Source organism: Tumebacillus permanentifrigoris, assembly GCF_003148565.1.
GTDB lineage: Bacteria > Bacillota > Bacilli > Tumebacillales > Tumebacillaceae > Tumebacillus > Tumebacillus permanentifrigoris.
Genome location: NZ_QGGL01000010.1, coordinates 111,340 through 169,010 on the forward strand (window position 1 = coordinate 111,340; position 57,671 = coordinate 169,010).

Consider the following 57,671-nt stretch of genomic DNA (forward strand, 5'->3'; position numbering starts at 1 on the left):
TCATAGACTTGAATCAGAGCCTCCCTGCAAGGGGAGGCTCTTTCTCGATCGTTCACAGGGAGTCTGTTGCAGCAGGCGTGTCCTTGACTTGCCGGGTGCTTCCGTTACAATAAAGTAACGATTTTGCACAAGTATCGGAGGTTGTACGACATGAGCCAAATGACTTCGGCTGCGACGATCCTCAAGGGCTTGAACCCTGAACAAAAACTCGCGGTGGAGACCACGGAAGGTCCGCTGCTCATCTTGGCCGGCGCTGGTTCAGGCAAGACCAGTGTCATGACCCGCCGAATTGCCTATTTAATGAACGAGCGCGGCGTCGCACCGTTCAATATCCTCGCGATCACCTTCACCAACAAGGCGGCCAAGGAGATGAACGAGCGAATCCGAAAATTGGTCGGCGACGCGGCGGAAGACCTGTGGATGTCAACATTTCACTCGATGTGTGTGCGCATCCTTCGACGAGAGGCGGAGCGGATCGGGTACAAAAACAGTTTCACGATCCTCGATCCGGACGATCAGGTCTCGGCAATCAAACAATCGATGCTCGACTTAAATCTCGACATCAAAAAGTTTGACCCGAACCAGATCCAATGGCGGATCTCAGCTGCCAAAAACGAACTGCAAACCCCAGACGACTTTGTCGGAGTGGCCGGCAAGCGTCTGCAGGACATTGCGGCCTCGCAAGTATACCGCGTATACCAGCGCAAATTGCAAGACTGCAACGCGATGGACTTTGACGACCTGATCATGAAAACGGTCGAGCTGTTTGAAACCCAACCGGATGTGCTGGAAACGTACCAGAACAAATTCCGCTATGTTCACGTCGATGAGTACCAAGATACGAATCGCGCGCAGTACAAGATGGTCAAATTGCTCGCGTCCAAATACCGCAATCTCTGTGTCGTCGGGGACGGGGACCAAGCGATCTACGCGTGGCGCGGTGCGGATATCTCGAACATCTTGAATTTTGAGCAGGACTATCCAGAGGCGACGATCATCAAGCTGGAGCAAAATTACCGCTCCACGTCCACGATCCTCGACGCGGCGAACGCCGTCATCCGCCACAATGTCACGCGCAAGGACAAAGCGCTGTGGTCGGCCAAAGGCCATGGCGAAAAAATTTCAATCTACCAAGCGCTCGACCATGAGGACGAGGCACAATACATCGTGCAACAGGTCCAGAATCATGTCGCGAACCGGGGCAAGTATGCAGATTGTACGGTGCTCTACCGGGCGAATGCGATGTCGCGGGTGATCGAGGAAGCGTTTTTGCAAGTGCCAATTCCCTACAAGATGCTGGGCGGGTACACGTTCTACGACCGGCGCGAGATCAAGGACATCATGGCGTATCTCAAATGCTTGACCAACATGGAGGACGAGATCTCGCTCCTGCGCATCATCAACACGCCGAAGCGCTCGATCGGCAACGGAACTGTACAGAAATTGCTGAACTACGCACATGACCGCGATCTCACGTTGCTCGACGCGATGGGGGAGCCGGAGGAGAACGGCCTACCCGACAAGACTGCGAAAGTGTGCAAAGAGTTCTACGATATGATGAAATACCTGCACCTCTGCCAGGAAGGCCTCACCGTCTCCGAGTATTTGGCGGAAGTTCTGGAGAAAACCAAGTACCGCGAGATGTACTCCATCTCGAACAAGGAAGAGGATCAGCAGCGCTTGGAGAACATCGAGGAGATGTTCTCGATCACCAAGTCGTTCGATCGCCGGCGCAAAGGCTCGGTGTCCGACTTCCTCGCCGAAGTTTCGTTGCTTTCTGAAACGGACAAGGAGAAGGGGGAGGAAGAGGACGCCGTGCTGATGATGTCCTTGCATGCCTCGAAAGGGCTGGAATTCCCGACCGTGTTTGTGATCGGCTGTGAGGAGACGATTTTTCCGCACATGCGCTCGATGGACTCTCCTCAAGGCATCGAGGAGGAGCGCAACTTGGCGTATGTCGGGATCACCCGCGCCAAGGAGAAATTGCATATGTCCTATTGCGCGGAACGGACGCTGTTTGGCAACACACAGCGCAACGACCCGTCGCGCTTCCTCGACGAAATTCCCGAGGAGTTCAAGGAGACGGTGATCGGGAAAAACGATGTGCCGGACGATGAATGGAAAGTCGGGAACTATGTGATCCACCCGCAATATGGACAGGGCATCATCCTCGACAAGCGCGGGGCGGAGGAGACTTTGGAACTGACGATCATGTTCCATGTCAAGATCGGTGAGCGCAAAGTCCTGCCCCGTTTCACCCGTCTGAAAAAAGCGTAAATTTTTTGATAAAACCTGTAACCCTTGCCTCGTTGCAAGGGTCTTTTTGTATAGATTCGAACTTTTCTCAAAACGGAGTATTGTCAAATCTCCGAGTAACTGGTATAGTTGGTATCGAAGTCAATTGTTTCAGAATAATTACAGAGAGATTACGCGCTGATTACGTTCTAACTCGAGTAAGGGGGAACTTTATAATGAAAGCAAAATCCTGGCTGAATATCGGCTTGGCAATGACCATGCTGGCAACCGTTGGTCTCGTAGGTTGCGGTACCAAGGACTCTACTGACAACAGCACCGCTAGCAAAACCGACTCTACCCAAGAACTCAACCTCGCGCTGTCTGACGAGATCCCGACCATGGACCTCTCCAAGGCAACCAACGCGATTTCCTTCACCTTGTTTGCAAACATCAACGAAGGTCTGACCCGTCTGGACAAAGACGGCAAGGCTCAACCGGCGCTTGCTGACAAGTGGGAAGTTTCCGCTGACGGCAAAACCTACACCTTCCACATCCGCGATGGCGTGAAGTGGTCCAATGGTGATCCGGTAACCGCAAAAGACTTCGAATACTCCTGGAAGCGCACCCTCGACCCGAAAACGGCTGCTGAGTACGCATTCATGGTGGCATGGGTCAAAGGCGGCGACGAATACAACCAAGGCAAGGGCTCTGTTGACGAAGTTGGCGTAAAAGCCAAAGACGACAAAACGCTTGTCGTGGAACTGGTTAACCCGATCTCCTACTTCCCGGAACAGATGGCCTTCCCGATCTTCTTTGCACAAAACGAGAAGTTCGTAACGGCAGCTGGCGACAAATACGGCGCAGAAGCTGACAAAGTTCTGAACAACGGTCCGTTCAAGTTTACCTCTTGGGTTCACGAGCAATCCGCAACCCTTGAGAAAAACGACACCTACTGGGATGCTTCCAAAGTCAAGCTGAAAAAAGTAAACTACCAAGTCGTCAAGGATTCCAACGCAGCGCTCAACCTGTACGAATCCGGCCAACTTGACCGTACTGGTCTCGTTCGTGACCAAGTTGACAACTACAAAGGCAAACCGGAGTTCGCGACTCAACCAGAGTTGACCACCGGTTACATCCAATACAACCAAAAAGTTCCGGTTCTGAAAAACGCGAAAGTTCGCCAAGCTCTGACCTGGGCGATCGATGGCGACCAATACGCGGACGTTGTTTACCACAACGGTACCGTTGGCGCGACCGGCTACACCCCGAAAGGCATCTCCAACGGCCAAGGTGGCGACTTCACCAAGGATGTTGGCGACCTGATCAACCGCAAAGACAACAAAGCAAAAGCCAAGGCAACTCTGCAAGAAGGTCTGAAAGAAGCGGGCCTGACCGAGTTCCCGAAAATCAAGCTGCTCTCCGATGATGGTGACGTCGGTAAAAAATCGACCGAGTTCATCAAGGAACAATGGCGTCAAAACCTCGGCATCGATGTAGACATCGAAACCGTACCGTACAAACTGCGTCTGCAACGTTCGCACGGTCATGACTTCGACATGGTAGTTTCCCTGTGGGGCGCTGACTACAACGATCCGATGACCTTCCTCGACATGTTCATCACCGGCGGTTCCTTCAACGATCCGTCCTGGTCGAACGCGACCTACGATGAACTGATCAAAAACGGCAAGACCGAAGCAGATCCGAAAAAACGTATGACCTACCTGTACGATGCGGAGAAGCTCCTGATGAAGGAAATGCCGATCGGCCCGCTGTACTTCCGTGCCAAAGCATACGTCAACAAGCCGTACCTCAAGAACTTCCAATGGCGCGTATTTGGCCCGGACTACGAGCTCAAAGAAACCTACGTCGAAGGCAAGTAAGCCATTGCCTTACACACAAAAAGTCGCCCGCAACATGCGGGCGGCTTTTTTTTCGTTGTCAGATCAAGGCGATCACCGGGCTCTCAAACCGCGACTGCAAAGCGGTCTGCAGGTGGTCGGGCGTGGAGAACGTATCAGTGCGCCCATAGGCATTTGTGAAGGTGATCTCTGCGCCACGTGCATCGACCGTATAGATCTGCCCATCGATGCTGATCTGAAACAGCTCACGCGCCTGTAGACGGGCTTCCAAGTCGGACATCCAATCCATCCACATACACCTCCTCGCTCGATAGTGTGTCGCAAGCGGTTCTATTTTACAACGAGGTTACGTACATTGAGATAGGTAGTGACTGGAGTGAAAGTTTAAGTTAATTTTTACGTGATTTGAGGTTGAATTAAGTGCTTGATTTGCCCGCTTGTACATGCTATATTGTTCGTGTAGACGAAATAATCACAAAAAACAGAAAAAAGACATTTTTTAGGGGGTTTCAAAAATGAATGCAAAGAAATGGGTAGGTATCGGTCTTGCACTGACCATGCTCTCCAGTGTAGCGCTTGTTGGTTGTGGCTCCAAAGATGAAACGAAAAACGGCGATGCTCCGAAAGCTGCTGATAAGCAAGAGATCAACCTGTCCCTGGGCGACGAAATTCCGTCCCTGGATAGCTCGAAAGCTACGGACAACATCGCGTTCAATATGCTCGGCCAAGTTATGGAAGGTCTGACCCGTATGGACAAAGACGGCAAAGCCATTCCGGGTGTCGCAAAGGAATGGAAAGTTTCTCCGGACGGCCTAACCTACACTTTCACCCTGCGTGACGACTCCAAGTGGTCTGACGGTACGAACGTTTCCGCAAAAGACTTCGAATACGCTTGGAAACGCACCCTCGATCCGAAAACCGCTTCCCAATACGCATTCATGCTCGCATGGGTCAAAGGCGGCGAAGAATTCAACCAAGGTAAGGGCTCCGTTGATGAAGTCGGCGTAAAAGCAAAAGACGACAAAACTCTCGAAGTTGTCCTGAAAAACCCGGTTCCGTTCTTCGCAGAGCAGATGTCCTTCCCGCTGTTCTACCCGCAAAAGAAAGCGTTCGTAGAATCTGCAGGCGCGAAATACGGCGGCGACGCAGACAAAGTTCTGTTCAACGGTCCGTTCAAAATGACCGCTTGGGTACATGAGCAATCTGCAACCCTTGAGAAAAACGACAACTACTGGAACAAGGCTTCCGTCAAACTGGAGAAGGCGAACTACCAAGTCGTCAAAGACTCCGGCGCACTGGAAAACCTCTACCAAGCAGGCCAACTGGATCGCATCGGCCTCGTTCGCGACCAAGTAGACCGTTACAAAGACTCCAAAGAATTCGGCACCGTTCCGGAGTTGACCAACGGCTACATCCAGTACAACGAAAAAGTAAAAGCGCTGACCAGTGCAAAGGTTCGTAAAGCTCTGACCTACGCAATCGACGGCGATCAATATGCTGACATCGTTTACCACAACGGTACCAAAGGCGCGACCGGCTTCGTACCGACCGGTACTTCCAACGGTAACGGCGGCGACTTCCGCGCAGACAACGGCGACCTGATCAAGCGCAAAGACAACGCTGGCAAAGCAAAAGCTCTGCTCGCAGAAGGCCTCAAAGAAGTGGGCCTGTCCGAAATGCCGAAAATCAAGTTGCTCTCTGACGACGGCGACGTCTCCAAAAAAGCTTCTGAGTTCCTCAAAGAACAATGGCGTCAAAACCTCGGCGTTGATGTTGAAGTCGAGAACGTTCCGTTCAAGTTGCGCCTGAAGCGCACCACCGACCGCGATTACGATATGGTTGTCTCGCTGTGGGGTGCTGACTACAACGATCCGATGACGTTCCTCGACATGTGGGTCACGGGTGGCGACTTCAACGAAAACGGCTACTCCAACCCGAAGTATGACGATCTCGTTCACGCTGCACAAAAGGAATCCGATTCCAAGAAGCGTATGCAAGCTCTGTACGATGCAGAGAAAATCCTCATGGAAGATATGCCGGTTGGCCCGATCTTCTTCCGCGCATCTGCAGTTATCACCAAACCGTACGTCAAAGGCTGGGTTTCCCATGTATCCGCTCCGTCTTCCGACCTGTCCGGCGTTTCCATTCAAGGCAAAGAGTAATCTCGTTCGACCAGAAACCTCCGCTTCGCGCGGAGGTTTCTTTTTTTGTATACTTATAGCGAAGGGAGTCGATCAACATGGTCGTGAAAGTCTCGTTGCAGATGAAGGATGGAAGTTTTCAAAAAGCTCGCGTCACCGATTGCGAGACGGTGGAGGAAGCGATTGAATTTATGAAAGAGATGCGCCCAGGCGTTGTCGAGGTTTTTGAAGGCTGGGACCGAGCGGAGTTGTGGGAACGGCAAGCACCCTAAGCAAGCGGGTGCTTTTTTCCTTTTTCCTTACATGCTTGTGTGAGATGAAATTACTTCATGAAATTCCTTAATTTAACAGGTGTTGACATTGCGAATCGCGAATAGTACGTCTAGAGCTGTTCTACGAAGTGGAAATCCTACATAAAGGTAGTGAAAACGTTCGGAGCAATGGGACGGGGGGAGTGGGGATGGTCAAAGCCAAAGCGTGGTACCGCATGGGCCATCTGTTTGAAGTGTTGCTGATCGTAGCGGGGTTGCTGTTTTTGTTGCAGCATCCGCTTCAGTTCACGTCAGACACAGGTCTTGTTGTTTTGTTCGGTACAGCCTTGATCGCGTTGTCGGTGGTGTTTCCAGTGACGTTGCCGTCGATGTTGATCTCGCTGGAGTTGGTGTTCACCTTTTACTTCGTGATCACGTATGACCTCGCCACGGCGCTGTGGGTCAATTTCTTTGGCGAACTGGTGGGGACGTTGCTCGTCGTCCACAAGTCGCGCAAGATCGCGGTCCTCACGAATCCGATGTTGAAAGTGATCTGTTTGATGGCTGGATTTTTCGTTTTTGCGCTGGTGGAGCCCACGTGGAGCGCCACGCACACCGAGAGCTCTCTGAACTTGTTGAAACTCTTGCTGATCGGCACGGTGTTTTTCGTCTCGAACCATCTGACGCTGCATGTACACCTGTACTTGCGCACACGCCACTTCTCGTGGCGCAGTTGCTTGCATGCTGTGATGTGGGAATCGGTGATTTATCTGGCGGTGTTCCCGCTGGCGATGATCGGGAACTTGCTGGAGCCGCAGATCGGCCTCTACACGCTGTGGGTGCTGGGCGTTCCGGTAGCGGTCGTCACAGGCGTGATCCGCACCTTCAACCACCTGCAATGGTCGAATCGCGTGAACTACGCCTGTATCAACCTCAGCACCTCCAAGGAATTGGGCACGATCTTCCACAAGACGTTCCAGATCGCCCGAGAGTTGACCGACTCGCCGCGGGCGATGATGTTGAAAAAACAGCCGGACGGGTCGTTTCAAGGGATGGATCGCGCGGGGGTGCTGGTGGAGAACATCCGGCATCCGCTGCTCGAACGCGCCGTATCGGAACAGGCGGTGCTGTCTGTTTTGAAAGCGACAGAGGCGGAGAACTTGTTCCCGGAGTGGGAGGTGCGCTCCTACATCCTCGTGCCGCTGGTCGGCAAGACCAAGGTGTTCGGGGTGATCTGCATGGGCAAGCCGAACTCCTATGGGTTCAAAGCGGATCACCAGAAGCAACTGGGTTTTTTGGCGAATCAGGTCTCGATCATCATGGACCGCAATCATGTCTACGAAGAATTGGAGCGGGCCTCGATCACGAACCAGTTGACGGGGCTGTACAACTACCAGTATTTCTATGAGCAGTTGGATATTCAATTTCATGCGGCAAAAGTGATGGGTGAGGACTTATGTCTGATCATCTTTGATATTGACTATTTTAAGAAGTATAATGATATCTATGGGCACATCGTCGGCGATGAAGTCTTGCGCCAAGTCGCGATGATCGCCAAGTCGGTCTGTGAACAGAGCAATGCCATGCTCGCCCGCTACGGCGGCGAAGAGTTTGTAGCGATCGGCCGGATGACCGTATCAGAAGGATACGCACTCGCCGAAGAGGTGCGCTTGAAAATCCAAGACCATCAGTTCGTCTACCAAGAACATACGGTGAAAAACATCACGATCTCGGTCGGTCTGGCGCATCTGCACACGCATGATGCCTTGTCGCCGAACGATCTGTTGGAGAAGGCTGACCAGTCGTTGTACTGGGGTGCCAAGGAGATGGGGCGCAACCGGGTGGCGGTGTACTGCTCCGAGTTTGACCAGCGGCTGTTTGTCGACAGCTTGACCGGGTTGCACACGATCTACTACTTGCGTCGCAAACTGCGTTCGCTCTGTGAAAACCAGAACCACTTTCCCATGCATTTCCTCTTGGTCGACATCCTGGGCATGCGGACGATCAACGATCGGCACGGCTTTGAAATCGGCAATCGCGTGCTGATCGACGTGTCCTATTTATTGAAAAACACGATGCGCGGGGATGATCTGATCTGCCGCTACATGGATGACGAATTCCTTGTCGTCGTCAAAGGCACCCCCGAGGCCGATCTCGGGATCATTCGCAAGCGGATTCACGATGCATTCGCCAAGCACCGCTTCCCCAGTGTAGGCGAGGTCTCCGTCGATCTGACGGTGGTCACGCTCGGGCATGCAGACGAGGAACCGTTCCTGTTGGAGCGCATCGACACAGCTCGCCGCAGCTATTCCCGCGAGGCCGCTGCTGTTGTGTTCCGGGAAAGTAAATAGTGTGAATGTTGCAAGAGAGGATAGGTCGATCCAAGTGAAACGGATGAAAGTCAAAGTGCTGGGGCACCAGTTGTCATTGTATGTCGTAGAGGGTGAAGGCCCGTTGACCGGACTGTTTCTGCACGCAGTCGGAGGCACGAGCAAGATGTGGGCGTACCAGATGCGACACCTCAAATCATTCGGGCGCATGATCTCTGTCGACATCCCTGGTTTTAGCGGGGACAAAATGCCGGCAGGGATCTCCAGCCTCAGCCAGTACGTCGAGCTGATGACGGGCGTGCTGGACGAATTCGGTGTGGAGCAGGCGGTTTGGGTCGGGAACTCGCTAGGCGGACGGATCTCGCTGGAAACAGCGGCGAAGCACCCGGAGCGTGTCGCCGGCTTGGGTCTGCTCTGCACAGCGGGTGTGTGGCTGGGGGAACAACGAGAGAAGATGCCCACCGAAGCTCCCAAGGAAGAGTTTGACAAGGCGGTGTTCTACCAGCCGGAGAAGTTTAGCATGGTCGTGACCGATGCAGGCAAGCGACAAAGTCTGGAGTCGCGACGTCGGTATGAGCTGTTGGCCGACCAGACGGAGGACATGAACTTCCGCGACCGTCTGCACGAGATCGACGTGCCGACACACGTCATCTGGGGCCGCCATGATGGTGTGATCCAGGTTGAGGTGGGCGAATACATCGCGAACCACATCGCAGGGGCGAAGCTCCTGGTTCTGGAAGAGGCTGCCCACATCCCGCAAGTGGAACAACCGCATGCGGTCAACGCGGACTTGGACGAGCTGTTCCAAGCGGTTCGTGAGCGGAGGTAAGCCAAAAAGAAGCCGTTCCCTCTGGGGGCGGCTTCTTTTGTTTGCGGGGAGGGTGTGGTACGATGTGGTGGAGAGAATTTCGACAGACGAAGGAAAGGACTTTTTCCGATGCCATCTATCTATTCCTTGCTTTTGCTCTTTACCAGCTTGCTCTGGGGCGGCAACTTCGTGGTCGGGAAGCTTCTCGTCGGGCATGCGTCGTCGATGACGCTGACCTCCTTGCGCTGGATCATCGCGGCTGTTTGTCTAATACCGCTCGTCTATTGGCGCGAACGCAAGCTGTTGCCTGCGCGCCGCGCCTTGGTGCCCTTGCTCATGATGGGGGCGACGGGTGTGGTGCTGTTCAACCTCTTCATGTTCTGGGCGCTGGAGCGCACCTCCGCGACCAATGTCGGCTTGCTTTCCACGTTGAATCCAGTCTCGATCGCTGTCTGTTCGTTCCTGCTCCTGCGCGAGCGCTTGCACCCGTTGCAAGGGCTGGCGATGCTGGTCTCGTTGACGGGCGTGCTGGTCGTGCTCTCCGGTGGCGATCTCTCGCGCTTGCTCGATCTGCATTTCAACGTCGGGGACCTCTGGATGCTGGCAGCCGTGGCGATGTGGGGGCTGTACTCGGTGTTTGCAAAATTGGCGATGCGTGACGTGTCCGCGATGATGTCGACGCTCTACGCTGGCGTCTTCGGGGTGCTGATGCTGTTGCCGTTCAACTTGTCAAACTTCACGATCCAGGAGCCGAACGCCGTGTTTTGGTGGTCGATTCTCTACATCGGTTTGCTGTCTACCGTCGGGGCGATGGTGTTCTGGAACATCGGGGTGCAAAAACTCGGCGGGACTGCGGCAGGGATGTTCTTGAACTTCAACCCGGTGTTCACGGCGGTGCTCGCCTATTTCCTGCTCGGGGAGCAATTGTCGTGGATTCAACTCGCCGGCAGTGCGCTGGTCATCCTCGGCGTCTATGCGTTTTCCCGCGCCGGACGACTGCTTCTACGGCGTGAAGCTGGCGCGTAGGATGGTAGCGGGAGGTGAGCGCGATGTTGCGGAAATGGCTGCGCAAGGTGATGACCGGGCTGGCCGCATTCCTCATCGTCTGCGTGGAGGCGCTCGGGTCGGCCAACCTCGGGTATTCGATGGGGCCGTATCTGCCCCATTACGGCTGGACCGATTACGGGATGCGCGTGCAGATGGAGCAGGAACAGGAGCAAGTCCGGCAACAACAAGCGGCCCGGCTGGAAGGCGAGATCCACGAAGACCAACTGCGTCGGGACGCACGCCAGACAGATCGTGGGCGCCCCGAGGGGAGCTCCGTCGGGTAATCGAAAAAAGCATGCATCGCTCCAGAGGAGCTGTGCATGCTTTTTTGAGCAAATGGAGAATTGATGACCCGAGAAAGTCACTCGGGCCTGCTCACCTAGTCGAGCTTGACGATGCCTCCGACCGGATCTCCGCCATAGAAGATGGCTTGGTGTTGAGCGGTCGGCAGCAGAGCACCGAGCGTGATTGCAGCAGCCAACAGAGTGAGAGCAAGTACTTTTTTCATAGATAGATCCCCTTTCCTCGTAGATAATTTTGAATAGCGATTTGTGACTGTTCGAGAACTTCGGTCGATGACTTGTAATCATCCATCCGTTTGTACAAATCGCTAAGATGTAGACTGGCTTTGTTGTACTCTTGCAAGGCTTCTACGTGGAAAAACATCTCGATTGCTTTCTGTGCATCCGGGATCGCCGATTGGATGTCATCATGAGCGGAGTTGAAGAGCGAGCGGACGTAGTAGCACTGTGCATGATAGACCGAATCAGGTTCGCAATTTTGAAACGCCAAGGTGATGTGCTGCTTCGCTTTTTGGAAGTCTTGGAGGTGGATGAGCAGCTTGGCGATCTCCGCGTGGGAGTTCGATGTATAGCTCTCAAATCCGTGTTCCGTGTATTCCTGCAGACATTCTTGCAACGTGTGCAAAGCGCCCTCATGGTCGCCTGTTTCGCTGCGCAGAATGGCGAAGTTTTCCTTGATCTGGATGGAGCGGCGAACTTGATTCAGATTCTTAAAGATGGTGATCGCTTGTTGGCAGTAGTCTTCCGCGAGTCTGAATTCTCGTTTGCCATAATAGGAACGGCCCAGACCTAGGTAATTGGTCGCCAAGTGGTGGAGATTGGAGGAACCCTCCACAAGCTTTTGCGATTCTGCGAACAGTTCAAGCGACCGGTCGAAGTTTCCCATGTGGTTGTAGACCATCGCCAAGTTCGTGGCGACTTCTGCATGGAGAAACGGGTCAACGTCTTCCAACTCTTGAATGACCTCATGGGCCTTGTGCCAGTAGTGGAGCGCAAGGGCCATGTTATTGTGTTGGAAAAACACATGACCTAGTTTTGACATGGAGGAGACGTAGGACAACTTGTCATCTTCACGCAACGATTGATGCATGACGCTCTCCAACATTTCAATCGCTTCTTGGGAACGATTCAACTTGGTGTAGCATGTCGCAAGGTCCATTTTGACTTCCAAGTTGTCTTCCTGCGATTGGAGGAGCATTTCCAAGATCGGTACTGCATTTTGCGGCTCATTCGCCAGCAGGAACGTCTTTGCCAACTTGTGAGAGGTCGTCTGTTCCAGATACGACTCTCGTTCTCGGGTGTCCAAAAAGTAGTCAAGTTGCACATCCAACCGTTCGGCAATCTGACACAGGAGTTTGTAGGAAGGATTGATTTTGTCAGATTCAATCTGGGAGATTGCACTGGCGCTGACCAATCCTTCTGCGAGCTGACCTTGGGTCATTTTTTTTGCCAAGCGCCGCTGTCGGATCTTCTGGCCAAGAGAAAGCATGGCATGTCCTCCAATTATCTTGCTCTTCTGTGCCCATTATACGGGCAAAGTATCTAAAAACGGAAGCCAAATCATTTACTAAATTTACTTATATTAAATGAGTTCGGTTACAATGTAGTCCTATTTTTCCTTTTCCAAAGATATAAAACTTTCATGTTAGATTTTGTGTGCGCATGTTCTGGACGATCCCTTCATAAAAATCCAAGTAGGACAGGTAGAGTGAGGGGGAGTCAGATGTTGCACATCGTGGTTTGTGTGAAACAAGTGCCGGATAGTCGGGAGATTCGCATCGATCCCAAGACGAACACATTAATTCGCCAAGGGGTGCCGGCGATTGCAAACTTTTATGACATGCATGGTCTGGAGGAAGCGCTGCGGATCAAGGAACAGCACGGCGCGCGCGTGACGGTGGTCTGCATGGGACCTCCGCCGGCGGAAAAGTCGCTCAAGCAGTGCATCTCGCTCGGGGCGGATGAAGCGGTGCTCGTCACCGACCGGGGGTTTGCTGGAGCGGACACGCTGGCTACGTCCTATGTGCTCGGCTTGACGATCGCCAAAGTGGGGGAGACGTTCGGGCCGGTCGACATCGTGTTCTGCGGCAAACAAACGCTGGATGGCGACACGGGGCAAGTCGGCCCGGGCATCGCGTGTCGCCTCGATTTGGAGCAGTTGACCTATGTACACAAGGTAGAGGAGATCGATGTGGAGCACCGTCGGATCACCGTTCAACGCTTGCTCGAAGACGGTGTGGAAGTGGTGCAGACCTCGATGCCGGTGCTGATCACAGCGCTCAAAGAGCTGAACAAAGTGCGCCGTGCGCCGCTGCCGGGCATGTTGCGAGCTGCTACATACAAGCCGGTGATCTGGACGACTGCCGACTTCCCCGGTCTGGAACGTGCCAAGATCGGACTAAAGGGCTCGCCGACGATCGTCGCCAAGACGTGGGTGCCGGAGCAAAAGCAAGTTTCCACAGAGATGATCGAAGCCCAGACGACGACGGGCACCGCGACGGCGCTGGTCGAGAAACTTTGGCAGACGGAGTTGCCGTCCCGCTTGGGCTGGTTGGCAGAGGAGGAGGTGTAGGCAGATGGCAGAGGAAAAAGCAAAGCAAACACAAGCGAGCGACATGCCGGACTGGTCGGCCTATCGCGGGGTGATGATCGTGGTGGAGCAGCGCGCCGGGGTCGCGAAAAACGTCTCGTGGCAGCTGCTCGGCGAAGGTCGCAAACTCGCTGACAAGTTGGAGACCGATCTGATCGCGATGGTGCTCGGACAGGACATCTACCATCTGGCGGAGGAAGCGATTGCGTTCGGGGCAGACCGCGTCTACTACTGTGACGCACCGGAGTTGCGCGACTATCGCACCCGCCCGTACAGCCGCGTCTGTTTGCAGACGATCGAGGAGGTGAAGCCGGAGATCGTGCTGTTCGGTGCGACGGCGACCGGGCGCGACCTCGCTGGGGCGATCGCGACACACTTGCCGACCGGGCTGACGGCTGATTGCACGATCCTCGACGTGGAGCCAGATCCGAGCCGACTGTTGCTGGCTTCTCGACCGGCCTTCTCCGAAAAGATGCTGGCGACGATTTTGTGCAAGCAATACCGGCCGCAGATGGCGACCGCCAGAAGCGGCGTTTTTGAAGCGCGAGTCCCTGATCCCCAGCGCCAAGGCAAGATCATCGCCGTTCCGTCGCAGATGGCGGAGGACGAGATTGCGGCACAGGTGTTGCGATTTATCGAGGCGACGGAAACGTTCAACTTGGAGGAAGCGGAGATCATCGTGGCGGGAGGACGGGGCTTAGGCGGACCGGAGCCGTTCAAGCTGTTGCAGGAGTTGGCGGATGCGCTGGGCGGCGTCGTCGGGGCATCGCGGGCGGCGGTCGATGCGGGCTGGATCGGGCATGAGCACCAAGTGGGGCAGACGGGTTGTACGGTGCGCCCGAAACTTTACTTTGCGGTCGGCATCTCGGGAGCGGTGCAACACACCGTCGGCATGCAGAGTTCCGATCTCATCGTGGCGATCAACCGCGACGCGAACGCGCCGATTTTTAAATTCGCGAACTACGGGATCGTCGGGGACCTGTTCCAGATCATCCCGGCGATCACCGATTCGGTGCGACAGAAGCGCGCAGCCGTCCGCCTCGGACAGCAAGAGACGGCGCAGGAGACGGCCGCGACGGTCGAAGGGAGGAACTGAGGATGCAAAAATTCGACGCGATCGTCGTCGGGGCAGGTCCGGCTGGTGCCGCCGCAGCGTTGACGATGGCGAAGGCTGGATTGTCGGTGGTGTTGTTGGAGCGCGGGGAGTTTCCAGGGGCGAAAAACCTGTTCGGCGGTGTCCTGTATCGCAAGCAGTTGGAGGACATCATCCCGGAGTTTTGGAAGGAAGCGCCGCTGGAGCGTCAGATCATCGAGCAGAACCTGTGGATCATGGGCAAGGACTCTGTGACCAAACTGGGTCATCGCAATGAGGGTTTCAAGGAACCGCACAACTGCTGGACGGGGATGCGAGTCAACTTCGACCAGTGGTTTGCCAACAAAGCGGTGGAGGCGGGGGCGATCCCCGTCTATGAGACGGTGGCGTTGGAGTTGTTGCGGGAGGGGGATCGAGTGGTCGGGGTGCGCACCGACCGGGAGGCAGGCGACCTGTACGCCGATGTGACGATCATCGCGGACGGTGTGAACTCCCTGCTTGGCAAGGCATTGGGCGTACATCGCGAGTGGGAGCCTGATCAAGTTTCGTTGGCGGTGAAGGAGCAGATCTTCCTGCCCAAGGAGAAAATCCTCGACCGCTTTGGGCTGGAGGACAATGAAGGTGCGACGATCGAGTTCGTGGGGGAGACATCAGGCGGCATGACGGGTCTTGGGTTCCTGTACACCAACAAAGAATCGATCTCGCTAGGGATCGGCGTGATGGTATCCGACCTGAAAAAATCGCGCGTGAAGCCCTACCACCTGCTGGAGCAGGTCAAGCAGCACCCGGCGATTCGCAAGCTGATCCAAGGTGGCGAGACCAAGGAGTACGCGGGTCACCTGATTCCCGAGGGCGGTCTGAAAGCGGTGCCGCAGTTGTCGGGTAACGGGTGGATGATCTGCGGGGACGCGGCGCAGTTGGTCAACTTCGTACATCGCGAGGGCACCAACCTCGCGATGACGTCTGGCAGGTATGCGGGCGAGGCGGTGGTGGCGGCGAAGGGGATTGGCGCGTATAGTCGGGCAACGCTGTCGGCCTATGACCGCAAAGTCGCGGAATCGTTCATTCGCAAGGATTTGAAAAAGTACCAAGGTCTGCACGGTCTGCTCAACGAGATCGATCCGAAGTTGTTGTTTGGAGCATTGCCACAAGCGATCAACACGGCGGCTTTTGACATGTTGAACGTGGATGGTCGCACGAAAGCGGAGAAGCAGCGTTTTGCGATCGAGCATATCAAGCAAACAGCCGGCGGCACATGGGATCTGCTGAAGCTCGGCTGGAAGGGTTGGAGGGCGATCAACGGATGAGCGACAAGAGCACAATTGAGGAAAAGTTGTTTACGATTCGGTACAAGGTGGACGATATCTCGCACCTGATCATCAAGGACCAAGAGGTCTGTGTGCAGTGCGAGACCAAGGAGTGCAATGACTTCTGCCCGGCGGACGTCTACTCATGGGCGGATTTGCAGACGCACGTCGCGTTCGAGAATTGCATCGAGTGCGGTACCTGCCGGATCGGTTGCCCGACGGCGAACATTGAGTGGGTATATCCGAAGGGCGGGTACGGGATTACGTACAAGTTCGGGTGAGAAAAAAAGTCGGAAGCCGACGTGGCTTCCGACTTTTTTGTTAGGAAAAAATGGATTGGAGCGAGAGTTCGAGGTCATCGAAGATGCCGACCTTAATCTGATCGTTGTCTTTGAGCGTGTACATCGCGATCTCTGGGAACAGGCCCGGCTCTGTTTGAAAACGATAGACTTCTACGACCTCTAACTCAAGGTTCACAATCCAATACTCGCGAACGCCAGCTTTGAGGTAGAGGCGGAGCTTTTCGTTCTTATCTCGTTTCCAAGTGCTTGGGGAACTGATTTCCACGACGAGGTCTGGCGCTCCGACACAACCGCGATCGTCAATTTTGCTTGGGTCACAAATGATCGACAGGTCTGGCTGGATGACGGTGGTGATTTCCTTGGCCTGTTTGCCCTCAGCAAACAGGCGGACATCGAAAGGTGCGGGATAGATATTGCATGACTTACCACGAAGGTAATTTCCGAACTCTAAGGACAAATTCAGCGCGATGGTTTGATGCCGTGGAGTTGGCGCTGGCGTCATGTTGTAAGGAACCCCACTGATAATCTCCCATCGGTCATCCTCATGCAATTTTAACAAGTCTGCATAACTGGTCGGTACATGCAAGCGAATCTCAGGTGTTGACATCGTACTCCCTCCCTTGGATAACGGCTGTTACTCCCATTATACCGCAAAGTGGCAGCACTCATTTCAAAAAAACGCACGCGCCGATTTGTTTAGAAAAAAGTCGGAAGCCGTGGCGGCTTCCGAGTGTGATCGCGCATCGTCGGCACTTGGTCCAGCCCGCCTGGAGGTTTTTATACAGGTGTCCCTGTCTAGCAGGACTTTCCCTGCTGCCTTGCGAACAAAGTACAGAGACAGTAAGGAGGCGACCTACATGATCCGCGTGGAACAAGTCACAACGGAGCAACAATACCAACAAGCTCTTGCCATCCGCACCGAAGTTTTTATCGTGGAACAACAAGTGCCGAGAGAATTGGAAGTTGACGAATATGAACAGGTTGCAACGCATGTTGTTGCATATGATAAAAGTGAACAGCCCGTCGCGACGGGACGCATCCTCCCGTATGGAGAGGGTGTTGGCAAGATGCAACGCATCGCCGTCCTGGCAAGCGCCCGCACGGGCGGCTATGGGCGTGTGATCATGAACAAGCTCGAAGACATCGGCCGCACGCTCGGTTACACCGAATTCGTGTTGGAAGCGCAGACGCACGCGGAGGGTTTTTACGAAAAGCTCGGCTATGTAACCGTGTCGCCGGAACCGTTTCTCGAAGCGGGCATCTGGCACATCAAGATGGTCAAAAAAGCCTAAGCAAGCCTAGGTTCGAGACGAGGGGGAGTCTCATCACGTGGAGAGAAACTACCTGTTTTTCTGGCTATCCGCATGTCTCGTGTTTGCCGTGGACCGATTGACCAAGGTCTGGGCGGAACGTAACTTGCAACTGGGCGACAGCGTGACGGGCATCGACGGCTGGTACCAATGGACGCTCTATCACAATCCCGGTGCTGCTGGCGGCATCTGGAGTGGACACTCCGGGTGGCTCGCCCTGATCTCGATTCTGGCCGTGCTCGGCATCCTCTGGTTCATCTACCGTGGCCCGCATGACCGCAACCTCTTGCTCCTGCTCGGACTCGGCTTGATGTTTGGCGGAGCGCTTGGCAATCTGTATGACCGCGTGCTGTACGCGTATGTGATCGATTTCATCGACCCCGTGGGCAAAACCTACGTCTACAACCTCGCGGACAAAGGCATTCGCTGGGGCTTGTACCTCAGTATCATCGGACTGTGGTGCTCGGGGAGAACGCTTGCCAAGGAAAGTCAAAATGTGGTATCTTGAAAGTAACTAATTGTGAGAGGGGGTGTGTAGGATGAATTTCAACGTGGCGATCAACAGCCGTTTCCAAGGTTTGCAAGCGCAAATTCTTGGATTTTCGTTTGATGTAGCCCTCAACGGGACACGTCTGCCCATTTTTACCCACTCGGTTGTTGAAAATCACGTGAAATGACTCCTGCGTACCACCCATCGGAACATGATGAGGGCTGTGGGGAATTTCCCGCAGCCCTTTTTTCGTATGCAGGGGCATCCAATAGGAGGTTACCCCCATGATCGTATCCTTGGCAAACATCCAAAAATACTACGGTGCCAACTTGGTGCTGTCCGATATCTCATTTGAAATCAAAGCAGGCGACCGCGTCGGTCTGATCGGCCGCAACGGGCAAGGCAAGACCACGATCGCCAAGATCCTCACCGGCCACTTCAAACCGGACGGTGGCTCGCTGACCCTGCGCAAAGGCACCAAGATCGGTTGTCTCGAACAGATTCCCGACTACCAAGACGAGACGTCCGTGTACGACGTTCTGGCGCGTGGATACAGCGACGTGCGAGACGCTCAGACTCGGATGGGCGTGTTAGAAGCACAGATGACGCTCCCGGAGGTCTACGAATCGGAATCGCGTTTGCAAAAAGTGCTGGGCGACTACGATCGCCTGCGCACTGCATTTGAGCAAGGCGGCGGGTATGAGATGGAAGCGCACATCGAACGTGTTGCCCGCGGGCTTGGCATACCGGAGGCACAATTCCAGCGCCCGTTCCGCTCACTGTCTGGCGGGGAGAAGACCAAGGCCGGCATCGCGGCACTCCTCGTCGAACGTCCCGACCTGCTCCTGCTCGACGAGCCGACCAACCACCTCGACATGCACGCAATTGAGTGGCTGGAACAATACTTGATGACCTACGACGGAACGGTCGTCGTGATCTCGCACGACCGCTACTTTCTCGATAAGGTCGTCACCAAAGTGATTGAGATCGAGGATGGCGAGGCATTCACCTACCACGCCAACTACTCAGGCTATCAGCAGCAGAAGGAAGAAAACCTGCTCAACCAGTTCAACGCCTTCCAAGAGCAGCAAAAGAAAATCAAGAAAATCCAAGAAGCGATCAAGCGCCTGCGCGAGTGGGCGAAGTTGAACCCGCAGAACACCAGCTTCCACAAAAAAGCCAACTCGATGCAAAAAATGCTCGACCGCATGGAGAAGCTCAAACGCCCGATCCTCGAACGCAAAGCGATCGACCTGCACCTGACCCAAAGCGACCGCTCCGGCAAGCAAGTCGCCGTGCTGGAGGAGATCTCCAAGTCATTTGGCCCGCGCCAGTTGTTCCAAGGCGTGTCGGAGATGTTGGTCTACGGCGAGCGCGTGTTCTTGATCGGGGAGAACGGAGCAGGCAAAAGTACAATCTTCAAAATGCTCCTCGGTGACCTCGAACCGGATGCGGGTTCTGTGAAGCTCGGTGCGCGCGTCGAGGTCGGCTATCTCGCACAGGAAGCCGCGCCCAAGGACGAGAGCAAGACGGTGTTGCAGTACTTCCGCGACGAAGTGGCGGTTCCGATGGAGGAAGGGCAGGCGCGTGGACAGTTGAGTCGCTTCCTGTTCTACGGGGCGGACGTATTCAAAGCGGTAAAAAGCCTCTCTGGAGGCGAGTGGACACGCTTGCGCCTCGCGTTGCTCACGTATCTTAAACCGAACTTGCTCCTGCTCGACGAGCCGACCAACCACCTCGACATCGATTCGCGGGAGGCCTTAGAAGACGCGCTCGACGAGTTCCCAGGCACATTGCTCGTGATCTCCCACGACCGCTACTTGATCAATCGCCTCTCGCACCGCATCTGGGCATTGGAACAAGGCCAACTGACCAACTACCTCGGCAACTTCGAGTTTTACAAGGAAAAGCGACCGGATCGTGTCGCTTTTGTGGAAAAAGCGCCGTTGCCCCCTGCGTTCGTTCCGGCAGCTTCTCCCGCGCCAAGACCTGTGCCGCCTGCAGCGAAAAAGAAAATCAACCCCTACGCCCAAGCCAAACTCGAAGCGGAGATCGCGGAGGCTGAAGCCCAGCTCGCGCTGCTCGACACAGGTCTCGCCGACCCGTCGAACGCCAAGGACGCCACCCAACTCCAAACGCTCTACAGCGACCGCGAATCCACACAACAGCGGTTGGATCAATTGCTGGAGCAGTGGATGGAGATGGAGGGATAAGTGGAAATCAGGAAAAAACCTCAAGCGAGCTCTTGCCCGCTTGAGGTTTTTTATCCATTCACGACCGCCCCGCCGTTGGGATGCAACACTTGCCCGGTCATGTACGAGGAATCATCGCTGGCGAGGAACAGGAAGCTCGGTGCCACTTCGACAGGCTGCCCTGGGCGATCCATCGGAACTTCCGACCCGAACTTGCCCACGTCCTCGGCATCGAACGACGCCGGAATCAGCGGTGTCCAGATCGGACCTGGTGCGACGGCGTTGACACGGATGCCGCGCGACACGATGTTTTGCGAGAGAGCGCGCGTGAAGGAGACGACCGCCCCCTTGGTCGAGGAATAGTCGATCAGCTTTTCGTTCCCTTGATAGGCGGTGATCGATGCGGTGTTGATGATCGAACTGCCGCGCTTCAAGTGTGGCAGGGCGGCTTTGGTCAGATAGAACATCCCGAACACGTTGGTTTGGAACGTGCGGATCAATTGTGCTGACGTGATGTCCTCCAAGCGCAACTGTACATGCTGTTCTGCCGCGTTGTTGACGAGGATGTCGAGTTTTCCGAAGGTCTGACACACCGCCTCCACGATGCGACGGCAGTTTTCTTCCCCGCCGATGTCTGCGGCGATGGCGAGGCAACGACGCCCTTTGGCTTCGATGCGGTGCGCGGTCTCGGCGGCATCCCCGTGCTCGTCGAGGTAGACGAACGCCACATCGGCACCTTCGCGTGCAAAGGCCAGCGCCACGGCTCTGCCGATCCCGCTATCTCCGCCCGTGATCAGTGCGACCTTGCCTTGCAATTTTCCGCTGCCCACAGCATCCGGGTATTCGAACACCGGGTGCGGCACCATCACCGATTCGATTCCCGGTTGGCGCTCCTGTTCCTGCGGCGGTACTCGTTTGGGAAACTGTTCGATCATTTTTTCATGATCCATCGCGAACTCACCTCGTCGTCACGATATGTAGGCGCTGGGCGAGAGGTTCCACATTTGGTAGAATCGGGGGAGACAAGTTGACGGGGAGAGGTGTTTTTGGGCATGACAAAAGCGGGAGGGGCACTGCTGGCGCTGGGGCTGGTGGTAACGGTGGGCTGTGCGAACGGGACGACTGCGACAGACCAACCATCTACCACGCTGATACTCTCAGCGGCCACCAGTCTGGGCAAACCGTTGGAGACGTTGCGGGCCGACTACCAGCGTCAGCACCCGGACATGGAGATCACGCTCAACCTCGGCGCATCAGGCATCTTGCAAAAACAGATCGAGCAGGGTGCGCCTGCCGATCTGTTCTGGTCGGCTGGGACGGCGCAGATGGACGCGTTGGAGCAAAAAAACCTGCTCGTCGCCGGAACCCGACGCGACCTCGTGCAAAACCAGCTCGTCCTCGTGCGCCGGGCGGGAAGCACCTTGAAAAGCTTCCAAGACCTCGCAACACCAACGGTGACCCAAATCGCCATCGGCACCCCGGAGACGGTGCCCGCTGGGAAGTACGCACAGGAGACGTTATCTGCGCTCGGACTGTGGGATGCGGTCCAAAGCAAATTGATCTATGGCAAGGACGTGACCTCCGTGTTGACCTACGTGGAACGCCAAGCGGTGGACGCTGGGCTCGTCTACCGAACGGATGCCCTCGCTTCTACAAAGGTAGAGATCGTCGCCACCGCCGACGAAGCAACTCACCAGCCGATCCTCTACCCGCTCGCCGTCCTCCAGACGACCCAACACCGCCAACAAGCTGAGGAATTCGCCACCTACTTGCACGGGGCGCACGCGCAGGAGATCCTCACGAGAGCCGGGTTCCTCCAGTATGGGAACTAGCGAATTCTGGTCGCCGATCCAGCTCTCCCTCCAAGTTGCCGCTTGGTCGACGCTGCTCGTGGTCGTGCTCGGGACACTGCTTGGCAAATTGCTGGCACGTCGACGATTTCGTGGCCGTATGCTAGTGGAGACGCTGTTTCTGCTTCCGATGGTGATGCCGCCGACCGTGGCAGGATTTGGCTTGCTGATGTTGCTGGGGCAGGAGGGAGTCGGACGATTTTTTCTTCCGGGCGAGGGTATGTTATTTACGAAGGGTGCTGCGGTGATCGCCTCTGCGGTCGTGTCATTCCCGCTGATGTTCCAAGCGGCGAAGGTCGGGTTTGCCAGCATTGATCCGGAATTGGAACTCGTCGCCCGCAGTTTGGGTGCCAATTCTTGGCAGACATTGCGCTACGTCCAGTTGCCGCTGGCCAAGCGCAGTCTGCTCGCCGGTGTGTTGCTCAGTTTCGCGCGCGGACTGGGTGAATTTGGCGCAACGCTGATGATTGCCGGCAACATTCCAGGGCGTACACAGACGATCCCCTTGGCGATTTACAATGCGGTAGAAAGCGGCCAAACCAACCGGGCGTGGGGGCTGGTGATCTGTCTGTTTTTGTTGTCTTTTGTCATGATGGCGGTCATTCAACAACTTCAACGACAGGATGCGACAAATCACGCGCGGTAAATTGTTGCGTTTTTGTAGTGGCATTAAAGTTAGTTTTGTGTCACAATGGAACTTGTGTGTGTCGAAAAAAATGAACCAAGATCCCATTTAGGAGGAATCTCAGATATATGAAGTACCAAGAAACGCTTCGCAACATCGCGATCATCGCGCACGTTGACCACGGGAAAACGACCCTCGTCGACAAACTTCTGCAACAATCCGGCATCTTCCGCGCCAACGAACACGTGGCGGAGCGCGCCATGGATTCCAACGACCTCGAACGCGAACGCGGGATCACGATCCTCGCGAAAAATACCGCCGTTCATTATGGCGACTACCTGATCAACATCGTAGACACCCCTGGGCATGCTGACTTTGGTGGCGAGGTTGAGCGTATTCTTAAAATGGTTGACGGCGTTCTGCTCGTCGTCGATGCTTACGAAGGCGTAATGCCGCAGACCAAATTCGTTCTGCGCAAAGCTCTGGAGCAAAACCTCACCCCGATCGTCGTCGTCAACAAGATCGACCGCCCGGCTGCTCGTCCGGATGAAGTGATCGACGAAGTGCTGAACCTGTTCATCGAATTGGATGCCAACGAAGACCAACTCGACTTCCCGGTCGTGTACGCGTCCGCGCTGAACGGCTTTGCGATGCTGGATCATTCCGTACCAGGCACCGATATGAAGCCGCTGTTCGAATCGATCGTCAAAGAAATTCCGCACCCGGCCGGTGACCCGGACCAACCGCTGCAGATCCAGATCAACATGCTGGACTACAACGATTACCTCGGCCGTATCGGGATCGGTAAAGTACACCGTGGGATCGTCAAGCTCAACGAACAAGTGGCGATCATGAAGCGCGACGGCAAAGTCGAGCGTCAACGCGTCGTCAAACTGTTCGGTTTCCAAGGTCTGCAACGCATCGAGATCGAATCCGCTCAAGCGGGCGACCTGATCGCGATCTCCGGCCTCGGCGAACTCAACGTGGGTGAGACCGTTGCGGACATCAACAACCAAGAAGCGCTGCCGCTTCTGCACATCGACGAGCCGACCCTGCAGATGACCTTCCTCGTGAACGACTCTCCGTTCGCAGGTCAAGAAGGCAAGCACGTCACCTCGCGCAAACTGCGCGACCGTCTGCTCTCCGAGCTGGAAACGGACGTCTCCCTGCGCGTTGACGAAACCGACTCCCCGGATGCGTTCATCGTTTCTGGCCGTGGTGAACTTCACCTCGGGATCTTGATCGAGAACATGCGTCGTGAAGGCTACGAGCTGCAAGTTTCCAAGCCGCAAGTTATCTTCCGCGAAATCGACGGCGTCAAAAACGAGCCGTACGAAAACCTCGTCGTTGACGTGCCGGAGGAATACACCGGCCCGGTCATGGAACGTCTGGGCCTGCGCAAAGCAGACATGACCAACATGATCAACAACGGCACCGGCAACGTCCGCCTCGAATTCCTGATCCCGGCACGTGGTCTGATCGGTTTCCGTACCGAGTTCCTGACCATCACCCGTGGCTTCGGGATCATGAACCATTCCTTCCATGAATACATGCCGACCAAGGGCGACATCGAAGGCCGTCACGCGGGCGTACTCGTCGCTGCTGAGACGGGCACTTCGTCCACCTATGGCATCGAAGGTCTCGAAGACCGTGGCGTGATGTTCATCGCACCGGGGACCGAAGTCTACGAAGGCATGATCGTCGGCGAACACAACCGTGATAATGACCTCACGATCAACCCGTGTAAAGTCAAAGCGGCAACCAACGTGCGTTCCGCCACCAAGGATGAAACCACCCGTCTGAAAACTCCGCGACTGATGTCGATGGAGCAGGCGCTTGAATACTTGAACGACGACGAATACTGCGAGATCACCCCGCAATCGGTCCGTCTGCGCAAGAAATACCTCAAGAAAAACGACCGTGACCGTTTGGACAAAGGTAAAAAATGGTCCAAGCAAAACGCGTAACCCTCGACTTTTGCAACAGCAACCTGATGTCCTTCGCGCCGGAACTGCTCCAGTCCCTGCGCGAGGAACACCCGGAGTGGAACATCTCCAAGTACGGTTGCTTGACCAACTGCGGCGAGTGCAGCGTGCGCCCGTTCGCGATCCTCAACGACGACATCGTCGCGGCGGAGACGGTGGACGAGCTGCGCACGAAATTGCAAGACGCGATTGCGTTGCTTTCCTGAAAAAGACTCGACCCCCTGCAGCGGGTCGAGTCTTTTTTTCATGCTAGGGCAATTGCTCGTCCATGCTCACGAGAGGCACTGTTTCCCGAGCGAGTTGGCGACCCGCTTCCAGCCAGTCCTCTTCCGCCAGATGGTGCGCCGCGACAGAGTCTTCATTCCAAGACGACAGCATGTCGGCAAACGGAGCGCGGTTCGTAGTCACTGAGATCCCTCCTCTAGTGGGTAGGTGTACCCTGTTGTTAAGGTGTGGAAAAGCAGGGGGTGCTATACGTATGGGAATCAGGAAAAGGTGCTATAATGACAGGTATAAAGCGCTGGCAGCGAAGTTCGATGCGGATGTATAGGCTGCACTGCGCAAGTAGAGAAGGAAGCAATTCGGGAACCTGTTCCGTATACATACTTAGGCCCTAGCTCGAAGGAGGGACGCAGGATGGAGAAGCCGTTTTCCTATCCGCTCACGATGAAAAATGGGAAAGTCTTTGATGCAGCCGGCAAGGATGTAACCGATCTGTATCAGGAGTACAAGCAGTCGGAGGCCGCTGACAAAATGGTCGCCGCGTTGGAGAAGTTGTCGGCGATCAAAGCAGAGGGTCACGAGACGCGACGCATGCTGTTTATCGACTCCGCCTACAAGTATGCCTCCGTGATTGAAACATTCGTCGGGGATGACCTCTCCGACCGCCTGAACCTCGCCTACGCAGGCAAGGTTGAACAAAACGAGGCAGGCGAGTGGCTACTCAACAAAATGAACCGCAAGATCGTTCCGATCGAAAGCCTCGCCTCGCTGTACGGCTACGTCTCGCGCGGCGACATCTCGATGGAGATGGCGGAGATCGCGTGGGACAATCGGGAAGCGATTTTTTACATGATTCGTCGCTGATCATAGTGTGTGAAGGCACCTCCAAATGGAGGTGTCTTTTTTATATATGAGTGAAACCGCGCACAAATACCAATTGACGCATAAATTTTTTGACACTATAATTCGAATTGACGGTAGATAAAAATTAATATTTCATTTTATTTACTATCATTCTGTTGTTCTTTTTACAGTCCTAAATTGACGAATGCCAAAGGAGCCGACGCGATGAAGACCTTACATTTTGAACTGTCTCCCTCATCACTTCATGAGAAACTGACGCTGCACATGGGCCCGCACAAGTTTGAGTTGCAGGCGCATACTGACGAGACCTTGCTCCAAGCGATGGACACCAACTTGGCGATTGCCTTGATGCCTGCACAGCATCGCCTCCGCCTGACGCACTTCGTGCAAGTTCCGAAGCAACACTTCCCGGACGATCGCTTGCTCCGTCTGCGCGTCACGTCACCTGATGAAGATCCGAGCGTCTACCTCCCGAAACTGCATCACATGTCGTTCCACGTACCTGAGGCGCACAAGCGACGTCATGTGCAAAAGAAACTTGCTTCCAATCCGCAAGCAGCAGTCCTGCATTCCAAATTGCAAGCGTTCGGCATCTCCACGCTGAACACCACGCACTTGCAAGCGGCCGAACGTCCTCAATATACCGAAGATCTCTATGCAGCAACCGAGGCTGTGAAGACCCCGTGGGACATCGCGGTGGGTCTGCTGTTCAACAGCCCGGATCTCGCTTCCAATAAGCCGTACACGGCTACGATCGTCATGGATGATCATATCGCTCCCTCCCAGCATGTGGACCCAACGCAATACAACAAGGTCTACAACCTCGCCACCGTCATCTCCAGCCAAGGTCCAGCGTCCTCGACCAAGGGCTGGGCGTTGATCACCAGTTCGACCGACCAATACGGCAATCCGATCCAGTCCCAGTATGACTTTGGTACCTATAAAACGGGGAGCAATGTGCTGATCTACAGCATCTCGGACAAAACGGCCAATGCCTGCCAAGCCCCGCTCACAGGTGCGATGCAGAGCGCGAGCAACGACCCTGCGCTGCAAAATCAAACGTGGTCGGTCAACCAGGGCACCACCGCAGTTCAAACGGATGCAGATGCTGCGCCGCCGCAAGCGCTAATGTTGGCGACCAGTCCCTCAAACTTCAAATGGACCGTTCGGGAGCAGACGCCGAACCACGGATTGTCGATCGACACAGGGTCGCTGGCTTTCAAAAATGGATCGTTTTCGATCGATGTCAAAAACACCTACCTGCGGACCTTGACCGCGTATGCTGAATTTTTTGATGAGAACGGCGATGTGATTCAAAATCCGCCGGGTTGGGTGGATCAACTGCCTTCCTCGATCTCTAGTTGGTTTGAAACCTCCAGCAAAAAATTCATCACCAGCGTCAGCGCTGTCAATACGATCATGGGCATTCCGATGCCGACCGATCCGACGAGTCTGGCCTTCCCGTTCCCCGATGAGGCCACAACGTTGAAATTGTTGTTCGGCGGTTTGGGCACCTCGCAATGGGATAACGATGTGGACGTGTCGGGTGCGCTGTTGACCGGGTTCTTCCAATACGGCATCCCGTGCATCTTCTTGGCGGCAGGTGCAGCGATCACCAGCACCAAGTTCTTCAACGAATTTGTCTCTGATATCGAGAACGTGATCGCTGTGCTCGCCGTCGCCTTCCCGATCGTCGGTGGCGGTGTCGCAACGGACGCAGCACTGAACAATACGAAATCGGCGCTGTTCACCCTTGCGGATTCGATGGCGGGCATGTTGTTGCAAAAGGGTTTGGAAAAATTGGCGCTCTACATCACCGGCTGCATCACCGTCGCCGAGTTGGAGGACGAAATTCCATTCGTCGGGTGGGCGCTGCGCGTCGCGAACATGGCGATCGACTTTGCAGAGATGGCGGTCACCACTGGTGAAATTCTGTCCTCCCCAGCGACACTTTCCGTCGAAATCAACCGCGCGATGGACTTGCAATTGACCTTGCACCCAGACCCGGCGCATGGGGAAGCCGGGCATCCAGAGACGGCGGTCTGGCCGGCGGTCAGCGACCATTACCAAGTGACGGTGCAATACCAAGGCGGAACGAATTTTGTTCAAAAAGGGCGGATGCCAGACGTGACAACGAGCACTCCGCTGGTGCTCACGTATCCGAATCTGCCAGTGGGCGGCAAAATTCAGATCATCGCGGGTATCTATTCTGCAAATGGCTGGCTGTGCGGCAAATGGCAAAGCGAATGGCTGGACGCATTCCCGGATGGTTCCACCACCACCAAAACGCTTGACGCAAACATCACGGAAATGCTCGTTCCGCTCACCCCAGACACCCAATATCTGTACAAGGAAAAAGTCGTCTATGACCCCCAGACGGAAAAGCATGTCTGGCATGCGGGAGACCTGCCGACAGCGACGGTCAACAACCTCGACTGCAGCTTGACCGGTCAATCGATCTGTAAGCCGGTCGACATCACGCTCAACGGGCAGATGTTCGAAGTCGCCTACGCATGGAGCGCTTCGGGTCAGAGCTATCGTTGCCAAAACATCTCCGTGCTCGCCGATCCAGAATCGCGTTATAAACTGTCGGAAGTCGGCTTCACGGTGCAACCTTACGTCGCCTATGACCAATTCGGTACCGCCACCACAACATCGGATCAGACCTACTCGGTGAACAACTTCATCCTCGACACGCGCAACGGTCAATTCAATCTGCGCCAAGTGAATTTGGATGACAGCAGCACTGGATTTGGCTTGAACGATCCGAATCTCAAGAGTTGGGGCCAGTTCAATCTGACGAACATCGATGCGATGGTCGTACATCCCAGCAACGCCGTCATCGCGGTCTCCTGGCATGATAACAAGATGGAAATTCTGCAACTTCCGCCCGCGCCGACCGATGACGCGAACGCCCCAGAAGCGCAGATGGTATCAGGACTTGGCGTCCGTGAAGGCTTGTTGCAGGGTCCGATCGCGCTGTCGGTTACACCGGATGGTCGCATCTTGATCCTCGAGACGATCAACCAACGGATTCAATCCTTCGATACCAAGGGCAATCCGGTTGCCAGCTTCCTCGGCGCCTACTTATTCGATTTGCCAGCGTCGGAATACGCATCGGATCTCGATCAAGGGATTTTCTCCAGTGCTTTGCAACAGCAGTTTGAAGCCAACGGTGTGACCCACATCTTCAACCTGCCGAGTTCGGTAGAATCTGACTTGAACTCCGGCGTGGTGACCGATGCTGTCCTCAATGCGTTTGCGAACAACGGCGTCTACCTGACCTATGACAGCGACGATCGCAACAATCCACAAGTCAGCACGTACATCACCGTAAACCAGCCAAATAATTCTTGGACGGTCACCGACCCGAACAAAAACGCCGTCTACACCGTCACGAATCTCTCCGGCACGTTGAATGTCTACGATGTGCTCAACAATGTCACGATCGACGTGCGTTCCCAAGGCGCGGTCTGGGTGGTGCAGGATCTCAACGGCGCACAATCCTATTCCATCGCGGTCGATGAAATGGACAGCAGCAAGCTCCTCGTGAACCGCTATCTCTCGTACATGGCACTTTACAATCCAGACCAGCGCACCGATCTCACGTATCTCGACGTGGCGGTGGAAGCGAAGGGATACATCTATGTCCTCTCCTACGCAGGAGATGGCAAGCAAACCTCCGATTACAGTCTCGACCTCTACGCACCGGACGGCACGTTCCTCGTGCGCACGCCAGATGAACGCCTGCAGCCGAACAATCCGCAATACGTCTCGGCGGCGCGTCTGACTGTTGACGTATGGCGCAACGTCTATACGCTGAACTTCGAAGCGAATCTGGGTCCGAACAACTTCATTGAGCCGACGATCTCCCACTGGATTCCGACGCCTCCGCTGTTCGAATTGGGCCTCGACCAGCAGACGGCGTTCGAAACTGGTGATATGACGACCATTCGCAAGGACTTCGCCGCCAACGGCATCACCCTGTCTTCGTCAGCCACCTGCCAAACGGTCAACACGAGCGGCTTCTGGGAAGTGCTCGACGGGGCTACGACGTACGATGTCATCCGGAGCGGATCGAACTTGGAAGTCTATTCCACACCGCTGGTCACCACTCCGTAACACGGGTCATTTTGAAAAGGAGGGTACAACGTGAGTCAACTCGCCAACACCTTGCAAGCGCTTGGCCTCAACGAAGAGACCGTACACACGGGAGTTTGGAAAGCGGGGGCGGAGGAAAGCCCTGCCTACCTGTCGACGCGACCCGAGTTTCCCTCGTTGCTTCGCCCGACGATCATCACTCTGCAAAAGTTGGAAGACCTGCAAGCGGTGATCGGAACGACAGATTCCCCTACGCTTACGGATCTGCAACTTCCGGCGGCATGGCCGGTGGAGAACGCAGACCTCACCGCCAAAGAGCTTGATGGGGAGCAAGAAGTTCAGGTCTATCAGGCGTTGCTGGCTGCGCTGACCGGTCATCAAGCAGCGGTCGAATCCTACGCAGAGATCCTCGCCAAGCGGTACTTCCCGATGAAACTGGGCGTTTTCGCAGCCGAAGACATCGTCGTGCAAGCAGGTCAACAATTGATCATCGAACCACAGGGCCATGACCCTGTGGTGGTGACCTGCAATTCGATCACCTTGGAACCGGGGGCGCAGATCGTCTGCGAAGCCCCGGTGATCATGAATGTCGAAACATTTGTAAAACAAACGAACGCACAAGGAGCGAATTAACATGGCGAACTTGACCGAATACCAACTGCAAAAACGGAATCAATTTTTGCAAGAATTGGGCTTGGATGAATCGGCAATCACGCAAGGCGTGGTGCAAGCGGAGGGAGAAGGTACGTTTTACCTGTCCACCCGTCCGGAGCACAACTCGGTGATCAAGCCGCATTTTGTCACCGTCCAAACCGTGGACGACTTGAAACGTCTGGGCGGGATTCCGGATGCGGTGTATGCGAACCGCGTGATGGAGGAACATCACGCGATTCCGCAAGAATGGTCGGCGGAGAAAAATGATCTGGCGCTGACGGACCTGACGCGCGAGGATGAGGAGAACATCGGCAAGGCGTACAACGCCTATCTCTACGGCAATTCCGAAAAAGTCCAAAGCTACCGGGAAATCATCCAGAAAAAGTTTTTCCCGATGCAAATGCCGGTCTTTTTGGCAAATGACCTTGTGGTGAACGCGGGGCAGACCTATGTGGTCACCTCGCAAGGCTCCACTCAACCTGTAGGTGTCGGGTTTGACTCTGTCACTGTAAATACGGGCGGTACGATCGTCAATCTGGCGAATGCGACGTGGAAAGTTCAGAATTTCACGGCGAGTGGCGATGGCACGGGGGATGGCAACTATTGCAGCTACGGAGCTGATGGCGCACCAGGTGGCAATGGCGGTACACCGGGCAAGGCACAACAAGGGAATCAAGGCAGCAAGGGTGTTGACGGCGACTGCGGAAGTTGCAGCACAGCGGCTGGCAAAGGGGATACCGGGCATACAGGTGCTCCCGGCGGCAATGGCGGACAGGGTCAAAATGGTTCGGATGGCGCTGTCGTCAATGCGACGTTCACGACCGTACAAGGGAATGTGACGGTCTGTAGCAGCGGTGGGAATGGTGGCAATGGCGGCAATGCGGGCAACGGGGGTCAAGGTGGCGACGGAGGTCCGGGTGGCGCGTCCTCCAGCAACTGTGGCACGGGTCAGCAAGGTCAAGGTGGTCAAGGCGGCGTAGGCGGTAACGGCGGCAATGCTGGCAACGGCGGCAACGGCAAGCAAGTGTATATCAACTACGAAGAGATCGCTACGGGGGCCTCGATCAGCATTCTCAAACCCAAAGGGGTTGGCGGCACAGGCGGTACGCCAGGCAACGGCGGTCAAGGCGGCAACGGTGTCCCGAATGGCGGCGGCGGTGCGCCAGGCGTCGTGGGCACTTCGGGCACGAGCGGGCAAATTGGCACGATTTACATCAACGGAGCACCGGCTTCGTAATCGGAGTTTTCATCATGAGTCAGTCACCGTTGCGGAGCACCTGTGCCGCAACGGGGCGGGTTCTTTCCTTACCAAATGTTCACGAGGAGGGATTGAGGTATGGGAACGACGATGTACGACATTCTCATCGTAGGAACCAACGGGCAAGCGGGGCAAGCAGGTGATAACGGACAGAGTGCGACGACAGCTGGTGCAAATGGAACCAATGGAACCTATGACAAATGGGATAACCCGCATTGCACAACGGCTACCAATGGCCAACCAGGTCAAAATGCCTCCACTTCGGGCAGCAAGGGAACCAACGGGAGCAATGGACAAAATGCAGGGGCGTTTTTTCTCTCCTGCACGAATTTTAACGTGCAAGCACCGCTCTCCATCCTCAGCCAAGGCGGGAGCGGCGGCAATGGTGGGAACGGTGGCAACGGCGGAACGGGTAGCAACGGTGGAAATGCCGGGCAACAAGATTCCAAGTGTTCGTCCTTGCCACCCGCGTCTGGTGGCAACGGCGGTAACGGCAGCGATGCAGGTGACGGTGGCGATGGAGGACACGGCGGTGATGGGGGGAGCATTTTGGTGCAATACATCAACGCTTCGGTCACTCCGCCAGTTTACGCGCAATCGCTGGGCAGTTCTGGAGGGATCGCAGGTCAAGCAGGCAATTACGGTCAAGGTGGCAACGGCGGACTGAATGGGGCTGCATCGGGCAAGGCTCCGACCTACGCAGCTGCGGGAGCGGACGGGAACATTGGCAATGTGGGCAATTCCGGTCAGTCGGGGGCAGGCGGTTCGGTGACGGTTCAAAAGGTCGATCATTTTTAAGCAGAAATAGGCAGAATGAGGTGCACGTGATGTCGAGCGATGCAATGATTTTTCTCGGGAAGCTCGCGTTTTCGTCTGCGTCGGGTGGATCCCAAGACCCTTCGTGGATCAGTTTACATGCTGCAACGAACACGCTTGTGGTGACACAGGCGAGCTCCCCGCAAGCCGCACAATCCTTGAACGCCTATGGGGAATCCAACCAATCGTTTTGGTTGCAAGCGAGCAACGGATTGTACATTGTCTATTCGGGGTCTGCCTATCAGGCCACGGAAAGTCGAACGGGATCTCCGATCTGCTTCTCCTGCGAAAAGGTTGATGGCGGGCTGTTGCTTGTCGATAATGGACCAGATCAGTCAGGTTCCACTCCTTATTATGTGACCATTGAAAATGATCAGCTGACGCGGGTGAACAAAAGCCAAGGGACTTCCGGGATCACGGTGTTCGCTCAGGTGGACATCTCGCCAGGTCTGACGCAGATCAAGCAGCAACGGTATGTGCAAGGCATGGACTTCAGTTGGGCCTATCTCGCCGCGGCCGATCTCTCCCATTGCAACTTTTCCGGGTCGGATCTGTCGAACGCGGATCTGTCCAGCACCGTGCTGTACCAAGCCTATTTCCAAGGCACAGAAACCAATCTATCCGGTGCGGACTTCACCTTGGCGAACATGGACCATGTCTACATGCAGACGGCAAATCTCCAACAAGCGAACCTGTCAAGCGCCACACTGACATATGCCCAATTGTCGAACGCAGATCTGACCGGCGCAACGCTCGCGGGAGCTAACCTGACCCAAGCGTACCTGATTGGAACCAATTTTGCCCAAGCCAATTTGAGCACAGCGAATCTGACGACAGCGATCGTCAACACGATCCAGATCCCCGGAACGTCGCTCATGGGAGCGACTTTGAGCCACTTGGACCTGACGACTGCGGTGATCGACAAGCAGACGAACTTTGCCAGTGCAACCATGCAAAATGTAAACCTCACCGGTCTGAATCTGCAAGAAGTGAACTTTACCCACGCCGACCTGACCGGCGCCAAGTTAGACGGAACGAACTTGACAGGCGCGGAGATGAGCTATGTAAACTTGACCAACGCCACGCTGACCCAAGGCGTGACGCTGTATAGCGCAAGTTTGTCCAACGCGACGCTGCAAGGAGCGAATCTGACCGGGGCGCAATTGGGAGCCAAGCAGGAATCCTTCCAATTGACATCCGATTGCGCGGCGTCACTCGACAACGACGTGATCTCCGACGAGATCAGACAGCAGTTTCAGGCGGCGGGTCATCCGTTGTCACAAGCAGCCACGTTGCAAGTCCGTGTGCCTGGGGCGAACTGGGTGATCACCGACCAGCAAACCATCTACACCATCACCAAGGCCACGACCGGGTTGCCCGTCTGGATGTACTTGTCCACGAACAATGCCGCTGTGCTGTCGGGTGCCTACATGCCCAACGCGGTGTTTACCGACGCCAACCTCTACGCGGTCAATCTGGCAGGCGTGCAATGGTATGGAGATCAAGCGAAGGCGGACAACGCAGACTTGGAAGAGGCGGACTTGGCCAATGCCAACCTCTCCAGCATGGATTTCTCGCAAGCCCGGATGTACGGATGTACGCTGGACTACGCGTATCTGATCGACAGCAACCTGAGCGGTGCTCTGCTCAGTTCCTCGATCAACAAAAAACAAACTTCGCTCGCTTATGCGAGCCTGCAAGGGACGAATTTTACCGAAGCCAAATTGTCAGATGCCGTCCTCAGCAACGCGGCCGTCTCGCTGGACGAAGGCCCGTTTTTCACAGCGCCAACCAGTGACGCGACGGCTTTGGATCAATTGACGATTCCACAGGACATTCTGGTTCAATTCCAAGCGTGCAACCTCCCGCTGGAATCGAATGCAACGGTGACCCTCAACATCCCCGGGCTGAGTTGGACGATCAAGAACGGGTCGAATCAACTGTACCCGGTGTATAACATTGCGAACTTCGGCACGGCGCTCTATGTTTCAGGAGGTCCGATCGGTGTTCACCTGTTTGACATGGCAGCCAGTCTGAGCACCGATTTGGACAATAGGAACCTCTCGTCTGACGTGCAGGCGGCATTTCAAGCGAAAGGCTATCCTTTGGTCGCCAGCGCATCGGTGCAGGACGTGATCATTCCAGGTCAGAAATGGCTGGTCGACAATACGGACAGCAGCACCTCGACACTGCAAAGCGGATATGTGCAATTTTATGTCCTGCTTGAAAAGGGTCTCCTGAATGTGTTTGGAAGCACGTTGTCGGTCGTGCGTATCGGCGACAACCAAACGTTGGAAGCCTTCCGCTACGCATTGGCGACGACACAAGTGGCACCGAACATCATGAACAATGCAACGACCTGCCCGAACGGCCAAAAGTTGCAAGTCTACCTCAACCAAACTCAACAGAAGCTGACGTGGGAACAGATGATGACCGCCAATACCCCGCCAGTCCCGCCAGCTTGTGTTCCTAGTCCTTTCAGCTGGTGCTCGAATTAATCGAGTGCCAGCTTCACTTTTGGAGGTGAACACATGGCGCAAACACCATCAGCAACTCCGATCGAGTATGCACTCGCCTTGACGGGTGCGCATCCTGAACTCTCGTCGCCCGTTCCGTCTGTGGCTGTGAAGGTCACATCCTACATTCAAAATCAAACCAACTCCCTGAACCAGTTGGCGACGGTCATCAGTTCCCAAGGGCCTGCCTCCACATCAGGCGGCTGGGCGCAACTGGTCAAGTTAGGCGAGCTCAACACGCAACCTGTCTATCAATACAACATCTCCGTACAAACTCTACACGCAGCGACCGGTCTCATCCATGACACGCTGGTCGATGTCAAGCAAGACCTCCAGTTGCAAAATGTGCTGTGGTCGGTCCCGACCAGTGTGACCGGAACCTATCAGCCTGTCGTTCCACCGGTCGAAGGGTTCCTCTGGACCGCCAACAACTTCCCGCCACAGCATGGCGTTACCGTCCAATCGGTCAGCGCAAACCCGCAAACACAACACCTACAACTTCTCCTGCAAAATGCTTATCCGTTCCAGTACACCGTGTACGTGGAGTTCCTAGACGAGGATGGAACAGCGCTGATCCCAGACGCGTGGAACTCGCAACTTCCGGCTGCGGTCGCGGGAAGTTTTGAGACGCAGACGTTGAAATTTCTCGGCCTGTTGCCACCGACGATGACCCAAGAGGGAATCCCGCTGACGGTCGACCACGTCTGTTTCTCTTGCACCGCGCCTGCGCAGACGAAAACCCTCCGTTTCACGTTGGGGTCATTTGGGAGCAGCGGCGTGTGGAACCCGGTCGTGAATGCTCTTTCGCTGCTGGTAACTGGGGTGCTCGGCTATGGGGTTCCGTGGACGTTAACCTCATCAGGTATCTACTCGTCTCCAGATTGGTACAACCAATTGTTGGCAGATGCCGACATCCAGCGCGAAGTGATCAGCGCGGGAGGTTTCCTTGCCTCGACCTCAAGCGCAACCGAAGCGCTACAGCTTCTGTGCGATAACATCGGCAAGCTCTTGTTCGGCGGGTCACTGCCCAAACTGCTGAAAAAATTGCAGAGCGTGTTGAGCTCGCAAGCGTTGATCCATGCAGCACAAGGAATCAACTGGTCGCTTTCCACACTGTTGACCACCGACCAAGCGGGTGTTTCGACAGGCGTGGTTGAAACGTTAGCAGTCCCTGTTGCCTTCCAGATGGAGTTTGCTTGGGACATGATCGCCCAACGCACTTTGGAACTGCTTCCAGACCCCGCACATGGCGGATGGCCCGTTGCTGCGCAAACGTGTGAGGTGCAATGGTCCTGCGGTACTTCTACAGGAATGGTCACCACAGAGATGCAGGGGTTGCTGACGGCTTCCCCGATCACCATGACCTTGCCGGATTTCTTGCCGGCTTCGAGCCCGCTCCAGCTCGTAGTGAAAGTGCTGGACGCCAAGCGAGCAATCCTCGCACAAACTGCGATCGAGAACACTTCGGCCAACCCGCTCCAAGTGACGCTCTGCGAGTCTGTGCCAGCGTTGGATGAGCACTCGACGTACCTGCCCGTTTTGCAGCTCGCGTATGACAGCGCCACGGGCTATCGATGGGAGAGCGCCACGTCGAACGCAGGGACGATTGCCAATCTCGACTGCAGCAACGTCGGGCGATCCCTTTGTGAACTCACCGCGATCTCGTACAATTCGGTAGCCAAGTCGCTGGCGTTTTCGTGGCGCGCATCCGGGCAAGTCGTCCCGCCGAGCGGAAGTCAGACGGTTTCCAGCCAGCAATTGTATGTTCCGCAAGCGATGTCGATCGGCGCTGCACCACAAGCGGCCTTGCAAACGTCAGACTGCGGGTATCTGCAACGGACGCTGATTGCCTGTGGGTCTGACAGCGACGCTGACAATCTGTTCCTGGATTCCAGCATGTCCACGACGTACTTGCGTCCCGTGACACTGGGGCAAGCCGGAACGTTGGAGGTCGCAACAGGGGAGAGCCGCGGCTGTTTGACGATCACGTCGATCAATGATCTGGCGCTTGCACCCAACGGAACTGCCGCAGCGATCAGCACATCCAACCAAGTCTTGCAGATCGTGCAGCTATGCGAGACGGCCGTTGCAGACGTCGAGACCCCACAGCCGTTCACGGTCGGCGGTGCAGGCACTCGTGTCGGACTCCTGTCGATTCCCGTCGCGGTCGCGGCGACGCCGGATGCGTACTTTGTGGTGCTGGAAGCAGGCAATCGTCGTCTCCAAGCGTTTGATGGCTTCGGTAATCCTGCCCCGTATTTTGCTGATTCTCCTGTCTTGCCATTGAGCAGTGATCCTTCTACGCACTATCTAGACGTGGAAGTGGATGCGCACGGGTATTTCTATGTGCTCTATACACAAGGGGATACCACACAGGTATCCAGTTATCGTGTGGACATCTACGATCCGAGCGGGCAAAAAGTGTCGACGACACTCGGTGTCAATGGCGCGCGGATCACGGTCGACCTCTGGCGAAACCTCTATACGCTGGACTACACGCTATTGGAAGGCCCGAACGGAGCACCGATTCCCTCCCTTCGTGTCTGGAGTCCGCTGTCCATCACGTCATGAAAGGCAGGCCAGAAACGATGGAACCCACAGACCTCGACTTGAAAAACGCCATCGCCATCGTCGGGATGGGGTGCCGGTTCCCAGGCGGTGTTGCGAGTCCTGATCAATACTGGGAATTGCTAAAAAACGGGACAGATGCGATTCGGGAAGTGCCAGCGGACCGCTGGTGCAAGGCGGATTTCTACCACCCGGATCGAGAAAAGCCGGGCAAGATGGTCACGCGATGGGGCGGATTCCTCGACCAGATTGATCAATTTGATCCACAGTTTTTCGGAATCTCTCCGCATGAAGCCCATCATATGGACCCCCAGCAACGCCTGTTGCTGGAGGTGACGTGGGAGGCGTTCGAACAGGGCGGCCACCATCCAAGCCAGTTGGCGGGAACGGACGTCGGTGTGTTCATCGGAGCCTTTTCGCTTGACTATCATGCGTTGCAATTTGCTGATTTTTATCAACGACAGGTCAGCCCCTACACAGCGGCGAGCAGCATGACGACGATGATCTCCAACCGCATTTCGTACATCTACGATTTCCGAGGTCCGTCCATGACGTTGGACACGGCTTGCTCGTCCTCGCTGGTGGCGGTCCATGCGGCCTGTGAGAGCCTGCGTCGCGGGGAAAGTCATACGGCGGTCGCAGGTGGAGTGCTCCTCGTCTTCACCCCGCAATACTCCATCGTCGAGAGCAAAGGTGGATTTTTGTCGGCGGACGGTCGATGCCAGACGTTCGATGCCAAAGCCAACGGGTATGTCCGTGGTGAAGGTGTCGGGATCGTGGTGCTGAAGCGACTGGAGGACGCACAGGCGGACGGAGATCACATTCAAGGGATCATACTCGGCAGCGGCGTGAACCAAGACGGGCGAACGGTCGGCATCACCGTCCCCAGTCAACAGGCGCAGGAGACGTTGATTCGGGAGACGCTGCGCAAGTCGGGTGTTTCGCCCTCCCGCGTGCAGTATGTAGAGGCGCACGGCACGGGCACTCCGATCGGCGACCCGATAGAAGCGCGAGCGATCGGGCAGGTCTACGGACAGGGGCGACCTGTTGACCAACCGCTCTTGATCGGGTCGTGCAAGACCAACATCGGGCACACCGAGGCGGCGGCTGGAATCGCTGGGCTGATGAAGGCGGTGCTCTGTCTGCAACACAAACAGATTCCGCCGCATCTGCATTTCCAAACGCCCAATCCAGACATCCCTTTTGCAGAGTTGAACTTGCGCGTGGTCACCGAGTTGGAACCGTGGCCCGCTCATGTCGGCCCAGCTGTTGCGGCCGTCAATTCGTTTGGCTACGGAGGCACCAATGCACACCTGATCCTCTGTGAGCCGAGTCGCGTTGTCGCACGCGGAGCAGACGCCGCCCCCTCCATGCCCGCCCGTCCTTTCGTGTTGCCCTTTTCAGGACGACACGCCGAGGCTCTCTCGCACTTGGAGGCGGAGTACCGGCGCCATCTGACTGATTTCAGCTCTTTGCAGGATCTTTGTTGGAGTGCCGGGGTTCGGCGTGAACACCATGACCATCGCCGGGCATGGGTCGTGGACACACAGCAATCCCCGCGTGTCTTTTCCGGCAAAAAGCCAGCAGGCGTTGCACCCAAACTGGTCTTTGCATTCTCGGGCATGGGAACGCAATGGTCGGGTATGGGTCGTCAATTGCTCGAACAAGAACCTGTGTTTCGTGAAATGATCGTCCGCTGTGACGAGTTGTTTACGGTGATCGGAGGCTGGTCGATCTTGGCTGAGATGACAGCCGACGAATCCAACAGTCGCATGGAGGAGACGGACGTTTCGATGGTCGTCAACTTCGCGGTGCAAGTCGCGTTGGATGCGCTCTGGCGGTCTTGGGGAGTGCGACCGGATGCGGTGTTGGGTCATAGCGCAGGCGAAGTCGCCGCTTTTTACACGGCCGGAGTGTACACGTTGGCGGATGCGCTGAAACTGCTCCATCATCGTGCGCGGCTTTTGAAACGCTTGGATGGGCGCGGGTCGATGGTGTTTGCAGCCGTTCCGGAAGCGGTCATGAACGGATTGTTGAACCAGACGGAGAGTCAGGTCTGTATCGCTGCGGTGAACTCCCCGTCCTCTGTCACGCTGTCCGGTGCGCAAGCGGACTTGGAGCAACTCATGGAGCAATTGCGGGCCCGAAATTATTTCTGCAAACAACTGCGGGTGAACGTCCCGTTTCACAGCCCAGCGATGGCGGAGATCCGCGACGAATTGTTGGCGTGCGTTCGTGACTTGCCGTCCCAACACCCTGTGGATCTGCTGATCTCCACGGTGACCGGCGAGCCTGTCTACGGCGCACCGGATGGTACGTATTGGTGGCAAAATGTTCGTGAGCCTGTGCAATTTAACGCCGCCGTTCGCAAATTGATTCGGGATCGGCATACGATCTTTTTGGAGATCGGGCCTCATCCGGTTCTGTCCAGCTCGATTCTGGAGTGTCTGATGGATACCTCCGGTCTGGTCGTGCCGTCGCTTCGTCGGCACGAGGACGAAGCCATGCAATTGATGCAGTCCCTGGCCCAACTCTACGTGCGAGGGATCGACCCAGATTGGCAGGCGCTGTATCCGGAGGGGAAGTGGATGCAACTGCCGAGCTATCCGTGGCAGCACAAACCCTACTGGATTGAACAAGAATTTATCCGCAACATCCGTCTCGGCCGGCGCGATCACCCGCTGCTCGGTCATTCCGTACCGGGAGCGACCCCGATCTGGGAAGGGGAGGTCTCGCTGAACTCCTTGTCCTATCTGCGCGATCATCGGGTGATGAACCAGATGTTGTTTCCAGCGGCAGGCTATATAGAAGGGTGCTTGCAGGCGGTGTCCTTGCAACTGGGTGCGGGGAGTTTTGTCCTCGAGGACTTGGAATTGCATCGGAGCCTCGCGTTGTCAGACGCGGGCACGATCATGTTGCGCTATGGTTTGGATCTGGAGCATGCGCAGATTCAAGTCCATGTGACGCCGGACTTGCTCAGCAAAGAGTATGTGCTGGCGGCGAAGGCGAACATCAGGCAACTTCAAAACACGAACAAGTCGCACACCGTGGATTTTGAAGCCATTCGAGCGCGGTGTCGCCATACCGTCGCCAAGGATGACCTGTATCAGATCTTGCATGAGATGGGGTTTCAGTACGGGCCGCAATTTCAAGGGGTGCAACAGGCGTTCGTGGGGCATGATGAGGCGCTGGTGGAGGTGGCGCTTGCAGGGGGCGTGCAGGAGGAAGCGGGGTACTATTTCCATCCGGCCTTGCTCGATGCTTGCTTCCATGCGTTGCTGGCCTCTGAAATTCCGGTGTTGGGCGAGTCGTTGCCAGACGAAGAGTTCCGCATCCCGGTGCGCATCGGACAGGTGCGCTTTTATCAAAAACCAGCGAGTCGGCTGTGGGCGCACGCTCGGAAGACGGAAAAAAACGCAGTCTTCACCAAAGGTGATCTGCGCATCTACGATGCAGAAGGTCAGTTGATCGCTGAAGTACTCGGGTTTGTCAAACAATCTGTCGCTGTCGGTTTCGGGCAGATCGAGCAGCAAAAGTTGAAGCATTGGCTCCATGAACTGGAGTGGCATTCTCTGGAAATCGATGGTTCGGTTCTCACCGAAAAAGCGGAGTCATTGACAGATCAAGTCTGGATTCTCTTGGAAGACCAACAAGGGGTGGCGGAGGAAACCGCTCGGTTGTTGCGTGAACGCGGGGCTCGTTGCCTGCGCATCGCTCCAGGTGATCACTATGCGTTTTCTGCTGCGGAGCAAAACGGCACGCTGCGGCCGCAACACCTGCCTGACTATCAGCACTTGTTGCATGACGTTGCCGAGCGGTGGGGTCGACCTTGTGACGGAGTCCTGCATGTCTGGAACTTGGATCTGCCGTCTCCAAACTCCGCCGCTGCGGAAGTGACGTGGCCAAAACTAAAAGAACTGGGCTGTTTGTCCCTGCTCTCGATGTATCAAGCGGTCTCGCAGTTAGGAGCGCCGACAAAAATCTGGCTCGTCACAGCTGGAGCCCAAGCTGTTCAGGATGCGGAGACTTCCGTAGCGGTCTTCCAGTCTAGCGCATGGGGAATTGCCCGAACTCTGGGACAGCAAGAAGGTCGGGAGCATTGGGGCGGTGCGATCGATTTGGACCCGGCCACAGCACCGCAGGAGTCTGCCAACTTGCTCGTTGAGCACCTGCAGATGAATTCGTCGGAGGATCAAGTTGCGTTTCGCAGAGACGCTCGGTACGGGTTGCGTATCAACCATGCTTCCGCGCTCGTGGGTGCCTTGCCGGCCCGCTTCCGGGAGGACGGCACGTATGTGATTACCGGTGGATTTGGATCAGTAGGCGCAGAAGTCGCCCGCCAGCTCGTCAAAAAAGGAGCCAGACGCTTGGTGCTGATCTCTCGGACTCCGTTGCCGGAACGACAGGACTGGGATCGGCTCGATCCGACGAGCCCCGAAGGAACACGTGTCGAGCTGGTGCGTAGTTTAGAAGCGGCCCATGCACAAGTCTTCACGATCGGCATGCAGATCACCGACGCAACAGCCGTGTCCGAATGCGTACACCAACTCAAAGCGATGGGGTGGCCGCCGGTGCGTGGGGTTGTACACAGCGCTGGAGTGCTCCAAGACGGGTTGCTTGCACGCATGGACCCTCACCAGTTTGAGCTCGTCTACGATCCGAAAGTCCAAGGGGCGTGGAATTTGCATCAAGCCTTCTTGGATGAGCCGTTGGAGTTTTTCTGGTTGTTCTCCTCGCTGGCTTCGATCATGCCGCCTGCTGGCCAAGGCAATTATGCGGCAGGCAATGCGTTCCTTGACGCGTTGGCCGCGCATCGTCGGGCGATGGGACTTCCGGCGCTCAGCATCAACTGGGGGCCGTGGGCGATCGGGATGGTGGAAAAGCAAAACCTCGTCGAGTATTACGAACAGATCGGCATGGAGTGTTTGACCGCCAGTGCCGGCATGCAGATTCTAGACTATCTGCTCGGGCAAAATGTGGCGCAAACCCTCGTGCTCTCCGCCAACTGGCCCGTGCTGTTGCATCAGTACCCCAAAGACCTGCCCTTGCTAGCGTTGCTGCGCAAACACCTCGATGAGGCGGGGACGCAATCTCGCATCGGTCAGGATTTCAAGGAGCGCCTGCTGCAGCTCGCTCCCGATGCGCGCCGGTCGGCTGTGCAGGAACATTTCTTGCACCTGATCTCGGAGTTCTTGCATTACCCGCGCCCGATGCTGGAAGTCGACAAATCACTGCCAGACATTGGGTTGGATTCGATGATCTCTCTCAAGCTAAAAGCACAGGTGCTCCAAGATCTAGGGGTGGGATTGATGATTGGCGAGTTGTTGAGCGGAGTTCCGATCCAAGAACTTGCAGAACTCGTGATGCAGCGGCAGGAAGAGCAGGTCGCGACAGTTGTTTCCTAAGAAAGAATGTAAGTATCCTTATAGCTATTGCTCAAGCATACGAATATAATGTATCTTGTAGTTGCAATCTGTATAGAGGAGGTGAGCACAATGGTAACGATGACTCCGTCCGCAGTGGAGAAGGTTTCTTCCCTGCTGCAAGCGAAGGATAACGACCAATTGGCTCTTCGTATTTTCATTAAATCGGGTGGTTGCTCTGGTTTCTCCTACGGCATGGCACTGGATGAGAAAAAAGACAATGACCAAGCGTTTGATATCGACGGCGTGAAAATTGTCATCGACGAAATGTCCAGTCAGTACCTCGACGGTGCGACTGTTGACTACGTCGATTCGATGATGGGCGCTGGTTTCAAAATCGAGAACCCGAACGCTACGTCGACCTGCGGGTGCGGCTCTTCCTTCAAGACCGCTGATGGCGCTGGTAAACCGGGCGCTTGCTGCTAATTGTTGCTCGTGGCATGAAAAAAAGCCTGTCCCTCGCGGGGCAGGCTTTTTTTGTAAAAAGGAGGCTTACAGAACAGCCTTCGCTGCTGCGATTGCTGCATCGTAGTCCGGGTGGTTGGTTACTTCGTTGACGTATTCAACATGTACGAGCTTGTCGTTGGCGTCGATGACGAAGACGGAACGAGCGAGCAGGCGCAGTTCTTTGATGACGACGCCATAGTTCAGACCGAAGGACAGGTCGCGGTGGTCAGACACGGTTTGCACCTTGTCGATGCCCGCAGCTGCGCACCAGCGGCCTTGTGCGAACGGGAGGTCAACAGAAACGGTGAGGATCTTCACGTTGCCAAGGTTTGCTGCTTCCTCGTTGAAGCGGCGGGTTTGTGCGTCACATACGCCGGTGTCAACAGACGGAACGACGGAGATGATGCGCACGGTGCCTTTGGAATCGCCCAGGGTAACCGGGGTCAGGTTGTTCGCGAGGACGGTGAAGTCCGGAGCGGTGTCGCCAACTTTTACTTCGGTACCTTGCAGGGTGACAGCGCCACCTTTGAAGGTGATGCCTTGACGTTCAGCTACAGTAGTCATAGGTTTAGTAAACCTCCCAATAATTGATTTTGTATGTACAGCATACAGATCCTATCTTACCCGAAAAAGGTGAGAATTTATGTGACGTAGCCCCCATTTGGTGAGAGGATTTGTCCTGTCAGAAAAGACGAGGACGGCAGCGCGAGAAAAGTTACGGCGTTGGCTACATCCTCAGCAGTGCCCAGACGTCCGACCGGCGTCTCCTCGGCAAGCATCTGCAGATCTTCGTCGCTCAGGTGTCCCAACATGTCCGTTTGGATCGCGCCTGGAGCGACGGCGTTGACTGTGATTCCAGATGGGCCCATTTCCTTGGCGAGCGCCTTCGTCATGGCGATCACACCGCCTTTGGAGGCGCTGTACGCCACTTCACAGGAGCCGCCCGCCAGTCCCCATATGGAGGACAGATTGATGATCCGTCCGTACTGCTGGCGGATCATATGCGGGAGGATCGCTCTCGTGCACAGGAAGGGTGCTTTGAGATTGGCAGACATCAGCATGTCCCACTCCTGTTCCGTCATGTCCAGCAACAACCCGGTGTGCGCAACTCCGGCGTTGTTGACGAGGATCGCAGGAGCACCGAAATGGACGGTAGCCGTTTCGATGAGGCGGTTGACGTCGTCTGCACGAGATACATCCGCTTGAAGGGTGATCGCCGACACATCGAACTTGCGACAGATCGCGGCCACAGATTCAGCCATCTCCGCGTTTTGGCGGTAGTTGATCACGACATTGGCACCCGCGCGCGCCAGACCGACCGCAATCGCCGCGCCGATCCCTCGGGAGGCGCCTGTGACGATCGCATGCTGGCGGGTGAGCGGGCGACCGGTGAGGGGGGGTTGGAAAGCTGTCACGGACTCCACTTCCTTTCAACTTCTACTGTAACAAAAAAGCACCCGGGCCGCGCAGGGCCGGGTGCTTTTTTTACAAAGGCAGCTCGTTGAGCCACTCACTCAGCAGGTGGTTGAACGTCTTTTGCGCTCGCGTGGCGACGGCGTGGTTGCAGCCTTCGACGACGGAGAGGCGGACGTGGGGGAGGTACTGCGCGAATTCGCGGGCGTAAGTGGCTGTTGAGCGATCCTTGGACCCGTGAACGAGCAGGACGGGAGCGGTTACGCGCTGCGAGACTTCTCGCGTGGTGAGGAAGTGCTCGCAGGCGTCCAGCATCCGCAACGATTCTTCGATGTTCGATCGCTTGGCGATGCGGTAGAAAAACCCGCGCTGCACGAGGTTCTCCGCGTTGGCAACGGCAACCGCGTAGGCGGCTAGTTTGTGAAAATTGGTCAGCATCAGCCAGCGGCTGAACAGGACTTTCAGCGACATGTACACACCTTTGACCTTCGCAAACGAACCGATCAGACAGAGGCCGGCGACTTTTTCCGGGTGGTCGATCGCGAATTGCTCAGCGATCAACGTGCCGGTCGAGTAGCCGACGAGGACGGCTTTTTCAATGCCGAGCGCTTGATAGAGCGCGTGGAGGTCTTCGCTGTAGTGACGGACCGTGATCGGTCCTTTGGAGACCCCCGTGCCGCCATTCCCTCGTGTATCGTAGGCGATCACGGTGTAGTGCCGAGCGAACAACGGAGTCTGGCCGATCCACATCTGATGGGAGAGACCCATTCCGTGGATGAGGATGAGTGGGAAGCCCATCCCGGTTACTGTATAGTAGTGGGAGATGCCATCATGTTCGAAGCGCGGCATCTGACCTCACTCCCGCGGCGGCAACCCGACTGTGGCGTTCGGGTCTGCGAGGTTGTAGTCGCCGAGTCCGATGTTTCGGTCGATGAAACCTTGTGGAGAGAGCGGGGCGATCGGATCGAGCGGATAGCCTTCGAGAGCTGGATTGCGGTATTCCTCCGGGATCGTGGAGTCCGGCTGGGCGAATGAATAGTGGCTTTCCACACCGGGATTGGCAGGCAGGGTTTCATAGGAAGGAAATCCTCCATCTGGTTCGCTGGACGTCCCGCGATGTGGCTTTCCTCCGTACTGCAGCATGATCCGCTCCACGATCATCGCTTCATGCTCCGAGTGCACATCGACTGCGATGAACACGCTCTGGTTGCGAGGGCTTGTGTTTTGATCTGCAAAGTTTCCGGCCCGACTCCATGTGCCGCCTTGACCACCAGAAGTGCTCGACCCTCGCTGTTGATCCTCATCCTCTAAGCTGTAATTCGTTCCCAGTTCAGCGAGCATGTAACTGCCGATATTCTGTCCGATGGCGTCACCCGCCATCGGGCCGCCGGTGAGGATCGGGCTCATGCCAGGGTAGAGGTAGGCGACTGTGCCCAGCGCGACACCTCCGATCTCCGCCAGATCGGAGATCATCGTCTGAGCAGTTCCGATCCCGCCGTCTGCCAATTTGGTGAGATCGTCTCGATCATCTGTTTTGTGCGTCTGACCTGCGTTCAGACCGCTTTGTGGCGTTAGAACCGAAATTCTTTCCTTAAAATAAGGTGTTAAGTCCTTGACGCAACCTTTCGCTGTTGTATACGATTGAAAATGAGTGATGATTCGTTCATTTTTCATGGTTTCCTGATCCACTCCTTCCACACTTAGAGTTTGCAGGAACCCGTGAAGCGATACCGTATAACCTTAGGGAGGAATCCATTTTGTTCCGAAAAATCCTGATCGCCAACCGCGGCGAGATCGCCTGCCGCGTCATCCGCACTTGTAAAGCCTTAGGCATCCAAACGGTCGGTATATATTCCGAAGCGGACGCAGAAGCTCCGCATGTTACGATGGCGGACGAAGCCTACCTCGTCGGCGCCCCGCCGGTCGCGCAAAGCTACCTCAACGTCGACCGCATTCTCGAAATCGCCAAAGAAACTGGCGCTGAAGCTGTACACCCAGGTTATGGACTGCTCTCTGAGAACACCGACTTCGCGCGCCGCATCGAAGCAGAGGGCATCACGTTCATCGGCCCGTCGATTGAAGCGATCGCCGCGATGGGCTCCAAGATCGAGTCCCGCAAAGCGATGGAGATCGCAGGCGTTCCGGTCGTTCCGGGCATCACCCGCCCGCTGGCCGACGCAGAGGAAGGCGTGCAAGTCGCGCAAGAGATCGGCTATCCGGTCATGCTCAAGGCATCTGGTGGTGGCGGTGGGATCGGCATGCAAGTCTGCCATACCGACGCAGAGCTGCTCAAAGCCTTTGCTGGCAACCAAAACCGCGCCAAGCAGTTTTTTGGCGACGACGCGATGTACATTGAAAAGTTCGTAGAGGAGCCGCGTCACATCGAGGTGCAGGTTCTGGCCGATAAGCAAGGCAACACCGTCTACCTCTGGGAGCGCGAATGCTCGATCCAGCGCCGTCATCAAAAAGTGGTCGAGGAAGCCCCATCCTCCTTCCTCGATACCGAGCTGCGCACGAAAATGGGCGAAGCGGCTGTGCGCGCTGCCAAATCGATTGGCTACAGCAACGCCGGCACGATTGAGTTCTTGGTCGACAAGCACCGGAACTTCTACTTCCTGGAAATGAACACCCGTCTGCAAGTCGAGCACCCGATCACTGAGGAGATCACCGGACTCGACCTCGTGCATGAACAACTGCGCATCGCGGCAGGCGAAGAGCTGGGCTACGGCCAAGCTGATGTGAAACTCGAAGGCCACGCCATCGAAGTTCGCATCTACGCGGAAGACCCGAAAACGTTCTTCCCGTCGCCGGGGACGATCACCCGCTTTGAACCGCCGACCTTTGCGTTCGTGCGCAACGAGATCGGCACGGCAGGTGAGGGTGCGAAAGTCACGCCGTTCTACGACCCGATGATCGCCAAGTTGGTCGTCAAAGCTTCCGACCGTTTGGAAGCGATTACACGGATGCAGGAAGCGCTGGATCACTACCACGTGGAAGGGATCAAGACCAACATCCCGATGCTCCGCGAAGTGATGGCTCACGAGGCGTTCCGCGCCGGGGATACGACCACCGATTTTGTGGCAAAACACATTCAGAAAAAATAACAGGAGTTCCCACGGAACCCTCAGGAGGATATCTCAGATGACAGAAATCACCGCAAGCATGGCAGGCAACGTATGGAAAGTACTCGTAAACGTCGGTGACACCGTCGAAGAAGGCCAAGACGTGGTCATCCTCGAATCGATGAAAATGGAAATCCCGATCGCGGCTGACTTTGGCGGCAAAGTCGTCGAAGTGAAAGCAGCAGAGGGCGGCTTCGTCAACGAAGGCGACGTGCTCGTCGTCATCGAAGACTAATCGGGCTAATTCCCAAGCAGAACGCCTTTGCCGGGTAGAAAGGTGTGACAATAGATGAAGCTACCGACCTCTGTCACGATCAAGGAAGTGGGACCGCGCGACGGTCTGCAAAATGAAAAGACGGTCATCGCGACACCCGACAAGATCGAGTGGATCAACCGCCTGTCCCGCACAGGGTTGAAACATATCGAAGTCACCTCGTTCGTCAACCCGAAGTGGATTCCGCCGCTGGCGGATTCCTTCGAGGTGGCGATGGGCATCGAGCGCGTCGAGGGTGTGACGTATAGCGCCCTCGTTCCGAACATGCGCGGCATGGAAGGTTTTCTGAAGGCGAATCTCGATGAGGTGGCGGTCTTCATGTCCGCGACGGAGACACATAACCAGAAAAACATCAACAAAGCGATCGATGAGACCTTCCCCGTGTTGAAGGAAGTCATCGACGAAGCGTTGAAAAACGGCAAGCGCGTGCGCGGCTACGTCTCGACCGTATTTGGCTGCCCGTATGAAGGGGCGACCGATGTCCAACAGGCGTTGTACGTGTCGCAAAAGCTGCTCGAGTTGGGCATCCACGAACTGTCGCTCGGTGACACGATCGGCGTGGCCAACCCGTTGCAAGTACAGCGAGTGCTAGAGGTCTTTTTGCGCGAGATTCCGGCTGAACAACTCGCGATGCACTTCCACGACACGCGCGGCATGGCGCTTGCCAATGTCGTGGCGTCGCTGCAACTGGGGCTGACCACGTTTGACGGCGCACTGGGTGGGTTGGGCGGTTGCCCTTACGCACCGGGCGCATCCGGAAACGTGGCGACCGACGACCTCGTCCACATGCTCCACGGGATGAACGTCCAGACGGGCCTCGACGAAGCGGCCCTGATCGCGTCTGCACAGTTCATGCAGGACAAAATCGGCCGCCCGCTGCCGAGCCACACGCTACAGACCGTCAATGCTTGTTAACTCGCAAAAAGGCAGGCGTTCTCCCCATGCGGGAAGCGCCTGGCCGCTTTTTGCATGGGAGGTATGGCTCAATGCCGTTTGACAAAAGCATTCGCAACTTCCGCGAGGTTCCGCTTGCCGAGGAGAAAAAAGGCCTCGTGCAAGTCGCCATCGAGGAAGGCATCGCCACGCTCACTTTGAACCGAGTGGAAGCGCACAACGCCCTGTCCGTCGAAATGTTGGAACAGTTCCTCGATGCGCTCTACTCGCTCAAATTTGATCCAGACGTCCGCGTGCTCGTCATCACAGGAGCGGGCGAGAAATCGTTCTGCGCAGGTGCTGACCTGATCCAACGCGGTCAGATGGATATGCCGCAAACCCGCCAGCACATCAACCTGATCCGCACGGCGGTCAACGAGCTCGACCTGATGCCGCAACCGGTGATCGCGGCTGTGAACGGCGTGGCATTTGGCGGCGGGATGGAACTGGTCTTGCCAGCCGACATCCGTGTCGCATCTCCAAATGCCAAGTTCGGCTTGACCGAAGTCGCGCTCGCGATCATTCCGGGGGCGGGCGGCACGCAACGCCTGCCGCGTCTGATCGGTGTCGCCAAAGCGAAGGAACTGATCCTGACAGCACGGCGCATCGACGCAACCGAAGCGGAGCGCATCGGTCTCGTCAATACCGTCGTCCCGCAGGACGAGCTGTTGAACAAAGCCTATGAACTGGCGCGTGAGATCACGAAAAACGGCCCGATGGCGGTCCGCCAAGCCAAACTCGCGATCAACAAAGGGATCGAAGTCGACCTCGCGACCGGGCTTTCCATCGAGCAAAACGCCTACGAAGTGATCCTGCCGTCCCAAGACCGGGTCGAAGGATTGCGCGCCTTCAAGGAAAAGCGTCCCCCTGTCTACAAGGGCGAATAGAAATCGGAAATCGTAGGGATCTGGAAGGAGCCATAAAACATGTCTTTTGATCAAACGCTCGCAGAGCGCGTAGCCCGCATCAAGCAAGGTGGCGCGCCGAAATACCATGACAAAAACGCCGAATCTGGCAAGCTGTTCGTCCGCGATCGTCTGCGTCTGCTGTTCGATGACGAGTTCATCGTCGAGGATTCGATGTTCGCCAACTTCATGGCGGGCGATCTGCCGGCAGACGGTGTCGTCACCTGCCTCGGCAAAGTCGGCGGCCGCACCGTTGCGGTCATGGCCAACGATTCCACGGTCAAAGCGGGCTCCTGGGGTTCCCGCACCGTTGAGAAGATCATCCGCATCCAAGAGACGGCGGAGAAGCTCAACGTCCCGATGATCTACCTCGTCGACTCGGCGGGCGCTCGGATCACCGACCAGATTCAGATGTTCCCAGGTCGTCGCGGCGCAGGCCGAATCTTCTACAACCAAGTGAAATTCTCCGGTCGCATGCCGCAAGTCTGCGTGTTGTTCGGGCCGTCTGCAGCAGGGGGCGCGTACATCCCGGCGTTCTGTGACATCGTGATCATGGTCGACAAAAACGCATCGATGTACCTCGGCTCCCCGCGCATGGCGGAGATGGTCATCGGCGAAAAAGTCACGCTCGAAGAGATGGGTGGCGCACGCATGCACTGCCAAGTCTCCGGTTGCGGTGACGTGCTGGCGAAAACCGAGGAGGACGCGATCAAACAAGCGCGTCACTACCTGAGTTTCTTCCCGCAAAACTACAGTGAGATGCCACCGGTTGCTGAAGCCCTCGACCCGGCGCAGTTCGAGAAATCGATCGCCGAGATCATCCCGGCGAACCAAAACGCACCGTTCAACATGCTCGACCTGATCAACCGCCTGATCGACGAAGGCTCTTGGTTCGAAGTCAAGAAGCTGTTCGCACAGGAATTGATCACCGGACTGGGCCGCATCAACGGCAAAGTGGTCGGGATCATCGCCAACCAGCCGAAAGTCAAAGGCGGCGTGCTGTTCGTGGATTCCGCAGACAAAGCGGCGAAGTTTATCACGCTCTGTGACGCGTTCAACATCCCGATCCTGTTCCTCGCGGACGTACCAGGCTTCATGATCGGGACGAAGGTCGAGCGCGCAGGGATCATCCGCCACGGTGCGAAGCTGATCTCCGCGATGTCGGAAGCGTCTGTGCCGAAGATCTCCGTCGTCGTCCGCAAAGCATACGGTGCAGGCCTCTACGCGATGGCAGGCCCGGCATTTGAGCCGGATGCATGCCTGGCACTCCCGTCCGCTTCGATTGCGGTCATGGGCCCGGAAGCAGCGGTCAACGCGGTCTACGCGAACAAGATCGCGGAACTGCCGGAGGAGGAGCGTGCGGCGTACATCGAAGCGAAGCGCGACGAGTATCGCCAAGACATCGACATCTACAAACTGGCGTCGGAGATGATCATCGACGGCATCGTCGACCCGAACGACCTGCGCAACGAGTTGGTTCGCCGCTTTGAGGTCTACACCAGCAAGTACGCACCGTTTACAGATCGCAAACACCCGGTCTACCCGGTATAAGTCAAAAAAGCCCGCACCACGAGCAACGTGGAGCGGGCTTTTTTCACAGGACGCAAGCAAAAAGAGCCCTTCCCGCAACGGGGGGCTCTTTTTTACTAGATCGTGACGGGCAACCTCTTCAAGCCTGAGACAATCGGGCTCAATCCGATGCTGAGTTTGGCATCCTGCTTCAACTTCATCTGCGGGAAGCGCTCGATCAGGGCTTGCATCGCAATCCGGCCTTCCAGTCGGGCGAGCGGGGCTCCGAGGCAGAAGTGCGGGCCGTTCCCGAAGGCGATGTGCGGGTTCGGGGAGCGGTCGATGACAAACTGTTCTGCCTTCACAAATTTTGCGTCATCGCGGTTTGCAGAACCGATCCACGCGATCACTTCCGCACCCGCCGGGATCACGACACCACCGATTTCCACCTCTTGTGTCGTGAAGCGATTCATCGATTGCGCTGGCGAGCGGAATCGCAGACCTTCCTCAATCGCGGACGGCAGCAGTCCTGGCTCGCGGACGAGGTGTTCCCAGATCTCCGGGTGCTCCAGCAAACTTTGCATCGTGTTGCCGATCAAGTTCGTCGTGGTCTCGTTGCCTGCGACCAACAGCAGGAAGGCAAATCCAAGCAACTCCGGGACCGTCAGTTTCTCCCCGTCGACTTCGGCGGCGAGCAGGGCGGTGATCAGGTCATTTTTCGGTTCGATCGCACGGGACTGGATGACTTCTGCGAAGTACGCCCCAAGCTCCTGGGTGACAGTGTGACGCAGAGCTAGATTCTGCTCGATCGTTTCACCCGCTTCAAAATCGACGCCTTTGACGACGATGTCCGACCAGTGCTTGAATTTTTCGCGGTCTTGGTTCGGCACCCCGAGCATCTCCGCGATCACGATGACCGGTAGCGGATAGGAGAAGTCGCGGATGATGTCAAACTCCGGCTGGTCAGCCACTTCATCGAGCAGTTCCTTCGCAATCTCCGAGATGCGCGGGGCGAGGGCGTCGATCGCTTTCGGTGTGAACGCTTGGGCGACCAGTTGGCGGTACTTCATGTGTTTGGGCGGGTCCATGTTGATAATGCTCTGCGACGTCAGTTCTTCGCCTTGGCGTTGCGAGGAGAAGTTCGCATAATCGGACAGCACGCGCTGGACGTCTTCATAGCTGAACACATCATACGCGTTGCGTTCTTCGTCAAAGTAGACCGGTGCGTTGGCGCGCATCTCAGCGTACCAATCTACTGGGGAAGCGGCTTGGAGCCAGCCGCGGGACGGGATGATCAGAGCAGGCATGGTTTGCAAGAAAAAACCTCCGTTCTCAAATAAGTGAGAGTTGATATGTAAAGGTGTTTACACCTGTTATGCTACGCTTATTCTCCTGTAGATGCAATGCCTCGACAGGAAATAAAAGGTTGCGTTATCATGGGAGACATGAACACAGACGGAGTGGAGGAACCGCAGATGATTGAAAAAGAAAACCAGTCGCCGATCCTCGCCGAATACGACCGCGAGATCGGGATCTATACGGACTTTAGCAACAAATTGGAAGTGCTGATTCAGGAGTTGTTAAAGCAACAGGGTATCCGCGTCCATTCGATCACCGCCCGCTGCAAGGACCGCAAGAGCTTGCAGGGCAAGATCGCCCGATCGGACGGCAAATACAGTTCGCTCAGCCAAGTGACCGACATCGTCGGCCTGCGCATCATCACCTATTACAATGACGAAGTTGATGCAATCGCCAAGCTGGTCGAGCAGGAGTTCGAACTCGATGTGCAAAACTCGGTCGACAAGCGCGAACTGCTCGACCCTGATCGTTTCGGCTATCTGTCGTTGCACTATGTCGTCAAACTGCCAGAGAAGCGACTGGCGCTGACCGAGTATGCGCGGTATGCCGGGTGCAAGGCGGAGATTCAGGTGCGTTCGATCCTGCAACACACGTGGGCGGAGATTGAGCACGACATGGGGTACAAAAGCAAGCAGGCGATCCCGAAGGACATTCGCCGCAGTTTTTCCCGGCTGGCCGGACTGCTGGAGATCGCGGATCTGGAGTTTGCGAAGATTCGCGACTCGCTACAGGAATACGAAAACGATGTGCAGGAGCAGATACTGGACGAGCCGACCGCCGTGTTGATCGACCAAGCATCCTTGAAGTCTTACATCAGTACCAGCGAGGTCGTGCAGGAGTTGGACGAGCAGATCGTCTCGTATTCTGGGGCATTGTTGCAACATAACGATCTGTTCGTCGGGGCCTTGGTGGACAAGTTGCATTTCTGTGAGCTGCACACGATCTCCGACATCGACAACAAATTGAAGGAACACCGCTACCTGATCGTGGAGTTCGCCAAGCAAGTCTTCCGCGAGAAGTGGATCGAAGTGATGAGCATGGGCCTATGCGTGCTGTACCTCTGCAACATCCTCGTCGCGAGTCAGGATTCGCTCGACCTCCTGCGCACCTACATTCCAGACGAAGAAGTGGCGCGGGAGATCCTGCTGTATTACAAGCAGGCGGTCGGGATATGAAGATCGCCATCGTCGGCGCTGGTGCCATCGGTCGGCTGCTCGCTGGGATGCTCGTCTCGGGCGGGCATACACCGTTGCTGATCTGCCGCCGCGCGGAGCAAGCGGCGGCTTTTGGGCAGGAGGGGTTGCAATTCTTCGATTTGGCGGGGCAGGAGCAACGTGTGGAAGTGAAGGCTTGCACAGGGCGCGTGCCCGCTGATGTCGACGCGGCCCTCCTCACCGTGAAAAGTTACGACACCCGCACCGCCGCCCAACTCCTGCCGAGGTCGATGCCTGTACTTTCCCTGCAAAACGGCCTTGGCAACGGCGAAATCCTCGCGGCTCATCTCGACCCCGCACAGCTCGCGATCGGGCTCACCACGCACGGAGCCACATCTGAGGGCAACACCAAGGTCTTCTACAAGGGCGCTGGCCAGACGGTCATCGGAGACTGGCTCCCCACATCGGAAAAAAACAGCCCTGCCCACTGGTGGGCGGAGCTGTTTACCTCCTGTGGACACGCGGCTACCGTCAGCCCGGACATTCGCACGGAAGTTTGGAAAAAGGCGATGGTCAACATCGGCATCAATCCGTTCACCGCGCTGTACAACGTGCGCAATGGCGAGTTGCTGGAGAGCCCGTCGTTGCTGCGCGTGATGCGTCTCACCGTCGAGGAAGCGGAACGAGTGGCAAGCCTTGGTGGTGTCGCCTTGGAGAACAGCATGGAACGCGTGCTCGACGTCTGCCGTCACACCGCCGCCAACACATCGTCGATGCTCCAAGACCTGCACAACGGTCGCCCGACGGAGATCGAGTCGCTGTGCGGCGTGATCGAGGCAGTTGGCAAGCAACAGGGCATTGAAACCCCGTACAACACGATGCTCCTCGAACTCGTGCGCGAGGCAGAGCGGAGGCGAACAAAAAAGGCACCCTGAGCGCAGGGTGCCTTTTTCCTGAAAAGCGGTCGATCATCTGCTACTTGTGCGGGGTGTCCCGCAGAAATTTTTTCACTAATGTTCACGGATTCGTCATAGAGTAATAACGTTTACTATTTACAAATGTCGTAGAGTTTATTAAAATAAAAATCATGGAAATCGGAACACTTCCGATCATTGCTCTGTGGTTCCGTGCAAACGGTTGTCTGATGCCTCCCCTTTATCAGACCACAGAGTTTCCATACTTTTTGTTCGTTCTGATATGACCCCATTGAGCAGACCGATGTGTCGGATGACACTTCGGTCTCTTTTTTATGGTATCGGCTTGTAATTTTGCGTTTTTCGTGTAATATTACACTATAAGAGTAATCGTGGAGGGTGGTGCGAAATGGAACCGCATGAGTTTGACCGCATGATCTCCGAGCGGGCGCGAACGATCCGCGCGGAGGCCAATGTGACGCAGGATCGGTTTGCTGAGATGATCGGGATTTCCAAAAAGACGCTGGTCGAGGTGGAGAAGGAGCGCAAGACTTTTGGGTTTTCAACGGCGGTGACGGTGGCGGTGTTGTTTCGCAACGGGGAGATCGTGCAAAACCTGTTCGGGGATGCTGTGCTGGAGATCATTGACCTCTGTGCGCGCCAAGGAGCGGTCAAACCTTGGATCAAGACGCTCGGCGGGCATCTGTTCTGGACGCTGTTCCTCGAACATGACGGCTACCGGATGCAACACAACCGTGTTACCGGTCACTACCGGGTGCTCGACCCGGAGAACTACCGTATCTATTACTCCTTTGACAAGGAAGAAGTGCGCCAACGCTTCCATGAGGTCGCATTTGAAAAAATACAATAACCCCAGGTCAGGGACGGAGCCGAGCCGCTCGCACCGCATCGGTGGGAGAAAGTGGTGGCGTTGTGTGGGTAGGAACTTCAAGTTGTGGAGTTCTGCACCACTGCATGCAGGCGATACACCGTGTGCAGTGGGGATTTGTGGGGGAGATGTGGACGCACGCACAGGGTATATAAACAACAAAAAACCCTGATCCTACACGCAGGTGCGTTGGGGATCAGGGTCTCTTTTCGATTTGATTATTCGACGGTCTGCTCTTCATGGCACTGGCGGTTGGCGTAATGTTGCGTTCCCCACAGGCGCAGGGCATCCAACACGCTGGTTAATGTCTTCCCGCTCTCCGTCAGCGTGTACTCCACGCGCGGCGGAATTTCCGGGTAGATCGCACGGTTGATGATCCCATGCTCCTCCAGTTCCTTCAGCCGATCAGTTAAAAGTTTCGAGGAGATCGGCAAGGACGCGGCGATCTCAGAAAAACGCTTCTTGCCATCGAACAGCTCACGAATGATCAGAACGGTCCACTTTTTGCCGATCACGCCGAGCGTCACTTCGATCGGACAGCACGGATTCAATTCAGACATTGCGCTCGCTCCCTTTTCAAGTGTTTCGTTAGTTTTAGTATAACACATTCTTTCCGTAAGATATCTTACTTTACTATGGAAAGTACTTTGTTATCTTGTGTACATTGCAGATTCCTACATAATGGAAAGGGGCAGTTGAAGGATGGCAGGTTTGTTGGATTCGTATACAATCAAAGGTTTGACTTTGAAGAATAGAATCATGATGTCACCGATGTGCCAATATGTCGCGAACACGGACGGTACGGTGAGCGACTGGCACTTCGTCCATTACGGGGCGCGTGCGATTGGCGGAGTGGGACTGATCATGTTGGAAGCCAGTGCGGTGGAGGCGCGCGGACGCATCTCGATGCACGATATCGGCATCTGGTCGGACGATCACATCGCAGGTTTGCGGCGCATCGTCGACTTCGGTCATCAGTACGGGGCGAGCATGGGGATTCAGATCGCGCATGCCGGTGTGAAAGCAGAGACCGATGAGCCCAATGTAGCCCCCTCCGCGCTGACGCATTTCCCGCGCTATACGGTTCCACAGGAACTGTCGGTGGCCGAGATCGGTGAAATCGTCGAGAAGTTCAAAGCGGCGGCCGTGCGAGCCGTCCAAGCTGGATTTGACACGGTGGAGCTGCATGGGGCGCACGGGTACTTGTTGAACGAGTTCCTCTCGCCGCTGACCAACAAGCGCACCGATGAGTATGGCGGCACGTTGGAAAACCGCCTGCGTTTCCCCTTGCAAGTGATCTCTGCGGTGAAATCGGTGCTGCCGGTGGAGATGCCGTTGCTGATGCGCGTATCGGCGTCCGAGTACTCGGAGGAATCGTACAGCCTCGACGAGATGGTGAGCATGGTGACTGCGTTCAAGGAAGCGGGCGTGGACATGGTGGACTGCTCCTCAGGTGGCGCATTGCCTGTCGCACCGCCCGCGATCTATCCAGGCTACCAAGTGCAATTCGCCGAGGCGATCAAGCGCGGAGCAGACATCCCGACGATCGCGGTCGGCCTGCTCGACAACCCGGCGCTCGCGGAAGAAGTGGTCCGCAACGGACGTGCTGACCT

The 57,671-nt window shown here is 56.0% G+C and carries 50 protein-coding genes (1 of these 50 running past the window's edge); 38 read left to right on the top strand and 12 right to left on the bottom strand.

Annotated elements, in window-relative coordinates; translation table 11 throughout:
• Positions 1-159: 159 nt before the first annotated feature.
• A complete protein-coding gene (locus C7459_RS12825) occupies positions 160-2,277 on the top strand; it encodes an ATP-dependent helicase (RefSeq protein ID WP_109689771.1) in 2,118 nt (705 codons plus the stop codon).
• A 194-nt stretch (positions 2,278-2,471) separates the two neighbouring features.
• Positions 2,472-4,115, top strand: coding sequence for a peptide ABC transporter substrate-binding protein (locus C7459_RS12830; protein ID WP_109689709.1), 1,644 nt, complete (start codon positions 2,472-2,474; stop codon positions 4,113-4,115).
• 58 nt (positions 4,116-4,173) lie between these two features.
• Here C7459_RS12830 and C7459_RS12835 read toward each other — a convergent pair whose 3' ends face one another.
• The gene (locus C7459_RS12835; protein ID WP_109689710.1) at positions 4,174-4,383 is read right to left on the bottom strand and encodes a hypothetical protein; all 210 of its coding nucleotides are present in this window, start codon (positions 4,381-4,383) and stop codon (positions 4,174-4,176) included.
• A gap of 226 nt (positions 4,384-4,609) precedes the next feature.
• Here C7459_RS12835 and C7459_RS12840 point away from each other — a divergent pair, with 226 nt between their 5' ends.
• The 6 genes from C7459_RS12840 (at position 4,610) to C7459_RS12860 (ending at position 10,955) form a co-directional block, all read left to right on the top strand.
• Positions 4,610-6,256, top strand: coding sequence for a peptide ABC transporter substrate-binding protein (locus C7459_RS12840; RefSeq protein ID WP_109689711.1), 1,647 nt, complete (start codon positions 4,610-4,612; stop codon positions 6,254-6,256).
• Positions 6,257-6,333: 77 nt separating this feature from the next.
• Positions 6,334-6,507 carry a hypothetical protein gene (locus tag C7459_RS23340; RefSeq protein ID WP_170119445.1) on the top strand — a complete coding sequence of 58 codons (174 nt, stop codon included), beginning with the start codon at positions 6,334-6,336 and terminating at the stop codon, positions 6,505-6,507.
• A 188-nt stretch (positions 6,508-6,695) separates the two neighbouring features.
• Positions 6,696-8,837, top strand: coding sequence for a GGDEF domain-containing protein (locus tag C7459_RS12845; protein WP_109689712.1), 2,142 nt, complete (start codon positions 6,696-6,698; stop codon positions 8,835-8,837).
• Between the two features lie 43 nt (positions 8,838-8,880).
• The gene (locus C7459_RS12850; protein ID WP_245884536.1) at positions 8,881-9,645 is read left to right on the top strand and encodes an alpha/beta fold hydrolase; all 765 of its coding nucleotides are present in this window, start codon (positions 8,881-8,883) and stop codon (positions 9,643-9,645) included.
• 108 nt (positions 9,646-9,753) lie between these two features.
• A complete protein-coding gene (locus tag C7459_RS12855) occupies positions 9,754-10,650 on the top strand; it encodes a DMT family transporter (RefSeq protein WP_109689714.1) in 897 nt (298 codons plus the stop codon).
• 23 nt (positions 10,651-10,673) lie between these two features.
• Positions 10,674-10,955: a hypothetical protein gene (locus tag C7459_RS12860; RefSeq protein WP_109689715.1), complete on the top strand. Its 282-nt coding sequence runs from the start codon at positions 10,674-10,676 to the stop codon at positions 10,953-10,955.
• A gap of 95 nt (positions 10,956-11,050) precedes the next feature.
• Here C7459_RS12860 and C7459_RS24010 read toward each other — a convergent pair whose 3' ends face one another.
• Both C7459_RS24010 and C7459_RS12865 read right to left on the bottom strand, forming a co-directional pair.
• Positions 11,051-11,179 carry a hypothetical protein gene (locus C7459_RS24010; RefSeq protein ID WP_281272774.1) on the bottom strand — a complete coding sequence of 43 codons (129 nt, stop codon included), beginning with the start codon at positions 11,177-11,179 and terminating at the stop codon, positions 11,051-11,053.
• Positions 11,176-12,462, bottom strand: coding sequence for a helix-turn-helix domain-containing protein (locus C7459_RS12865; protein ID WP_109689716.1), 1,287 nt, complete (start codon positions 12,460-12,462; stop codon positions 11,176-11,178). Before C7459_RS12865 ends, C7459_RS24010 begins: the two co-directional genes overlap by 4 nt.
• Positions 12,463-12,696: 234 nt before the next feature.
• On the opposite strand from C7459_RS12865, the gene C7459_RS12870 reads away from it, so the two are divergent.
• From C7459_RS12870 to C7459_RS12885, 4 genes are read left to right on the top strand one after another with little or no spacing between them, the layout of a single operon-like run.
• Positions 12,697-13,545, top strand: a complete 849-nt coding sequence (locus C7459_RS12870) for an electron transfer flavoprotein subunit beta/FixA family protein (protein WP_109689717.1) — start codon at positions 12,697-12,699, stop codon at positions 13,543-13,545.
• Between the two features lie 4 nt (positions 13,546-13,549).
• The gene (locus C7459_RS12875; protein ID WP_109689718.1) at positions 13,550-14,659 is read left to right on the top strand and encodes an electron transfer flavoprotein subunit alpha/FixB family protein; all 1,110 of its coding nucleotides are present in this window, start codon (positions 13,550-13,552) and stop codon (positions 14,657-14,659) included.
• A 2-nt stretch (positions 14,660-14,661) separates the two neighbouring features.
• The gene (locus tag C7459_RS12880; RefSeq protein WP_109689719.1) at positions 14,662-15,963 is read left to right on the top strand and encodes an FAD-dependent oxidoreductase; all 1,302 of its coding nucleotides are present in this window, start codon (positions 14,662-14,664) and stop codon (positions 15,961-15,963) included.
• Complete coding sequence (locus C7459_RS12885) at positions 15,960-16,244, top strand: ferredoxin family protein (RefSeq protein ID WP_211320388.1); 285 nt, start codon at positions 15,960-15,962, stop codon at positions 16,242-16,244. The genes C7459_RS12880 and C7459_RS12885 overlap by 4 nt, the downstream gene beginning before the upstream one ends.
• A gap of 40 nt (positions 16,245-16,284) precedes the next feature.
• On the opposite strand, the gene C7459_RS12890 is transcribed toward C7459_RS12885, so the two are convergent.
• Complete coding sequence (locus tag C7459_RS12890) at positions 16,285-16,872, bottom strand: Uma2 family endonuclease (RefSeq protein ID WP_109689721.1); 588 nt, start codon at positions 16,870-16,872, stop codon at positions 16,285-16,287.
• Positions 16,873-17,122: 250 nt separating this feature from the next.
• Between C7459_RS12890 and C7459_RS12895 the strand changes: the two genes are divergently transcribed.
• The 4 genes from C7459_RS12895 to abc-f all read left to right on the top strand — a co-directional run bounded on the left by C7459_RS12895 (position 17,123) and on the right by abc-f (position 20,278).
• On the top strand, positions 17,123-17,557 hold the full coding sequence (locus C7459_RS12895) for a GNAT family N-acetyltransferase (protein ID WP_109689722.1): 435 nt from the start codon (positions 17,123-17,125) through the stop codon (positions 17,555-17,557).
• Positions 17,558-17,594: 37 nt separating this feature from the next.
• On the top strand, positions 17,595-18,083 hold the full coding sequence (lspA, locus tag C7459_RS12900) for a signal peptidase II (RefSeq protein ID WP_109689723.1): 489 nt from the start codon (positions 17,595-17,597) through the stop codon (positions 18,081-18,083).
• 31 nt (positions 18,084-18,114) lie between these two features.
• Positions 18,115-18,252, top strand: a complete 138-nt coding sequence (locus tag C7459_RS23345) for a hypothetical protein (protein WP_170119447.1) — start codon at positions 18,115-18,117, stop codon at positions 18,250-18,252.
• Between the two features lie 97 nt (positions 18,253-18,349).
• Positions 18,350-20,278, top strand: coding sequence for a ribosomal protection-like ABC-F family protein (abc-f, locus tag C7459_RS12905; RefSeq protein ID WP_109689724.1), 1,929 nt, complete (start codon positions 18,350-18,352; stop codon positions 20,276-20,278).
• A 50-nt stretch (positions 20,279-20,328) separates the two neighbouring features.
• Here the strand turns inward: abc-f and C7459_RS12910 are convergent, their stop codons facing one another.
• Positions 20,329-21,192 (bottom strand): SDR family oxidoreductase, encoded by an 864-nt coding sequence (locus C7459_RS12910; protein WP_109689772.1) that lies wholly within the window; start codon positions 21,190-21,192, stop codon positions 20,329-20,331.
• Positions 21,193-21,309: 117 nt separating this feature from the next.
• Between C7459_RS12910 and modA the strand changes: the two genes are divergently transcribed.
• The 4 genes from modA to C7459_RS12930 all read left to right on the top strand — a co-directional run bounded on the left by modA (position 21,310) and on the right by C7459_RS12930 (position 24,923).
• Complete coding sequence (gene modA / locus C7459_RS12915) at positions 21,310-22,089, top strand: molybdate ABC transporter substrate-binding protein (RefSeq protein ID WP_109689725.1); 780 nt, start codon at positions 21,310-21,312, stop codon at positions 22,087-22,089.
• Positions 22,079-22,753 (top strand): molybdate ABC transporter permease subunit, encoded by a 675-nt coding sequence (gene modB, locus C7459_RS12920; protein WP_109689726.1) that lies wholly within the window; start codon positions 22,079-22,081, stop codon positions 22,751-22,753. Before modA ends, modB begins: the two co-directional genes overlap by 11 nt.
• 107 nt (positions 22,754-22,860) lie before the next feature.
• On the top strand, positions 22,861-24,699 hold the full coding sequence (gene typA, locus C7459_RS12925; protein ID WP_109689727.1) for a translational GTPase TypA: 1,839 nt from the start codon (positions 22,861-22,863) through the stop codon (positions 24,697-24,699).
• Positions 24,678-24,923, top strand: a complete 246-nt coding sequence (locus C7459_RS12930) for a YuzB family protein (RefSeq protein WP_109689728.1) — start codon at positions 24,678-24,680, stop codon at positions 24,921-24,923. The genes typA and C7459_RS12930 overlap by 22 nt, the downstream gene beginning before the upstream one ends.
• Before the next feature lie 43 nt (positions 24,924-24,966).
• Here the strand turns inward: C7459_RS12930 and C7459_RS23350 are convergent, their stop codons facing one another.
• Positions 24,967-25,125, bottom strand: coding sequence for a hypothetical protein (locus tag C7459_RS23350; RefSeq protein WP_170119448.1), 159 nt, complete (start codon positions 25,123-25,125; stop codon positions 24,967-24,969).
• Between the two features lie 228 nt (positions 25,126-25,353).
• Here C7459_RS23350 and C7459_RS12935 point away from each other — a divergent pair, with 228 nt between their 5' ends.
• From C7459_RS12935 to erpA, 9 genes are all read left to right on the top strand, one after another.
• Positions 25,354-25,803, top strand: a complete 450-nt coding sequence (locus C7459_RS12935; protein WP_109689729.1) for a hypothetical protein — start codon at positions 25,354-25,356, stop codon at positions 25,801-25,803.
• A gap of 204 nt (positions 25,804-26,007) precedes the next feature.
• On the top strand, positions 26,008-29,925 hold the full coding sequence (locus C7459_RS23865; protein ID WP_245884527.1) for an NHL repeat-containing protein: 3,918 nt from the start codon (positions 26,008-26,010) through the stop codon (positions 29,923-29,925).
• A gap of 30 nt (positions 29,926-29,955) precedes the next feature.
• Entirely contained in the window at positions 29,956-30,537 is a 582-nt protein-coding gene (locus tag C7459_RS12945) for a hypothetical protein (RefSeq protein ID WP_109689730.1), read from the top strand.
• 1 nt (position 30,538) lies between these two features.
• On the top strand, positions 30,539-31,795 hold the full coding sequence (locus C7459_RS23355) for a hypothetical protein (RefSeq protein ID WP_109689731.1): 1,257 nt from the start codon (positions 30,539-30,541) through the stop codon (positions 31,793-31,795).
• A gap of 99 nt (positions 31,796-31,894) precedes the next feature.
• Positions 31,895-32,614, top strand: a complete 720-nt coding sequence (locus tag C7459_RS24015) for a hypothetical protein (RefSeq protein ID WP_109689732.1) — start codon at positions 31,895-31,897, stop codon at positions 32,612-32,614.
• A 29-nt stretch (positions 32,615-32,643) separates the two neighbouring features.
• Complete coding sequence (locus tag C7459_RS12960; RefSeq protein ID WP_109689733.1) at positions 32,644-35,130, top strand: pentapeptide repeat-containing protein; 2,487 nt, start codon at positions 32,644-32,646, stop codon at positions 35,128-35,130.
• A 33-nt stretch (positions 35,131-35,163) separates the two neighbouring features.
• Positions 35,164-37,719 (top strand): NHL repeat-containing protein, encoded by a 2,556-nt coding sequence (locus C7459_RS12965; RefSeq protein ID WP_109689734.1) that lies wholly within the window; start codon positions 35,164-35,166, stop codon positions 37,717-37,719.
• Positions 37,720-37,736: 17 nt separating this feature from the next.
• Positions 37,737-43,121, top strand: a complete 5,385-nt coding sequence (locus C7459_RS12970) for a type I polyketide synthase (RefSeq protein ID WP_170119449.1) — start codon at positions 37,737-37,739, stop codon at positions 43,119-43,121.
• Positions 43,122-43,169: 48 nt separating this feature from the next.
• Complete coding sequence (gene erpA / locus C7459_RS12975; RefSeq protein WP_281272776.1) at positions 43,170-43,565, top strand: iron-sulfur cluster insertion protein ErpA; 396 nt, start codon at positions 43,170-43,172, stop codon at positions 43,563-43,565.
• A 66-nt stretch (positions 43,566-43,631) separates the two neighbouring features.
• On the opposite strand, the gene tpx is transcribed toward erpA, so the two are convergent.
• The 4 genes from tpx to C7459_RS12995 form a co-directional block, all read right to left on the bottom strand.
• A complete protein-coding gene (tpx, locus tag C7459_RS12980) occupies positions 43,632-44,150 on the bottom strand; it encodes a thiol peroxidase (protein ID WP_109689737.1) in 519 nt (172 codons plus the stop codon).
• A gap of 77 nt (positions 44,151-44,227) precedes the next feature.
• Positions 44,228-45,001: an elongation factor P 5-aminopentanone reductase gene (ymfI, locus tag C7459_RS12985; protein ID WP_109689738.1), complete on the bottom strand. Its 774-nt coding sequence runs from the start codon at positions 44,999-45,001 to the stop codon at positions 44,228-44,230.
• A gap of 70 nt (positions 45,002-45,071) precedes the next feature.
• Positions 45,072-45,848: an alpha/beta fold hydrolase gene (locus tag C7459_RS12990; RefSeq protein WP_109689739.1), complete on the bottom strand. Its 777-nt coding sequence runs from the start codon at positions 45,846-45,848 to the stop codon at positions 45,072-45,074.
• Positions 45,849-45,854: 6 nt separating this feature from the next.
• Positions 45,855-46,673: a hypothetical protein gene (locus C7459_RS12995; RefSeq protein ID WP_109689740.1), complete on the bottom strand. Its 819-nt coding sequence runs from the start codon at positions 46,671-46,673 to the stop codon at positions 45,855-45,857.
• Between the two features lie 83 nt (positions 46,674-46,756).
• On the opposite strand from C7459_RS12995, the gene C7459_RS13000 reads away from it, so the two are divergent.
• The 5 genes from C7459_RS13000 to C7459_RS13020 all read left to right on the top strand — a co-directional run bounded on the left by C7459_RS13000 (position 46,757) and on the right by C7459_RS13020 (position 51,784).
• Complete coding sequence (locus tag C7459_RS13000; protein WP_109689741.1) at positions 46,757-48,103, top strand: acetyl-CoA carboxylase biotin carboxylase subunit; 1,347 nt, start codon at positions 46,757-46,759, stop codon at positions 48,101-48,103.
• 37 nt (positions 48,104-48,140) lie between these two features.
• Positions 48,141-48,356, top strand: coding sequence for an acetyl-CoA carboxylase biotin carboxyl carrier protein subunit (locus tag C7459_RS13005; RefSeq protein WP_109689742.1), 216 nt, complete (start codon positions 48,141-48,143; stop codon positions 48,354-48,356).
• A gap of 54 nt (positions 48,357-48,410) precedes the next feature.
• Positions 48,411-49,310 carry a hydroxymethylglutaryl-CoA lyase gene (locus tag C7459_RS13010; RefSeq protein WP_109689743.1) on the top strand — a complete coding sequence of 300 codons (900 nt, stop codon included), beginning with the start codon at positions 48,411-48,413 and terminating at the stop codon, positions 49,308-49,310.
• A gap of 71 nt (positions 49,311-49,381) precedes the next feature.
• Positions 49,382-50,215: an enoyl-CoA hydratase-related protein gene (locus C7459_RS13015; protein ID WP_109689744.1), complete on the top strand. Its 834-nt coding sequence runs from the start codon at positions 49,382-49,384 to the stop codon at positions 50,213-50,215.
• 39 nt (positions 50,216-50,254) lie between these two features.
• On the top strand, positions 50,255-51,784 hold the full coding sequence (locus C7459_RS13020) for an acyl-CoA carboxylase subunit beta (RefSeq protein WP_109689745.1): 1,530 nt from the start codon (positions 50,255-50,257) through the stop codon (positions 51,782-51,784).
• Between the two features lie 95 nt (positions 51,785-51,879).
• Here the strand turns inward: C7459_RS13020 and C7459_RS13025 are convergent, their stop codons facing one another.
• The gene (locus C7459_RS13025) at positions 51,880-53,049 is read right to left on the bottom strand and encodes a cytochrome P450 (RefSeq protein ID WP_109689774.1); all 1,170 of its coding nucleotides are present in this window, start codon (positions 53,047-53,049) and stop codon (positions 51,880-51,882) included.
• A gap of 129 nt (positions 53,050-53,178) precedes the next feature.
• On the opposite strand from C7459_RS13025, the gene C7459_RS13030 reads away from it, so the two are divergent.
• The 3 genes from C7459_RS13030 to C7459_RS13040 all read left to right on the top strand — a co-directional run bounded on the left by C7459_RS13030 (position 53,179) and on the right by C7459_RS13040 (position 56,040).
• Positions 53,179-54,276 carry a GTP pyrophosphokinase gene (locus C7459_RS13030; RefSeq protein WP_170119450.1) on the top strand — a complete coding sequence of 366 codons (1,098 nt, stop codon included), beginning with the start codon at positions 53,179-53,181 and terminating at the stop codon, positions 54,274-54,276.
• Positions 54,273-55,190, top strand: a complete 918-nt coding sequence (locus C7459_RS13035; RefSeq protein ID WP_170119451.1) for a ketopantoate reductase family protein — start codon at positions 54,273-54,275, stop codon at positions 55,188-55,190. The genes C7459_RS13030 and C7459_RS13035 overlap by 4 nt, the downstream gene beginning before the upstream one ends.
• 388 nt (positions 55,191-55,578) lie before the next feature.
• Positions 55,579-56,040 carry a helix-turn-helix transcriptional regulator gene (locus C7459_RS13040; protein ID WP_109689748.1) on the top strand — a complete coding sequence of 154 codons (462 nt, stop codon included), beginning with the start codon at positions 55,579-55,581 and terminating at the stop codon, positions 56,038-56,040.
• Positions 56,041-56,276: 236 nt separating this feature from the next.
• Here the strand turns inward: C7459_RS13040 and C7459_RS13045 are convergent, their stop codons facing one another.
• Complete coding sequence (locus C7459_RS13045; protein ID WP_109689749.1) at positions 56,277-56,618, bottom strand: winged helix-turn-helix transcriptional regulator; 342 nt, start codon at positions 56,616-56,618, stop codon at positions 56,277-56,279.
• Positions 56,619-56,760: 142 nt separating this feature from the next.
• Here C7459_RS13045 and namA point away from each other — a divergent pair, with 142 nt between their 5' ends.
• Positions 56,761-57,671: the 5' portion of an NADPH dehydrogenase NamA gene (namA, locus tag C7459_RS13050; protein ID WP_109689750.1), read on the top strand. The gene runs 109 nt beyond the window's last position; 911 of the gene's 1,020 nt are visible here — the first part of the coding sequence; the start codon lies at positions 56,761-56,763; its stop codon lies off the right edge, out of view.

Bases quoted from the DNA above. Each gene is read 5' to 3' on its own strand.
- C7459_RS12825 (WP_109689771.1), top strand. From the start codon at position 160: ATGACTTCGGCTGCGACGATCCTCAAGGGCTTGAACCCTGAACAAAAA.
- C7459_RS12830 (WP_109689709.1), top strand. From the start codon at position 2,472: ATGAAAGCAAAATCCTGGCTGAATATCGGCTTGGCAATGACCATGCTG.
- C7459_RS12835 (WP_109689710.1), bottom strand. From the start codon at position 4,383: ATGGATTGGATGTCCGACTTGGAAGCCCGTCTACAGGCGCGTGAGCTG.
- C7459_RS12840 (WP_109689711.1), top strand. From the start codon at position 4,610: ATGAATGCAAAGAAATGGGTAGGTATCGGTCTTGCACTGACCATGCTC.
- C7459_RS23340 (WP_170119445.1), top strand. From the start codon at position 6,334: ATGGTCGTGAAAGTCTCGTTGCAGATGAAGGATGGAAGTTTTCAAAAA.
- C7459_RS12845 (WP_109689712.1), top strand. From the start codon at position 6,696: ATGGTCAAAGCCAAAGCGTGGTACCGCATGGGCCATCTGTTTGAAGTG.
- C7459_RS12850 (WP_245884536.1), top strand. From the start codon at position 8,881: ATGAAAGTCAAAGTGCTGGGGCACCAGTTGTCATTGTATGTCGTAGAG.
- C7459_RS12855 (WP_109689714.1), top strand. From the start codon at position 9,754: ATGCCATCTATCTATTCCTTGCTTTTGCTCTTTACCAGCTTGCTCTGG.
- C7459_RS12860 (WP_109689715.1), top strand. From the start codon at position 10,674: ATGTTGCGGAAATGGCTGCGCAAGGTGATGACCGGGCTGGCCGCATTC.
- C7459_RS24010 (WP_281272774.1), bottom strand. From the start codon at position 11,179: ATGAAAAAAGTACTTGCTCTCACTCTGTTGGCTGCTGCAATCACGCTC.
- C7459_RS12865 (WP_109689716.1), bottom strand. From the start codon at position 12,462: ATGCTTTCTCTTGGCCAGAAGATCCGACAGCGGCGCTTGGCAAAAAAA.
- C7459_RS12870 (WP_109689717.1), top strand. From the start codon at position 12,697: ATGTTGCACATCGTGGTTTGTGTGAAACAAGTGCCGGATAGTCGGGAG.
- C7459_RS12875 (WP_109689718.1), top strand. From the start codon at position 13,550: ATGGCAGAGGAAAAAGCAAAGCAAACACAAGCGAGCGACATGCCGGAC.
- C7459_RS12880 (WP_109689719.1), top strand. From the start codon at position 14,662: ATGCAAAAATTCGACGCGATCGTCGTCGGGGCAGGTCCGGCTGGTGCC.
- C7459_RS12885 (WP_211320388.1), top strand. From the start codon at position 15,960: ATGAGCGACAAGAGCACAATTGAGGAAAAGTTGTTTACGATTCGGTAC.
- C7459_RS12890 (WP_109689721.1), bottom strand. From the start codon at position 16,872: ATGTCAACACCTGAGATTCGCTTGCATGTACCGACCAGTTATGCAGAC.
- C7459_RS12895 (WP_109689722.1), top strand. From the start codon at position 17,123: ATGATCCGCGTGGAACAAGTCACAACGGAGCAACAATACCAACAAGCT.
- C7459_RS23345 (WP_170119447.1), top strand. From the start codon at position 18,115: ATGAATTTCAACGTGGCGATCAACAGCCGTTTCCAAGGTTTGCAAGCG.
- abc-f (WP_109689724.1), top strand. From the start codon at position 18,350: ATGATCGTATCCTTGGCAAACATCCAAAAATACTACGGTGCCAACTTG.
- C7459_RS12910 (WP_109689772.1), bottom strand. From the start codon at position 21,192: ATGATCGAACAGTTTCCCAAACGAGTACCGCCGCAGGAACAGGAGCGC.
- modA (WP_109689725.1), top strand. From the start codon at position 21,310: ATGACAAAAGCGGGAGGGGCACTGCTGGCGCTGGGGCTGGTGGTAACG.
- modB (WP_109689726.1), top strand. From the start codon at position 22,079: ATGGGAACTAGCGAATTCTGGTCGCCGATCCAGCTCTCCCTCCAAGTT.
- typA (WP_109689727.1), top strand. From the start codon at position 22,861: ATGAAGTACCAAGAAACGCTTCGCAACATCGCGATCATCGCGCACGTT.
- C7459_RS12930 (WP_109689728.1), top strand. From the start codon at position 24,678: ATGGTCCAAGCAAAACGCGTAACCCTCGACTTTTGCAACAGCAACCTG.
- C7459_RS12935 (WP_109689729.1), top strand. From the start codon at position 25,354: ATGGAGAAGCCGTTTTCCTATCCGCTCACGATGAAAAATGGGAAAGTC.
- C7459_RS23865 (WP_245884527.1), top strand. From the start codon at position 26,008: ATGAAGACCTTACATTTTGAACTGTCTCCCTCATCACTTCATGAGAAA.
- C7459_RS23355 (WP_109689731.1), top strand. From the start codon at position 30,539: ATGGCGAACTTGACCGAATACCAACTGCAAAAACGGAATCAATTTTTG.
- C7459_RS24015 (WP_109689732.1), top strand. From the start codon at position 31,895: ATGGGAACGACGATGTACGACATTCTCATCGTAGGAACCAACGGGCAA.
- C7459_RS12960 (WP_109689733.1), top strand. From the start codon at position 32,644: ATGTCGAGCGATGCAATGATTTTTCTCGGGAAGCTCGCGTTTTCGTCT.
- C7459_RS12965 (WP_109689734.1), top strand. From the start codon at position 35,164: ATGGCGCAAACACCATCAGCAACTCCGATCGAGTATGCACTCGCCTTG.
- C7459_RS12970 (WP_170119449.1), top strand. From the start codon at position 37,737: ATGGAACCCACAGACCTCGACTTGAAAAACGCCATCGCCATCGTCGGG.
- erpA (WP_281272776.1), top strand. From the start codon at position 43,170: ATGTATCTTGTAGTTGCAATCTGTATAGAGGAGGTGAGCACAATGGTA.
- tpx (WP_109689737.1), bottom strand. From the start codon at position 44,150: ATGACTACTGTAGCTGAACGTCAAGGCATCACCTTCAAAGGTGGCGCT.
- C7459_RS12990 (WP_109689739.1), bottom strand. From the start codon at position 45,848: ATGCCGCGCTTCGAACATGATGGCATCTCCCACTACTATACAGTAACC.
- C7459_RS12995 (WP_109689740.1), bottom strand. From the start codon at position 46,673: ATGAAAAATGAACGAATCATCACTCATTTTCAATCGTATACAACAGCG.
- C7459_RS13005 (WP_109689742.1), top strand. From the start codon at position 48,141: ATGACAGAAATCACCGCAAGCATGGCAGGCAACGTATGGAAAGTACTC.
- C7459_RS13010 (WP_109689743.1), top strand. From the start codon at position 48,411: ATGAAGCTACCGACCTCTGTCACGATCAAGGAAGTGGGACCGCGCGAC.
- C7459_RS13015 (WP_109689744.1), top strand. From the start codon at position 49,382: ATGCCGTTTGACAAAAGCATTCGCAACTTCCGCGAGGTTCCGCTTGCC.
- C7459_RS13020 (WP_109689745.1), top strand. From the start codon at position 50,255: ATGTCTTTTGATCAAACGCTCGCAGAGCGCGTAGCCCGCATCAAGCAA.
- C7459_RS13025 (WP_109689774.1), bottom strand. From the start codon at position 53,049: ATGCCTGCTCTGATCATCCCGTCCCGCGGCTGGCTCCAAGCCGCTTCC.
- C7459_RS13030 (WP_170119450.1), top strand. From the start codon at position 53,179: ATGGGAGACATGAACACAGACGGAGTGGAGGAACCGCAGATGATTGAA.
- C7459_RS13035 (WP_170119451.1), top strand. From the start codon at position 54,273: ATGAAGATCGCCATCGTCGGCGCTGGTGCCATCGGTCGGCTGCTCGCT.
- C7459_RS13040 (WP_109689748.1), top strand. From the start codon at position 55,579: ATGGAACCGCATGAGTTTGACCGCATGATCTCCGAGCGGGCGCGAACG.
- C7459_RS13045 (WP_109689749.1), bottom strand. From the start codon at position 56,618: ATGTCTGAATTGAATCCGTGCTGTCCGATCGAAGTGACGCTCGGCGTG.